This is a genomic window from Paractinoplanes globisporus DSM 43857 (assembly GCF_000379645.1).
Lineage (GTDB): Bacteria > Actinomycetota > Actinomycetes > Mycobacteriales > Micromonosporaceae > Actinoplanes > Actinoplanes globisporus.
Window position 1 is genome coordinate 567,960 of the sequence record NZ_KB903294.1, and the last position, 57,671, is coordinate 625,630.

The following is a 57,671-nucleotide window of genomic DNA, read 5'->3' on the forward strand; positions in this document are numbered from 1 at the left end:
CGGGTCGTGGATCTGGAAGAAGAACTCCAGAATTTCCCGGTACGACGTGACCGCCGGGTCGAAGACGATCTCGATGGCCTCGGCGTGCGTGCCGTGGTTGTAGTAGGTCGCGTTCGGCACGTCGCCGCCCGTGTAACCCACCCGCGTGCTGATCACGCCGGGCCGCCGGCGGATGAGCTGCTGCATACCCCAGAAGCAACCGCCGGCCAGGATGGCGGTCTCGGTTTCACTCATGCCCGCAACGGTACCGCCGTCGTCGCCGTTTCCCGCGCCGCTGCCACCACCGTCACTCACGGCTGCGCGCCCTCGTCGATCCACCGCCGGAGCAGGTCCTTGTCCGCCGCCGTCCAGGCGCCGTCACACGGCATGACCCCCCGATCGAGCGCGCCGTAGATTCGCTCCGCGTTCCGCCGCACATCATCGGCCGACCACAGGTCGAAGTGCCGGAGCATGGCGTTCCGATCCTTCTCCCGGAACAACGGACGGATATCAGCCTCAAAACTGGTCATTTCGATTCCTCCCGGCTGCGCGACGCTTCCGCCTCCATGACCGAGCGGCCCGGCCGCTCGTGACATCCCGGCCGGTCACTCCCGATGAACGTACTCGCGGACGGCCGCGAGGCACGTCTACCTCGATGGCGGGCACGTCTACCTCGATGGCTCGCCCGGTGCCGTATTGTCGGACGGTGCCCGATTCCGCAACGAGCCGCGGCCGCGCGGCCACCAAGCGCGCCGCAGCCGGCCCGCCGAGCAAGACCGCCGGCGGCCAGCCGCTCAAGACTCCCGGCGGCCCGCCGAGCAAGACCGCCGGCGGCCAGCCGAGCAAGAGCCCCGGCGGTCCGCCGCTCAAGACGAAGGCCGAGAAGCGGGCCGAAGCCAAGGTCGCCAAGGCACGCGCCCGGGCGATGGAGAAGCGCCGCCAGAGGTTGAGCATCCTCGGCGCCGCGGCGGTCGTGCTGGCTCTCGTCGGCGGGCTGATCCTGTGGATCGGTAACACGTCGTCGCAGCCGGGCCCCACCGCCGCGAGCGCGACCGCGGATGCCGGCTCCAGTCCCGGCCCGGCCGCGTCGAGTGCGGCGTTCCCTCCCGTGCCCCCGGGCGCCGACCCCGCCTTGAGCAAGAAGCCGGCCGCAACCGCCGGCAAGGGCACCGTCACCGAGCTCAAGACGACGACCCTCATCCAGGGCACGGGCGCGGCGGTCCAATCCGGTCAGACGATCAACGTGAACTACGTGGGCGTCACCTACGCCGACGGCAAGGAGTTCGACTCGTCCTGGAGCCGCTCGGAGGCGTTCAGCTTCCAGGTCGGCGCCGGCAACGTCATCAAGGGCTGGGACCAGGGCCTGATCGGCGTCAAGGTCGGCAGCCGAGTTCAACTCGACATCCCCGCCGACCTGGCCTACGGCACCAATCCCACCGGCGGCCAGCCGGCCGGCACACTCCGATTCATCGTCGACGTCCTGTCCGCCTCCTGACGGATCAGAACGGCAGGCGCACACCGTTGGAAACCGCCTGGCCGGTTCGGTCGGCAAAGAAATCGTTGTCACTTGGCCCGGCACCTTGCCGGGCCAGGCGTACGTCCGCCGCATTCGATTGTTCTTCGTTGAGCGCGTACACGCGGCCGGTTCTGGCAAAGTCGGTACTGGCGTCAACCGGAATCGTGACGTCGAAGGTAGATGCCTGATCATCCAGGCGGCGGCGCGGGTAGTAGTCGATGTTCCCGTCACCCCAGTTCACCTCGACCATGAACCAGTAGGTCATCCCGGGCGCGGGAAGTCCGGTCGGAGTCGTCGTGACCGTAACGGTGCGAGCATCGACAGGACTCGCCGCGAGCCGATAGGACAGAACCGCAGCCGGTCCATGGGTGGGTGCGGCGCTCGCCGAAACGCCCGAGGCCGGCGGGCTGATCGGGGCTGCCGGCAAATCGACAGCGGCTGAGTTGCGAGGTTCCGGGTTCGCCTTGGCCGCCCGATCCCTTTCGTCGCCGCGCCAGGACAGGAAGGCGATGATCACGCCGATGAGCGCAAGGATCAGGCCGACCAGCCCGACCAGGCCGGCGAGTTTGGCGTCGCCCAGAACGCCGAAGCGGCCTCGGCGAGCCGTAGGCCGGGCCTCCTTGCGGCGCGACGTCGATGGAGCGCTGATTGCCAACACCTTCTCCCAGACAATTCACATGACTCCGAAATGGCGTTGAACCCCCGTGATACCGCAGACGGGTCCGCCGACGGCCGTCACCATCAGGCCGAATGTCGGCAAGCCATTGGTCACGCCGATATCGTCTACCTCGCCGTCAATGGGCGAGACCGGCAGTACGCGATCAAAAATTCGCTGTCAAGAACGCGGCCGGGCACCAAACTTATAATCGCCACGCAACGGCCCAATTGTCGCGGCAATCCCCAAGAATAGATCTTGACTGACAGCGCGACGTCACTATCCGCTTCTGGATGGAGGCTCGACGTATCGCCCGCCGTCCATTTGGCCGGATTTCTCACTGACCGCAACGGCCCCAGGATCGGGCGGGCGCGGGCGTACCGATTAATCTCGGGTCCGTTGCCGGTCTGTCTGTTCGCACACGATGGAAACGAACTCGAGGAGAGCATGATGACCGCTACCTACACGTTCGACTTCTTCACCAGCCTTGACGGGTTCGGCACGGCCGTCAGCGGGTGGGGTGGGTACTGGGGCAAGCAAGGCCCCGAGCTGCTCGAGCACCGCCTCGCCGTCTACAGCGACGCGCAGCGGCTGGTGCTCGGGGCCAACACCTACCGGGCCTTCGCGCAGATGCTGGCCTCCGGCGAGGAGGAGACCGTGCACGACGCTTGGGTGACCAAGCTGCGGAACCTGCCGGCGACGGTGGTGTCGAACACGCTGGAAGGGAAACTCGACTGGCCGGACGCGACCCTCGTCAAGGGCGACGCCGTCGACGTCGTCGCGCGGCTCAAGGAGGACTCGGACGTGCCGTTGCGCTCGCACGGCAGCCTGTCGATGAACCGGGCGTTGATGGCGGCGGGGCTGGTCGACCGCGTCCAGGTGACGCTCTTTCCGGTGATCACCGGCAAGACCGGCTCGGACCCGATCTTCCGCGGCGCCGAGGACTTCGACCTCGAGCTGCTCGAGAGCCGGACGCTCGACGGCAACATCCAGGAGCTGGTCTACCGGCCCACGCTGCACGTCGAGGGCCAAGTCGACGGCTAAACGGTCGACCAGCGGGCGGTGATCGGGCCGAGGATGTCGGCGACCAGGGTGCACATCGTCGGGGACGGCTCGACGGCCAGGTCCTGGCGCAGGAGATCGCGGTAGACGTAGAAGGCATGCAGGGCCTCGTACGCGTTCCCCTCGGCCAGGTGGATCTCGACGATCAGGCGGTGCGGCGACTCGCGCAGCGGCTCGGCGCGCATCGCCTCGAGGGCCGCCTGCAACGCGTCGCCGTGCTCGGCCGCTCGCAGGTGGGCCCGGGCCAGCTCCTCCAGGGCGTGCAGGCGCAGCTGGCGCAGGCGCTCGCGATCGAGCAGCACCCAGTCCTCGTACCAGCCGGGAAGCAGGTCGTAGCCGCCGGCGGCGAGGACCTCGCGGGCGCAGCGGGGGTCGGCGCCGGCGCGCACCTCGGAGACCGAGCGGATCAGCTCGTCGACGTCGACCGTCACCACCGGGTCGAGCCGGACCGTGTCGCCGGCGGCCAGGATGGGGCAGCAGCGGGAGCGGCGCAGCCGCCAGATGGCCGTACGCAGGCAGGACAGCGCCCGCTCCTCCGAGGTCTCCGGCCATAGGGAGCCGGCCAGGTGGCCACGGGTCGCGCCGGGGTGCAGGCCGACGATGGCGACGATCCGCTGCAGGCCGCGGGGAACCGGGACGGGTTCGCCGTCGTGGAGCAGGCGGAAGCCGTCCAGCAGGTGGAGGCGGTCTGGGGTCACATCGGCACCCCCTCACGAACGCGGCGGAGGCCACCGAGGTAACGCGGTGAAAAGCCGCAGGTCAACACGCTTGGCCATGATCCGACTGGCCATCATCCCGAAGGGGGACTAGACCGGCCGAGGAATTCGTCGAGCCAGCCGCGCACCAGGCGGCTCACCTCGTCGGGGTTGGCGGTGGCCGCGTAGGGCACGCCGGCCGCCCCACCCTCGTCCAGGCGCAGCAGCCGGGCGCGGAACGAGTCCGGGTCGGGCCCGGCCCAGACCCTGATCAGCAGCACCGCGCCGCGCTCAGGGTCACCGTTGGTCCCCGCGTCTACGCCCATCGGCACCTCCAGCGGCGCACACGTTGCGCCGGCCGCCGTCACCGCGGCGTCACCGGGCCGGACCGCGCGGTCACGCCACGGTGACGCTGACCTGGGCACGGTGACCGGCGTCGAAACAGATTCCGGGATCCGGGGGCTCGAGTGGGTGACTTCACCGTCGTACGTGCCGCCACGCTGACGCTGGCCGCGCTGCTGCGCCGGTACATCACCGACAGCGCCGACCCGCAGCTGGCCACCATCGCGGTCGACCTCCGCTCCCCGCGGGAGATGCACGACGCCTCGGACGCGCAGGGCATCTCGCTCTGGCTCTACCAGGTACGCCGGGATCCCGATCTGATGAACCGGCCCGAGCCGCGGCCGGCCGACGATCAACGGGCCCGCCGGCCGATACCGCTGGAGCTCTGCTACCTGATCAGCCCGCTGGTCACCGACCCGGAGACCAGCCAGCTGCTGCACGGCCGGGTGATCGAGGTCTTCAACGACCATCCGGTCCTGGCCGGCGCCGACCTCCGCGACACCCTGACCGGCGCGGACGACGAGCTGCGCGTGCACATCGACACCGAGGCCATGATCGACCACACCCGGCTCTGGCACGTCCTTCACCTGCCCTACCGGCTTTCCATCCCGTACGTCGTGCAGCACGTGACCATCGACAGCGAGCTGCCACCCCGGCAGGCGCAGCCCGTGTTGCATCGCGAGATCGAGTACGCGCCGTGACCCGCCTCGATGTGTACGACGTGCTCGTGGCGGGACGCGCGGTCGACGGACGCGGGGACCCGCTCACCGGCGTACGCGTGGAATGTGACCGGCCCGGAACCCGGACCCGAATCGCCTCCGGTGGCCAATTCGTGGTTGCCGGCGTCGCCGGCCTGGTCTTCCCTCACCTGGCCACCGCGGCGGACAGCGTGACCGTACGACTCGAGGCGCCGGGCCGGGAGACGTTCGAGCTGGCCGTGCCACTCGCGGCCGGGAGCGTTCCGCCGGTGCTGCTCGGCGACGTCGAGATCCCCGGCCCGGCCGTCGGCGTGGCCGGTCAGGTCCGCCGGGAGGACCTGTCGCAGGACCCGATCCCGGGCGCACTGATCCGGTTCGTGACCGACGCATCCGTGCCGGGGCTCTTCCCGCTGGCGCTGCGGATCGGCGTGCCGGGCGCGCGAGCGGCCACCACGACCACGGTCCGGGCCACCACCGTCGCGTCGGCCGGCGCACCCGTCAGCTGCCCGGCGGGCGCACGCGCCGGCGACGAGGTGCTCGCGGCCACCGGCATCGCCGCCGGAACGATCCTGCGCGCCGGTCCTCGGGAGCAGTACCTCCAGGTCCGCGCGGTCGTCGGCGACCTGCTCCTGCTCACCCGCCCGCTCGCCGTGAGCCTCGCGCCGGGCGCCACCCTCGAACCCGTCACGATCACGCCGTCCGGCCCGACCCGCACGGTGGTGCGCCCGCTGGCCGCCGGAGACTGCCTGGTCGCGCTGGATGCCGATCTGACCGCGGACACCGTACGGGTGACCGACGGCGTGACCGGCGAGACGACCGACCACGCGACCGGTGCGCGCGCCGACGCCGCCGGCTTCTACCAGATCGGCGGCGTGCGCGGGGTGGACGCGGTGGCGGTGAAGGCCACCGCGGCCGGGCTCGCCGGCGCCCAGCCGCCGACCGTCTGGCGGCCGGATGAGAGCCGGCCGGTCAACCCGCTCGACCTGTCCGTACGGCCGTAAGGAGACGTAACCATGGTCCAGTACCTCTCGCCGGGGGTGTACATCCAGGAGGTCGCGGCCGGACCGACCCCGATCGCCGGGGTGGGCACGAGCACCGCCGGCTTCATCGGGATGGCACGCCGGGGCCCCACCACGGGCCGCCCCACGCTGGTCACCAACTGGGGTGACTTCCTCCGCGCTTTCGGCGGGCATTTCACGCTCGGCGGTGCCTTCGCCGGAGCAACCCATCTCCCGTACGCCGTGGAGGGGTTCTTCGCCAACGAGGGCCAGCGGGTCTACGTGGTGCGGGTAGTGCCCGACGACGCGACGGCGGCCCAGACCACCACCTCCGGCGGGATCACGACCCGGCTGGTGCTCGACACCGTGCTCGCCCCGCCCGCGGCCGCCAACGTGATCCGCCTGACCTCGACCCGGGGTTTGCAGGTGGGCAGCGTCCTGCGGCTTCAGCAGACCCGGGACGGGGTCACCACGACCAGCGCGGACCGCACCATCACCGCGCTCGACCGGCGCACCGGCGCGGCCACCCTGGACGACGTGGTCTCCGCGACCGACGTCTTCGGCGCCAGGTGGACCGTGGTACAGACCAACACCGAGACGGTCGCCACGGACGGCGCCATCGACACCCTCACCAACATCGGCGACCCGGTGCCCGCGAGCGTCGAGCTCCGCGCGACCAGCGCCGGCGCCTGGGGGCGGGATCTGGTCGTCGAGGCGCGACACGAGTCGGCCGCCACCTCGCGGCTCGTCGAGGTCACGGCGGGGCACCTGGTCACCGGCGCGGTCGACGACAACAAGGTGCGGCTGCTGTCGGCCGCCAACTTCTACGCGGGCGCCTGGGTCGAGCTGGACCGCGGCAACACCAAGCTGTACCGCGAGGTGGCCTCGGTCGACGGCCCGGTGCTCACCCTGCTCGGCCCGGCGCTAGCCGACGGCGACCTGACGCCGCAGCTGGCCGCGCCGGACGACTACACCACGGTCTCGACCTGCGAGTTCAGCCTCTCCGCGACCGCCGACACCGTGTCCGAGCGGTTCTCCGGGCTGACCCTGGCCGATGTGCCCGGCCGGTACTACGTGGACCGGCTGGAGGCGTCCACCCTGATCGAGCCGTTCGGCACCGCGCCGGCCGCCACCCACCCGCTGCTGTTCCCGGCCGGCCTCGACGGGCTGACCGTCCCGCTGGACACCAACGGGTCGGACGGCACCGCGCCGCCGGACGCGATCGCGATCCGCGGCGACGACCTCGGTCCCGGGCAGAAGACCGGGCTGCGCGCGTTCGAGGAGGTCGACGAGGTCGCCATTCTCGCGGCGCCCGGACTGACCGACGACGCGGTGCAGGACGCGCTGGTCGAGCAATGCGAGCGGCTGGCCGACCGGTTCGCGATCCTGGACCCCAAACCGGGCGCCGGCGGACTCGCGCTCGGGCTGCCCGAGGTCCTCGACCAGCGGGCCCGCTTCGACACGTCGTACGCCGCCCTGTACTACCCGCGGATCGTCGTGCTCGACCCGATCGGGGGCGGGCCGGTGACCGTGCCGCCCAGCGGTCACCTGGCCGGCATCTACGCCCGGGTGGACGACAGCCGGGGCGTGCACAAGGCCCCGGCCAACGAGGTGATCCGCGGCTGCCTCGACCTCGAGGTGACAGTCACCCGGGGCGAGCAGGACATCCTCAACCCGGCGATGGTCAACGTCATCCGCAACTTCCGGTCCGACCTGCGCGGCCTGCGCGTCTACGGCGCCCGGTGCCTGACCAGCGACGAGAACTTCCGGTACGTCAACGTGCGCCGGCTGTTCCTGTTCCTCGAGGAGTCGCTCGACGTCGGGCTGCAGTGGGTCGTCTTCGAACCGAACGACGAGCGGCTGTGGGCGCGGGTACGGCAGAGCGTCGAGATCTTCCTGACCGGCGTGTGGAAGGCCGGCGCGCTGATGGGCGTCAAGCCCGAGGAGGCGTTCTTCGTGCGCTGCGACCGCTCGACGATGGGCCCGGACGACCTCTACAACGGCCGCCTGATCCTCGACATCGGGGTGGCGCCGGTGCGGCCGGCCGAGTTCGTGGTGGTCCGCATCGGGCAGTGGCTCGGCGGTTCCTCGGCGCAGGAACTCTAGGGAGGGTTGGCGATGGCTACCGGCGACCGCATCGATCCGTATCGCGGCTACAACTTCACCGTCGAGATCGACAACATCACCGTGGCGGGCTTCCGCGAGGCCAGCGGCCTGCAGCTGTCCATCGACTCGGTCGAGTACCGCGAGGGCAACGAGCGGACCATGCACGTACGCAAGCTGCCCGGCCTGCGCAAGTACGCCAACATCGTGCTGAAGCGGGGCATCACCACCAACCCCGAGCTGTGGAACTGGTACCTCAACGTCGTCAACGGCGAGGCGGACCGCCGCAACGGCGCGATCATCCTGCGCGGCGAGTCCGAGGCCGAGGCGAACGGGGTGCTGCGCTGGAACTTCGAGGCCGCCTGGCCGTGCAAGTACGAGGCGCCGTCGTTCAACGCCACCACCAACGAGGTGGGGATCGTGAGCATGGAGCTCAGCGTCGAGCGCGTCGTCCAGGTTCCGGTGTAGCCGATGCCCGTCTACCGGACGCCCGGCGTGTACTACGAGACCGCCGACACCGCGGGAGTGCCGAGCGGGCTGAGCCCAGCCCGGGTCGACGTCTGCGGGTTCGTCGGGGTCTGCGAGCGCGGGCCGCTGGGCGCTCCGGTGCGGCTCACCACGTGGGCCCAGTTCACGACGGTGTTCGGGCAGTTCACGCCGGCCGGTCTGGTCGCGTACGCGGTGAAGGGCTTCTTCGACAACGGCGGCCGCACCTGCTACGTCACCCGGGTCGCCGCTCCCCCGGTCACGCTCGCGCCGGCCGGCGCCCAGCCGGCGGATCGGCAGAGCTCGGTGGTTTCCCCGCCGGACGCCCTGGTGGCCGGCGCGGTCGTGACCGTCACGCAGGGCACCGTCGCCCACGACCACCTCGTCGTCGAGGCCGACCCCAGCACCGGGACCGTCCGCTGGGACCGGGAGCTGTCGGCCGAGTTCGACCTCACCGCCCCGGTGAGCCTGGAGACCGGAGCCGCTGCGGCGACCGCCGTCCTTCCCGGCCTCACCGTCATGGCCGCCAGCCCGGGCGCGTGGGGCGGCATGCTCGCGGTCGGGGTGAGCCGAACCGCCGGCGCGGCCACCACGACCATCGGTCCTCAGCCGTCGTCCCGGCAGTTCTGCTACGTCGCCGGGACGGCCGGTCTGACGCCCGGAACGCTGGTGCGGCTCGCCCAGGGCGACCCGGCGCTGGTCACTCAGCGGCTGGTCACGTCGGTGGACCCGGTCGCCCGCCGGATCGGCTGGGATCTGCCGCTGGACGCTGGTTACGACCTGACCCTGCCGATCGTGCTGGAGGCGGAAGCGGTCACGCTGTCGGTCGAGTCGGCGGGCACCCTCGCGGAGGTGCACACCGGCCTGTCATTGCGCCTTGACCATCCGCGGTATGCCGTGGCCGTGCTGGCCGCCGAGAGCGCCCTGATCCGCGCCACGGTCACCGCCACCGGCCCCTACGACCTGCCGGCGCCCGGATCCCCGATTCCGCTGCGCGGCGGCCGGGACGGCACGGCTGGTCTGCGTCTGGCCGACGTGCTCGACGGGCTGCGGGCCTACGAGGTGGTCGGCGAGGTGGCGATACTGGCCGTGCCCGACCTGGTCGCCGAGTCGGTGACCCCGTCCGTCCACGCCCCCGTCGTGCCGCCGCCGGTCGATCCGTGCTGCCCGGCGCCGGCCGCCCCGCCCGCGCCGCCGGTCCCGCACGATCCGGCGTTGGCCGAGGGCCGCCGCGCGTTCTCCGCCCTCGATCTGCAGGTAGGGCAGGAAGCGTTGGTGGCGCAGGGAGAGCGGACGGACACGCTGGCGCTGCTCGACCCGCCGCGGGCGATCGGCGCGGACCTGCCGGCCCTGCTGAACTGGCGGGCCGCCTTCGACTCCTCGTACGCCGCGACCTACACGCCGTGGATCCGGATGGCGGACCCGCCGCGGGTCGTCCCGCCGAGCGGGCACGTGGCCGGCGTGATCGGCCGCGTCGAGGCGGCGCGCGGGCCCGGCGCGGCCCCCGCCAACGAGGTGCTGGCGGCCGCGGTCGAGCTCGACGGTGAGCTCGACGGCGTCGCCCAGGGCCTGCTCAACCCGGACGGGGTCAACTGCCTGAGGGCGCTGCCCGGGCGGGGCCTGCGGGTCTACGGCGCGCGCACGGCGGCCGGCCCCGGCGGCGTCTTCCTGCTGAACGTGCGGCGGCTGCTGCTCGCGATGACCCGCACGCTGCGGGCCGAGCTGCAGTGGGCGGTCTTCGAGCCGGCCGGCCCGGAGCTGGTCCGGCTGCTGGTCACCTCCGTCACCGGCTACCTCACCGGGCTGTGGAGTGCCGGAGCGCTGGCCGGCGGCGTACCGGAGGAGGCGTTTTTCGTTCTGATCCCGCCGGACGGCTACGACGGCGCGCTGACCGTCGAGATCGGGGTGGCGCCGGTGCTTCCGGCCGAGTTCGTGGTGCTGCGGATCGGGCGTACGGAAGCGGCATTGGAAGTGACGGAGGTGGCGCGTGACTGAGCCGGTGGGTGGCTGGAACTTCGCGGTCTCGCTGGTGGACGCGGCCGGCGCGGTCGGCACCGTCGTGTCGGTGGCCATGGGCGGCCGGCCGATCCAGGCCGGGTTCAGCGAGTGCGCCGGACTGGAGACCTCGATGGCGATCGAGGAGTACAAGGAGGGCGGGCGCAACGACACCGTGCTGCGCTTCCCCGGCCGCATTCAATGGGCGCCGCTGCGGCTGCGCCGGGGCGTGGCGGTCGGCAACGATCTGTGGGCCTGGTACCAGGGCTTCCTGGAGGGCCGGGGCAAGCGCAAGGACGGCGTGGTCACGCTGCTGAACGACGCCGGCGACCCGGTTCGCGCCTGGCGCTTCCTGCGCGGCCTGCCGAGCAAGTGGACCGGCCCCATGCTGAACGCCACCCAGAGCACCGTCGCGATCGAGGAGCTCGAGATCGCGCACGAGGGACTGCGGGCCGAGGGCGGCGGCGCGGTCTCCCAGATCGCCGGGGCCATCGGCACCATCGCGCGAACGCTGGGCGGGTGAGCGGCATGGACGTCCACATCGGCGAGCTGGCCTCGACCGTACGCGCGGTCGACGGCGAGTCGATCCTGACGCCGCGCCTGCTCGAGCGGATCGTGGACGCGACCGTGGCCCGGCTCGAGGAGCGCCGCCGCGCCGGCCGGGACGCCGACGCGGACCGGGCGACGCGCACCGGCCTGGCCACCCCGCCCTGGCTCGACGACGACCCGGGGAGCCGGGGATGAACCCGCAGAAGGCGATGTTCTATCGGCTGAACCCGGACGGGACCCCGGGCGCCGGGCTGGCCGTCCAGTTCAACCCGACCGAGTACACCCTGGCCAAGACCAACCAGATCGCCGAGGTGCCGATCCCGGGGCTGGACTCGCCGATCCTGCAGTTCGTCCGGGGCCAGGCCGAGACGTTCGCGGTCGAGCTGTTCTTCGACAGCACCGAGGCCGGCACCGCGGTCAACGCCACCCCGGTCACCGACAGCACCGACAAGTTCTACGACCTCATCAAGATCGAGTCGGGGAGCCACGCGCCGCCGGTGCTGCTGTTCAGCTGGGGCGGCACGCACTTCCCCGGCCGGCGGGCCGGCGGGACCGGGTCCAACTCCCGCAACGGCTTCAAGTGCGTGGTCGAGTCGGTGCGGCAGCGGTACACGCTGTTCGACCCGGCCGGGGTGCCGCTGCGGGCCGTGGTCACGCTGGCGCTGCGCGAGTACAAGACGCTCGCCGAGCAGGTCGACCAGCTGAACCTGCAGTCGGCCGACCACACCAAGGCGCACGTACTGGCCGAGGGTGAAACGCTGTCCCGGGTCGCCTATCTGGCCTACGACGACCCGGCACGGTGGCGGGTGATCGCCGAGGCCAACGACATCGACGACCCGCTGGACGTCGCGCCGGGCACGGTGCTCGCGCTGCCCAGGACGCTGCCGTGACCGCCCCGGCCGTCCCGATCCCGCTCTACCAGACGCGGCAGCCGTTCTACGTGCCCGCGTTCGAGGTGAAGGTGGCCGGCGCCCCGATGCCGCGCTCGGTGGTGCGCGACGTCATCGAGGTGACCTACGACGACAGCGTCGACAAGGTCGACGGCTTCACGCTCCAGGTCAACAACTGGGACGCGACGAAGCGGAACGCGCCGTACTTCGGGCCGAGCGCGACCCATCCGGAGGTCTTCGAGCCGGGCGCCGAGGTGCAGCTGCTGATGGGCTACCGGGGCGCCGCCGACGACCTGCGGACCATGGTGACGGGCCAGTTGACCTCGGTGGACGTGGAGCTCACCGAGACCGCGGCGCCGCGGATCACCGTACGCGGGCTGAATCAGCTCGACCGGTTCCGGCGCAAGCAGTACACGTGGGCGTGGCCGGAGTCGGGCACGGGCACGATCCGCGACTCGGACCTCGCGGTGGCCCTGGCCGGCCCGCCCGACGAGGGATCCGGGCGCCCCGGGCTCGGGCCGCACGTGCGGGTCCGTACCGATCGGGCCGCCGCCCTCAAGGAGACCGGTCACGACTACGTGTTCATGAACAACATGTACCCGGTGGTCTTCCTCATGGAGCGGGCCCGCCGACTCGGCTACACGCTGGTGTACGAGGGGCTCGACACCGTCACCGGCGACCACCAGCTCTACTTCGGCCCGTCCGACCGGCTGCGCGACCAGGTGTACCTGCTGGAGTGGGGCATGTCGCTGGTGAGCCTCAAGGCCGCCTTCTCGATGGGCCGGCAGGTCAAGAAGGTGACGGTGCTGGGCTGGGACCGCAAGGCCAAGAAGTCGATCAGCGAGTCGGCCACGCTGGACGCGGACTGCGCCGACCTCAACCCCGACCTGCACCGGTTCGCCGCCGTCGCCGACCGGGAGGAGGTGGTGGCCGGGGAGCCGATCTACACGACCGGCGAGGCGAAACAGCGGGCCGTCAACGTGCTGCGCGACCTCAACCGCCAGATGGTCACGGTCACCGGGGTCACCGTCGGGCTGCCCGACCTGCGGGCCGGCCGGGTGGTGTACCTGTCCAAGGTCGATCCGCGCATCGACGGCCGGTACTTCGTCACGACCACGACGCACGTCCTGAACGACATGGGCTACCGGACGACGTTCACGGCGCGCCGCGAGGACGACGGCCGGGGCGCGAGCGGCGGGCGCGGGGCCACCGGAGGCGCGCGATGAGCCGCATCTACGGGATCGTGCTGGGCGTCGTCACCGACGTCGACCACCCGGACGGCGAGGGCGCGATCCAGGTCGACTACCCCTGGCTCAACGGCAAGCGGATGAGCCGGTGGGCGCCCGTGGCGTCCCCGATGGCCGGCGCCGGCCGCGGCATCTGGTTCCCGCCCGAGGTCGACGACGAGGTGGTGCTCGCCTTCGACCGTGGCGATCCCGAGCGCCCGTACATCGTCGGCTACCTGTGGAACGGCCTGGACGGGCCGCCCTCGGGCGCGGTCCGGGAACGGATGATCCGGTCCTACAACGGGCACACGATCCGGTTCCTCGACTCCACGCCGACCGCGGGCGGCAACACCGGCGGCATCGCGATCGAGGACGCGGCCGGCAACCAGATCGTGCTCACCAACGGCAAGGTGACGATCCGCTCGGTCGGCGTCCTGGAGATCGACGCGCCGGTCATCGTGCTCGGCAACACCGCGAACGGCCAGCCCGTCTACCGCCGCATCGTCACGCCCAACAACAACCCCATCTGACAGGAGTCGCCATGCCGCCCCAGATCGACATCCCGGTATCGGTGGACCTGCAGCGCGCGCTGGACCTGCCCGAGTGCGACCTGATCCGGCTGCCGCAGCCCGATCCGCTCCAGATCCGGCTGCCCACCGGTGGCACCATCCACGCGCTGCAGGACATGTCGAAGGGGGTGCCGACCGACTGCGCGCTCAGCTTCAGCCTGATGCTGCAGCTCGCGCCGTTCCTGGCCGCGATCGACTGCCCGCTGAAGATCCTCAAGCTGCTCGAGCCGCTGGCCGAGATCATCGGCGGGCTCAGCAAGGTGCCGCCGTCGCCGCCCAGCCCCGAGATACTCGGGAAGTTCACCAAGGCCGTCTCCGACCTGGCGCCCTGCTTCCTGGTGCTCACCGGCGCGCCGCTGGTGCCGTTCATCTGCGACCTGCTCAACCTGGTCAGCAAGATCATGCACTGCCTGGTGGGTCAGCTGCAGACGGTCGTCTCGCTGGCGTCGGGGCTGAGCCTGCAGATCCAGGCCGCCGCGGACAACCCCGACCTGCTCGCCCAGCTCCAGTGCGCGCAGGACAACGCGAACGCCGCGGCCGGCTCACTGGCCAACGCGATCGAGCCGATCAGCGCGGTGCTGAGCCTCGCCTCGCCGCTGTTCGCGCTGGCCGGGATCGAGCCGATCACGCTGACCCCGCCCGGTGGTGAGGCCGCGGCCGACGCGCTGGAGCCGGTGATCCAGACCCTCAACGACGTGCTCACCACGATCGACGACGTCCGGAAGACGCTCTGCCCATGACCGGACCGGCGTTCCTCGGCACCGGATGGCGCTTCCCCCTCCGGGTGGACGCGCACGGCGGCCTCGCGTACGGCAGCGGCGAGCGGTCGGTCGCCGAGTCCGTGTGGCTGGTGCTCGCGACCGCGCGGGGCGAGCGGCAGATGCGCCCGCGCTTCGGCTGCGGCATCCACGACCTGGTCTTCACCGGCGACAGCCCGCCCGGCCGCGCGGCGCTGGCCCATCTGGTCCGCGAGGCGCTGACCGAGTGGGAACCGCGCATCGACGTGCTGGACGTGCGGGTCGAGCCGGGCAATCCCGCGCTGCCCAGCGACACGCTGCTGCTCATCCACGTCGACTACCGGCTGCGCTCCAACAACGCGCTGCACAACCTGGTCTATCCGTTCTACGCCGTCGAGGGTGAGGGGGTCTGACATGCCGCTGGAGCCGCCCAACCTGGACGACCGCACGTTCGCCGACCTGTTCGCCGAGGCCCGCTCGCTGATTCCGCGCTATGCCCCGGAATGGACGAACCACAACGACAGCGACCCCGGCATCACGCTGTTGCAGCTGTTCTCGTGGCTCACCGAGCAAACGGTCTATCGGTTGAACCGCGTACCGGACCGGAATTATCTGAAGTTCCTACAGTTGCTCGGCATCCAGACCCGGCCGGCCCGTCCGGCCCGGGTCGACGTCACGTTCACGCTCGCCCGCCCGGACGCCGACGCGTTCGTCATCGTGCCCAAGGGAACCCAGGTGGCCACGGCCGGCGGCGACGTCCCGCCGGTCGTCTTCGAGACCGGGCAGGCGCTGGTCGCCCTGGGTGCGCGTCTCGCGGCGGTGCAGGTTTTCGACGCGTACGCCTACAGCGACGCCACAACCGCAAACGGGATCGCCGGGCAGGATTTCGCGCCGTTCGGGGCGCACGCGCACGAGGGCGCCGCGCTGCTGCTCGGGTTCTCCTCGCCGCTCCCGTTCGTCGACCAGTCCATCGACCTGGCCTGCTACGCGCAGCCCCGCTCGTCCGGGCACCCGGGCCTGCACTGCGACACCGACCAGCTGGTGGAGCCGCCGCCGCCCGCCGAGCTCGCGTACGAGTTCTGGGACGGCGCGCATTGGGAGACGCTCGGGCTGGAGGCCGACGGCACCCGGGCGTTCAGCCGCGACGGCCACCTCGTCCTGGTCGGGCCGGGCACGGCGGCAAGCAAGGCCACCATCGGCGCGGTCGGCACGGCGCTCTACTGGCTGCGGGTACGGCTGGTGACCTCGCGGTACGAGGTGGCGCCCCGGCTGAGCGCGGTGCGCACCAACACGATCGCCGCCGTCGCCGCGCAGACCGCCGCCGACGAGGTGCTCGGCGGCAGCGACGGCACGCCCGCGCAGGGCCCGTTCCGGCTGGGCAACCGGCCGGTGCTGGAGCGGGACGAGCCGCTGGCGCTGACCCGCACCGACGGCACCCCGGTCACGGTGGCGAGCCTGCAGCTCGAGGTGGACGAGGGCGGCGGCTTCGAGCCGTGGCAGGAGGTGGCCGACTTCGTGGCGTCCGGGCCGGACGACCCGCACTACGTGCTCGACCACACGACCGGGCAGGTGACCTTCGGCGACGGGCGCACGGGCCGGATCCCTGTCGCGAATCCGGCCAACCCCTCCTCGAACATCGTGGCGCGCTCCTATTCGTACGGTGGCGGGAAAGGAACCAACGTCGGAGCCGGAACCGTCACGACCCTGCGCACCTTCGCCGAGGGCGTGAAATCGGCGACGAACTTCGCCCCGGCGCTCGGCGGCGCGGACGAGGAGACGGTCGACGACGCGAAACGCCGCGCGCCGGCCATGCTCGCGGCCCGGGACCGCGCGGTCACCGCCGACGACTTCGTCACGCTGGCGCTGGCCACCCCGCAGGTCGTGGTCCGCCGGGCGCAGGCGCTGCCGCTGTACCACCCGGAGTTCCCCGACGTGCCGGTGCCGGGCGTGGTCTCGGTGATCGTCGTGCCGGACGGCGACGGGCCCGCGCCGCTGCCCAGCGACGTCACCCTGCGGGCGGTCTGCCGGCACCTCAACGCGCACCGGCTGGTCACCAACGAGCTGTACGTGCTGCCGCCGACCTACCGCAGCGTGCTGGTCACCGCCGAGATCGTGGCCCGACCGGACGCCGACCTAGCCTCCCTGCGCCGGGCGCTGGCCGGCCGGATCGCCGAGTATTTCCACCCGCTCACCGGCGGCGCGGACGGGACCGGCTGGCCGTTCGGCGGGACGATCTACTACTCGACGCTGTGCCGGGTGCTGCTCGATGTGCCGGGCGTCGACCGGATCCGGGACAACCAGCTGACCGTGACGCTCGACCGGCGGGTGCAGCCGTTCTGCCGGGACGTCGAGATCGGCGTGGGCCGGCTGATCGCGAGCGAGCCGCCCGACCTGAGGGTGAGCTACTCATGAGCGCCTTCCTCCTCGACGGCCGGGCGGGCTGGCGCGACGAGCCGGCGCTGTGCGTGGGCGTGCACACGGGCGACGTGCTGCGCCTGGCCGCGGACGCCGATCTGCCGCGGCCGCTGGCGGACGCCTCGGGTTCCTTCGGGGGGCTCTCCGAGCCCACCGGCACGGCGGGACCGTATCGGGTGGACCGGGCGGGCAACCGGTTGCTCCGGTACGACGACTGCGAGCAGGACTTCCTTCCGGTGCCCTGCTTCGGCGGGCGCGGCTCCGGCGTACGCCAGCTCGACGACCCGCACGGGGTGGCGGTCACGGAAACCGGCGATGTGGTCGTGGCCGACACCGGAAACAAGCGGCTGATCGTCCTCACGCCCGGCGGCGAGGCGGTGCGCCGGGTCATCGCCAGGCCGGATTGGACACCCTTTGACGTCGCCTTCTCCCGGGGACGGTTGCTGGTCGCCGACCGGGACGGCGGCCTGGTGCACGTGTTGACCTGCGCGGGGCGGCACCTGGATGCCTGGACCAGTGCCGCACCGGTCGCGCTCGCCGTGGACCGCGACGGCCGGATCTACGTGGCCGACGAGGGCTCGCCGCTGGTGCACGTCTACGACCTCGACGGGACCCTGCTGGAGACACGCACGACCACCGAGGGCCTGGCCGACCGGTTCGACGCGGCCCCCGCCGAGCCGTCCGCCTATGCGGCTACGGGCACCTTCGTCACCGCGCCGCTCGACGGCCGGCGGCACGGGCAGGTCTGGCACCGCATCGAGCTCGACGCCGACATTCCCGCGGGCGCGGGCGTGACCGTCCACACGCTCACCGCCGAGGTACCGCTCACCGCGGCCGAGGTCGCCGCGCTCCCCGCCGATCGGTGGGCCGGCGGGCAGGAGCACGGCGTCGTGGGCCGGGATCCGTGGGACTGCCTGGTCCTCGGGCCGCCCGGCCGATACCTGTGGCTGCGGCTCACGCTGACCGGCGGGCCGGCGCGAACCCCGGCCGTCCACGGTGTGCGCGCCGAGTACCCGCGCCGCACCTCGCTGCGGTACCTGCCGGCCGCGTACCGGGAGGAGCCGGTCAGCGCGGACTTCACCGACCGGTTCCTCGCGATCCTCGACGCCGTCCGGGCGACCGTCAGCGCTCGCATCGACGCGCTCCCGGCCTACCTCGACCCGTACGCGAGCCCGCCGGAGTTCCTCGACTACCTGGCCGCCTGGCTCGGCCTCGCCGACGACCTGCGGCTGCCGCTCGCGCGCAAGCGGGAGCTGGTCGCCCGGGCGCATGAGCTGTACCGCCTGCGCGGCACCCCGGCCGGCATCCGGCTGCACCTGCGGATCTGTACCGGTATCGAGGCGTACGTCATGGAGGAGTACCGGCTGCGCCGCTGGCTCTACCTCGGCAGCGGGCGGCTCGGCGACGACAGCGCGGTCTGGGACGACGAGGTGGTCCGCCGCCTCCAGCTCGACGCGAACAGCCGGATCGGCTCGGCCCAGCTCATCGGCAGCACCGACCCGCTGCGCGACCCGTTCCACGTGCACGCGCACCGCTTCCGCGTCTATCTGCCCGCCGCCGAGGATGCGGGGCTGCGGCGGCTCGCCGAGCGGGTTCTGACGCTCGCCGCCCCGGCGCACACCCTGGGCCGGGTGGTGCTGGTCGCACCCCGGATGCGGATCGGCGTCCAGTCGTTCCTCGGCATCGACAGCGTGGTCGGCGCGTACCCGGCCGAGACCGTGACCGGCGCCGGCCGGCTCGGCAGCGACACCGTCCTCGGCACCGCCGGGGACCTTCCCGACCGGACCGGATCGCGCATCGGCCGGACCACGCGCGTGGGCACCGGCACGGTGCTGGAATGACAGGAGGACGTGGCATGTCCTGCGTGGAGTGCGACATACCGCAGCTGGCGAGGAACAACTACTTCACCGGCAAGTTCATGACCGGGCGGGACTTCACCGACGAGCAGCGGTACCTGCTGGGCAAGGTGCGGCGGCACAACCGGTACCTGCACGGCTCCGGCGTGGTCTGCGGCCTCACCGTCAGCCAGCATCAGAATCCGGCCTGCCGGGACCGGTTCGTGCGGGTCGCGCCGGGTGTCGCGGTCGACTGCTGCGGCCGGGAGATCCTCGTCAGCGAGGAGGAGATCGTCGACCTGCGAGCGCTGGCGATCCAGGCCTGGCAGCGGGACCACGGTCCCGGCGCACCCTTCGACAATCAGCCGCATGCCGTACGCCTGTGCGTGCGGTACCACGAGTGCGCGATCGAGGAGGTGCCCGCGCTCTTCGACGAATGCGGCTGCGCGGATGACGGTTGCCAGCCGAACCGGATCCTCGACTCGTACCGCTTCGAGGCGCACCTCGACCCGCCCCCGGAGCCGGTCGCCGACACGGCGCTCTCGCTGGAACGGGCCACGACCATCGCGGCGACCGGTGCCATGTCGTACGCGGTCGGCACCGATCGCGTCTACGTCGCCACCGCCGGGCCGGACATGCTGCACGCCTTCTCCCCCGAGGGCGTGCTGCTGGACTCGCGCGCGCTGCCGGCCGTCTGCCTCGACGTGGCGGTGAACGCGGCCGGCACCCGGGTCTACGTCGCGCTCGCCGCGCTGGACGCCGTACTCGTGCTCGACGCGGCGACGCTCGGCACGGCGGTCAACACGATCACGCTGGCGGCCGGGCCGGGCGGCAGGGCGCGGCTCGCGCCCTCCCCCGGCGACGGTCGCCTGGCCTTGCTGGACTGCGACGCGGGACGGGTCAGCACCTGGTCGGCCGACGTCGACAACGGCACCGACCCGGCAACGGTCCTGCTCGGCGAGGCGCCGGTGTCGGTCGGCAATGCCGAGGCGGTGTGGCTACCGGACGGCGCGGCCCTGCTCGTGACCGACGCGTCGGCGGCGGCAATGCTGGTCGTGACGGCGGCCGACCCGACGACCGCCGTCCAGCGGGCGATGGACCTGGCGCCGGACGCGATCGGGGTGGCGCCCAGCTCCGGCGGGGCCCGGCTGATCGCGTCCGACATCGCGGGCGGCCTGCTGCGGCTGTACACCGTGGACGGCGCCGGGGACACGATCACGCCCCTCGGCGCGGCGACCACGCCGACGCCCGACATCCCGGTGGCCTTCGCCGGGGCGGCCGGGGGCCGGTGGTGGTTCATGCTGACCGCGTCGGGCACGGTTCAGATCGTCGACGGGTACGCCCTCGAGACCGGGACCGGCACGGTGTACGGGCCGCCGGAGCCGGTGGGGGGCTCGCCGTACCGGCTGGTGCTGACGAGCAATCCGCGGCGGCTGTTCGCCGGGTTCGCCCCGGCCGCGCCGGCCCAGGCCGGGGTCGCGGTGTTCACGGTGACCGGCGGGGACTGTGCTTCGCTGCTGGACGCCGACTGCCCGGATTGTGATGACGACTGCCTGCCGCTGGTGACGGTGGCCGGGTGGGTGCCGGACGACCCGGTGGCCGGGCTCTTCACGGACGACGTGCTCGACAACGACTCGGGGCGGCCGCGGCTGCCCAGCGTGGCGGCGCTGACCGAGGCCGTGCGCTGTCTGCTCGAACACGGTGGCGCGGCTGGGGAACCGGGAGAGCAGGGGCCGCCTGGACCGCCCGGTCCGGCTGGTCCCGCCGGACCTGAAGGCTCCACCGGCCCGGCCGGCCCTGCTGGTTCCACTGGCCCAGCCGGTCCTACCGGCCCCAAGGGTGATCCCGGCCCACCGGCGCCCACATTGGACCTTCCGAAGATCGTCGCGATCAACTGGCCGCATCGGGGCACGCTGACCGCCGCGGCGGCGGACAAGCTCGTCCGCGGCACCGGCCTGGTGGTGACCTTCGACCGGCCGATGCTCGCCGAGACGCTCGACCGATTCACCGTCGAGCTCTTCTTCCGCACCACCGCCAACGCGGGCGGCTACCCCGGCTTCGTGTGGACCGGCATCACGCTCACGGTCGAGCCGGTCACGGCCAAGGGCGAGTGCGGCGGCGTCGCCGAGGCGGTGGACAAGCCACCCGGCGACGGCAGCTGCACCGGCGTGCGGTTCCTCCCGATCGAGAAGGCCCAGGTGCCGGTCGGCGACTTCCTCGTGCTCCTGCACGGCGACGGCATCGTCGCCTTCAAGGAGACCAAGCTGCCGGACGGCAGCCTGTGGCGACTCGCGCTGGACGGCAACCAGTTCTTCCCCGGGCTGCCGGACCGGTGCCCGACCGGCGACCGGATCGAGGGCGGCCAGTTCCGGAGCTGGTTCACGGTCGGCCGGCTGGGCGTGCGCGGAGCCCGCAAGACCGCGAGGAAGACCACCGCGAGCAAGGGAGCGTCACGATGAGCCAGGTCGCTGAGGGCACCGCCAAGAGGGCCACCGGCTGCGGCTGCGGCGGCGGGGGGAAGAGCTGCGGATGCGGCGGCGGGTCCGGGGGGCTCGCCACCTTCGACCGGCCCCGGTACTTCGCCGGCCAGCTGCTCACCGAGGACGAGCTGACCTCGGAGCAGGCGTACGTGCTGGCCAAGAACCGGCTGCACAACCGGTACCTGCACGGCTGGGGCGTGGTCTGCGGCCTGGAGCTGGCCTGCGGGGACTGCCCGGGCTACGTGACCGTCCGGCCGGGTTACGCCCTCGACCCGTTCGGCAACGACGTCGTGGTGCCGGCCGAGCAGCAGTTCGACTTGCTCGCCGCGGTGCGGGCCTGCCAGAACACCCGGAAGCGGGCGGACTGCGACCCGTACGCGCCGCCGCAGCCGGACCCGTGCGACGGCGTCACCGAGCACTGGTGCGTGTCGCTGCGCTACGAGGAGGTGCAGAAGCGCCCCACTACTGCTCTGCGTACCCAGCGCGGCAACGGAAACGGATGTTCTTGCGGCTGCGGAAGCACCAAAACCGAGACGGTGCCGCTCGGCGCCTGCGAGCCGACCCGGGTGCTGGAGACGTTCCGGCTCGGCGTGGTCAAGCAGTGCGAGGACGAGTGCCCCCTTCCGGTGGATGCTCTCCGCCGTACGTTCGTCGGCCAGGTCGTCACCTGCGTGCAACACGTCGCCCAGCGTCTCGGCCGGCTCAGCCGGTCGGACCGTCAGATCCTTTTGGCGGCCGGGTTCGCGTCGGAGCCGGTGGACGCCTCCGCCCAGCAGCGGTACGAGGCGCTGTGCCGCTACCGCCAGGCGGTCCGCGACCTGCTCGAGGACGAGGCCCTGAGCACCCAGTGCACCCGGCTCAAGGACTTCGATCGGATCGAGATCCCCCGGCCGCAGGGCGACGAGTCCGGCCCCGCCTACGGCCAGCGGGCCGGCGCCGCGTTCCTGGCCTTGACCGCGCTGCTCGTCGACCAGATCCGGGACTGCATCTGCTTCGCGCTGATGCCACCGTGCCCGGCCGACCCCTGCGACGACCGGGTGATCCTGGGCTGCGTCGAGATCCGGGACGGCGCGATCGTCGAGGTCTGCGGCTGGAGTGGCCGCCGGTACGCCGGATCCTTCCCGGCGCTGGCGTACTGGCTCTCCTTCGGGCCCGCGCTGGCCTGGGCGATCTGCCGGCTCTGCTGCGCCGGCCGCGCCCGCTTCTCCCGCCGCGACGGGCGGCTCGGGCTGGCCCGGCTGCTCGACAGCGTCGACCCGTCCGGTTCGCTGCGCCGCGCGGCGTACACGGACGACTTCGCGGCGCCGCGCCGGACGATGCGCCGGGTCGGCGACCTCGTCGACCGGCTGCGCCACCCGGACACGTGGGCCGCCGAGTTCGAACGGCTGCGCGGGAGGTCCGGCGATGACGACTGAGGACATCGAGCGGGTCAACTACTACGAGCGGCAGTACCTTCAGGCCGCCGACTTCCGCGCCGAGCAGGACTACCACCGGGACATGCGGCGGCGGCACAACCTGGCCCACCACACCTGGGGCATCGTGACCGGCCTCGAGCTGGTCGAGCAGGACAACGCCGGGTCGGTGTCGGTCTTCGTGCAGCCGGGCATGGCGGTCGACGGGTACGGCCGGGAGATAGTCCTGCTGGCGCCCTACCTGCTGGACGCCGCCCTGTTCGAACGGTTCAACACGCTGGCCCACCGGCAGGTCTGGCTGTCCTACGACCAGACCGACGCGCTCCCGCCCGGATACGGCTTCGAGTCCTGCGAGGACACGTCCGCGATGCGCCGGATCGTCGAGGGCTTCCGGATCGTCGTCGACCCAGGGCCGGTCACCCACGACCCGGTGATCATCGACGGGCAGCCGGCCCCCGGCGCCTTCACCGTCCCGGCCGACGAATCGGTGCCGTACCAGGAGTTCCCGGACGAGACCGTCACCGATCCGCTCTGGCTGATCCGGCTCGGCACGGTCCAGTGGGACGGCCCGAACCAGGCGTTCGTGCACGCCGCCGCCGGCCGGCTCAACGAGGCCCGGTCGTACGTGGGCGCGGTCGCCGCGTCGGTGCTGGCCCCGGCGGACGCCCTCACGATCACCCCGCGCACCCCACCGGCCGACCCGGACGCCGAGGACTTCGCCGAGGTGGTGGGCCGGCTCGCGGTCGACGGGCGGCTGACCGCACGGGCCGACGTGCACGTGGACGGCGGCCTGGTCCGGCTCAACTACACCGGCGGCGACACCGATTCCGTCGACCTGTGGCTCGGCCGGCGTCGCGGCCCCTCCGACGTCGGCCACCTCATCCGGGTCCACCTCGGCGACGCCGCCGACGCCGACAACCAACTGACCATCGGGCCGAGCGAGCAATCCGTGCTGGCCGTGCGCGCGGACGACGTCGTCCAGGTGCCGACGGGGACGTTGTCGTTCGGCACGCAGACCCGGCAGATGCTCGGGCTGTGGACCGCCGGCGGCACCGCGGCGAACGAGGCCGAGTACGGGATCGGCGTGCAGTCCGGCACGCTCTACCAGCGGGCCGCCACCCAGTTCGCCTGGTTCCGCGGCGGCAAGCACGACGATGCCGCCAACACGCCCGGCGACGGCGGCAGCCTCCAGATGCGACTGGACAGCCAGGCCCGGCTGCTGTTCGACTCGGCCGCCGCCCGGCAGGTGCTCAATCTGCAGGGATCGGCGTGGGGCGTGGGCACCCAACCGTCCACTCTGTACCTGCGCAGTCCCGGCGGTTTCGCGTTCTTCCGGGGCGGCCTGGAGAGCCCGGCCGACGCCGACCCCGGGGGTGGCGGCGCGCTGGCGATGCGGCTCACCTCCGGCGGCGACCTCGACGTCTTCGGCGAGTTGCGGGCCACCGGTGACGTCATCGCCGGGCACAACGGCGACGCCGAGGTGCGCACCCGGCACGTACGGGGGAAATCTGGGGTTTCTGATGCCGACGACGACCTGTTCCTCAACTGGGGCAGCGGCCGCGATGTCTATGTTGGACAGCCGGGCGGCAATTCCTCGGACCTGCTCGTCGCGGGCGACCTCAAGATCTCCGGGGCGGACGACAGCGCGTTCCGGGTGCGCTCCTACACCCAGCAGCTAGCCAACGACGGCGCCGGCGGCGACGGCCACACGCCCCGCCCGTGGACGATCTCGCTGGGCGCCGACTTCGGACGGATCTTCACGGCGTTCGCCGTGCTCAACGGCTTCAGCCTGTGGAACAACGACGGCAACCCGGCCTTCGACGTGTTCGACCACCTGCAGTCGACCGCGATCGTCCCGCAGCACTGTTACGTGCGGGTGACCAGCTGGACCACGACCCAGGTCTTCGGCGAGTGCTTCTGCCAGCAGTCGGACGCCGCGCAGGAGGCCAACAACACCGTGTTCTTCACGCTCGTGGTGGTGGGTCGGCGCAGCTGACCGCCAGGAAGGAGGTCCTCGATGGACAGTGCGATGACCGAGCGGCTGAGCCGGCTGCGCACCGAACGCGCCGCCGGGCTGCGGCGCCTGGAGGAGCTGGCCGCCGAATACGACCGAACCCGGGAGACGTTGCTGCGCATCTGCGGCGCCATCCAGGTGCTGGAAGAGCTGACTGCCGCGAAACCGGCCGAGCCGGTGGCGGTCACGGCCTGATGCGTACGACGAGCGGGCCGGCCACCAGCATCGAGCGGCTGACCTGCACCTATCTCGTGCCGGCCGACCACCGGGACCCGGCGCCGCTGGCCGCCCGTCTCGACGCGGTGGCCGGGGCGCGGCTGGCGGGCACCCTGGCGGACGCGCTCGACGCCGCCCTCGACCCGGCCGACCCCTCGGTCTGGGTCATCGACCGGCTCGAGCTGTCGGTGTCGCTGCCGGGCGACGTGGACGACCTCGACCTGCTCGCCCGGCTCTGGGCGCGGGGCATCGCCGACCGGATCGCCGCGGTCGTGGCCGGCGCGCTCGACCTGCCGGGTGTGCGGCGGTTCCCCCACCGCGCCGGCTATCTCGCGGCGTTCGCGGCCGCGCTGGCCGCCGGGGACGCCCACACCCGCTGGGAGTACGCGACATTCGCCGGGCTGGCAGCCGCTCCGCCCGGTCAGGCCCTGGTCGGCGCGGCCGGGGCGCTGGGCGTGCCGGTGCTGGACGTGATCGAGGTGCTGGCCCGCACCCGCCGCCTGGACAGCGTGCTGGACCGGCTCGGCGCGGCGGCCGCCCCTCTGTGGCGGGCGCTGATGCCCGCCGCGGCGCCGGCGGTGGCGGTCGACGCGCCGACGCTGGCCGCGGTCTGGGCCCGCCGCGCGGTGCTCGCCGGCCGGCCCGATCCCAGTGGGCCGGTGGCCCGGCTGCGGCTGCTCGGCGTGGTGCGGGCCGGGACCGGTCGCGCCCTTGACCCGCAGCGGCTGGTAGCCGCCGTGGACCAGGTGGTCAGTCTGTTGGACCGTTTCCCCTCGGCGGATGTACCCGACTCCGCGGTTCCGCCTGGACTCGGCCCTCTCGTCGCGCGGCCGCAATGGACTGATCCCTGGTCCGACATACCGGCCGCGGGCGACTCCGCCACGCCGGCCGCACCGGAACCCGCGTCGCCGACAAGCCTGGTCTGCCCGTACGCCGGCGTGCTCTTGATTGTTCCGGATCTGCTCGCGGCCGGGCTCTCTCCGGCGCCCGAGGCCGCCGAATGGCGACTGCGGGTGCTGGCGCGATGCCTGGGGGCGCGGCTCGCGGCGGAGGCGCTCGACGATGCCGCGCTGCGCCTGATCGCCGGTGTCCCGCCGCCCGGCCCGCGACCCGGCATTCCCGTGGTGCCGGGCCTGCCGACGCCGTCGCCGTCCGATGCGGCCTTCCTCGGCGCGGATCCGGCGGGTGCGGTGATCGCGCTGCTCGCGCACGCGGGCGTGCGACTCTTCGCCCAGCACCTGGCCGGCTTCGGCAACGCCTCCCTCGAACACCTGCACACCAACGTGTACGGCGTTCCCGGCACCGTCACCGTGCGGCCCGAGCTGATCGACGTGGCGCTGGAGCCCGCGCCGCTGCAGGTGCTGCTCGACCTGGCCGGGCTGGACGAGCTGGTCTGCCCGCTGCCCTGGCTCGGCGCCGACCTGGTGGTACGACAGGCAGACCGATGACCGCCGCGCCGACCGCTCGCGGAACGCTGGACGAACCGGTGACCGACGCACCGGCCGGAGCCGCGCTCGCGGCCTTCCGTGATCCGGCCGATCACCTCCGCGCCGAACTGGACCGGCTCGAGCTGGAGCTGCGCCGCTTGGTGCTGCGCCGCCGTCTGGCCGGGCGGATCGCCGGCGACACCGATTACCGCGGGCTGTACGTGCCCGACGAGCTGGTGGACGCGCTGCTCGACCCACCCGCCATCGACCGCGCCGGCCAGGAACGACTCGCCGCGGCCGACCGCCACGTGCGCCAGGCCCGCCGCGACAACCAGGCCCGGCTGCTGGCCACTGCCCCGGGCGCGCTGCGGCTGCCTGGGCTCGGCCTCTGCCCGCTCGACCAGGACCTGCTGCTCCTGGCCGTCTCGGTGGAGCTGGAGCCGCGCTACCCGGCCCTGATCTCCTGGCTGCAGGACGACGCGGCCCTACGCCGCCCGACGGCGGCGCTGGCCGCGGCACTCTGGCCGGACCCGGAGGCGGCGCGGGACCCGGCAGGCCCGCGCGACCAGGCGAGCGGGCCGGGCACGGTGGGTGTGCGGTCGCGGTTGCACGCTGCCGCGCCGCTGCGGGCGACCGGGCTGCTCGAGGTTGCGCCGCCGGGTGGATCCGTGCCGGCCACGCTGCTCGACCAGGCGCTGGTCGTCCCGTGCCGGGTGGTCGACCATCTGCTCGGCGACGACCGCCCGGACGGGATGCTCGCGGACTTCCTCGGCCGGCACCGCGCGGGTCGCGCCGAGGTGTCGCTGCCCAACTTGGCGACACCGCCCGGCACCGCGGCGGCACTGGCGGACGCGGCTGGACGGCTGCGCTCCGGAAGGACGCGCGTGGCTGTGCTCACCGGGCCGCCCGATTCGGGTCGGCGCACCGCGGCAATCGCGCTGGCTGCGGCGATCGGCGGCCCCTACCTGGTGCTCGACTCCGACCGCATTCCCTCCGGTCTACTCGACGCCCCTCACGCGCGCGACGCCCTGCACCGGGAAGTGCGGCTGGCCGCCGCGACGCTGGTCGTCGTCGCCGCTGACCGGCTCGCCGAGTCGCTGGGCGCAGCCAAGCTCGCGCGCGTGGTCGAGGCGGCGCCGCGGGCCATCCTCACCGGAGGTTCCGTCTGGCACCACGGCGTCGACGGCACCAGCGGCTGGCTCGACGTGGCCGTGGAGGAGCCCGGCTGCGCCGAGCGGACCGCGCTGTGGCGAGCGGCGCTTGCCCGTGCCCAAGCGTCCGCGAGCGACGCCGACGTGACCGCGATCGCCGACGCCTTCCGGCTCGGCCCGGGACGCATCCTTGCGGCCGGCCGTGCCGCCGTTCGAGCCCGCTCCGGTCCGGCCGAGCTGGACCGGACCGGTCTTGCGGAGGCGGCACGGGCTCAGTCCGCGACCGCGCTCAGCCGACTGGCTCGGCGGGTCACCTCGCCGTACGGGTGGGCGGACCTGGTCGTCCCGGGGCGGGTGCGGCGACAGCTCGACGAGGTGGTCGCGGCGGCGCGGCTCCGGCCGTTGGTCCGCGACGAGTGGGGCTTCCGGGACCAGCGCGGGCTGCACGTGCTCTTCTACGGGCCGAGCGGCACAGGAAAGACCATGTCGGCCGGGCTGCTCGCCGCCGAGCTGGGCCAGGAGCTGTACGCGGTCGACCTGTCCGCGGTGGTGAGCAAGTACATCGGTGAGACCGAGAAGAACCTGGAAGAGGTGTTCACGACCGGCCGGGCGGCTAACGCGATCCTGTTCTTCGACGAGGCGGACGCGCTCTTCGGCCGCCGGTCGCAGGTCAAAGACGCGCACGACCGCTACGCCAACGTCGAAGTGGCCTATCTGTTGAGCCGGATCGAACAATATGACGGTCTGACCATCCTTGCCACTAACCTGCGCGGCAATCTCGACGAGGCGTTCGCCCGCCGGCTGCGGCACACGGTCGAATTCCCGCCTCCGGACGCCGCGATGCGCCGCCGGATCTGGGATGTCGCCCTCCCGCCAGGCGTGCCCCTGGCGTCGGATGTGGACCTCGACGTGCTGGCCCGGCACGTCGAGCTGACCGGTGCGGGCATTCGCAACGCCGCGCTGACCGCGGCCTACCTGGCGGCCGCCGGGAAGGGCCGGGTCGGCATGCCGGAGCTGGTCCAGGGCGTGGCCCGCGAGCTGCGCAAGCTCGGCCGGGCACCGTCGCGGGCCGCCTTCGGCGAGTACTTCGAGCTGCTCGCCGAGCCCGCCGAGGAGACGCCGTGACCGCGCCCGTGCGGGACCGATCGCGGCGCGCGGAATCGGCCCAGCGCACCGCCGCCGAGCCCACGACCGACGGCGCGGCGGGCCCCACGCGAAGCCCTCCCCCGCCGGGAACGCCGGAACTTCGCCGGCCGACCGCGCGCCGCGCGAGAGCGGCGGCCACCCAGACGGCGCAGGCGGCGCGAGGCAACGCCGCGGTGGAGGCCCTGCTGGAGCCAGGCAGGCTACGCGGCGGAGAAGCCTCCTTCGGCCCCGAGACAAACCTGCCCGCCACCTCGCCGGCCACGGTCGCCGAGATGCAGCAAACCGCAGGGTCATCCGAGATCGGCCCGATCGGCCTGGCGCCGATCACGGTTGCTCCGGCCGACAGTTCCGCCGCCGGCCCCGCTGCGGTGGGCTCTGCGCCCACGGGTTCCGCGGCCGCGGGGCCCGCAGCCGCGGGCCCCGCGCCCACCGGCCTTGCCCTGGGTGGCGCCGCAACGGCCGGCCCCGCACCCGTTGGTCTCGCGCGCGCCGGCCCTGCCCCGGCGGGCGCAGCAACCGCCGGCTCCACCCCCGTCGGTGCCGGCCCAGGCGGCGCCGTAACCGCCGGTCCCACGCCCGTCGGCGCCGGCCCAGGCGGCGCTGCACCCGCCGGACCCACGCCGGCCGAGGCCGCGGTGCCGGGCGCCGCCGTCGGAGAGGCGGCGCCGGCCACCATCGAGCAGTGGCACGCCACGACCCGCCGGGCCGCGGACGCCCTCCCCCACCCGGCGGTCAGCGGCACCCCCGGCGCCCGGGAGATCGCCAGCACGGGACAGAGCGCCGCCGACCACCAGGCCCGCATCGCCGGGGCCGCACCGCATGCCGCCGCGCGGCAGGTGCCGCCGCACCCGCGCACGCCGCCGACCCCGGCGCCGCCGCCCGACCCCGTACCGGAAGCAACCCGGGTGGTGCGGGAGGCCGCCGCGGCCCGCCTGCCGCCGATTGCGTTGCCCGCGCTGCAGGCCACGCCGAGCGGCCGGATGCCGGTCCTCGGGCCGAGCGGGATCGCCGACCTCACCGCGGCCCGGCAGCAGCTGCGGACCGTTGTCGCCCCGCCGGTGCGCCCGGCCCGGCAGCCGTCGCGCACCGAGCGACCGGCCGTTGCCGCCGAGCCGCCGGTCACCGCCGCGCCGGCGCCGGCGCGGATCGAGGACATCCGGCTGGAGGCGCTGGGCGAGCTGCCCGCGCCGCTGCTCGCCGAGGCGACCCAGGTGATCGACGGCCTGCGCGCCGGCCTGCCCGGGATGGCCGCCGACGCGCTCCGGCTGGCGCGGCTCGCGGCGTACCGGGAGGGGGCGCTGGCCAAATCCGAGGAGTACCACAATTACAACGACGACACGCTCGTGCCGGAGCTGACCGCCGGCTACACCGGGCAGGTCGACGAGCTCGCGGCGTCCGTCGGCTACACGGACCGCTATCTGCATTCGGCCGCCGCGGAACGGCACACCCGGTTGACCGCCACACGCCGGGCGGCCGCGACCAGCCAGCAGGGCGCCGCGACCGACGCCGCCGCGACCGCGCGGCAGGCCGCCGAGCGTACCGCCGTGGTTATCGGTGAGGCGCGGCGCGACGCCGAACGAGAGACCCGCAAGCGGCTCCGCACGGCGATGACCTCCACCGATCCGGCCCTGATCCTCGACGTACGGGACGAGCTGCTCGGCCGGGCCCGGGCCGGTGCGGCCGACGCGGCCGTGGCGCACGAGCGCGCCCGGGATCAGCGGCTGGCGCAGGTCGACGACTACGAGCGGCGCTACACCGAAGCGTACGAGGCCGCCGACTCCGCGGACGTGCGCGTGCTGCCCACCGGCGGCCTCGACGTCAACCGGACCCCGGACGGGCGGCCCTGGCTTTCCGTGCAGAGTGCGCGGATCGCCGCCGCGATGACGGCCCTGCGCACCGACACCCGCGAGTCGGCCGACCTGCTGATCGCCGCCGCCTGGGCGGCCGGGGGCCAGGCCGCCGCGCTGGTACGCGACTGGGCGGCCGAGCGCACCGGCGACTTGCGCGACGACGACCGCCGCCGGCTCGACGCGGCGGTCGATGCCGTCGACCTGAGCCGGGAGCGCGTCGCCGCGGAGGCCCGGGCGACCGCCGAGCAGAGCCGCGACCAGCTTCTGCTCGACGTACTCGTGATGCGGGCCGCGGTGGCCCGGCAGTCGGCCGCGACCGCCGCCGAGGCGGCCGAGCAGGACGCGGGACTGGCCAAGATCGCCTCTGCGGCCGGGACCACCGCCGAGTCCCAGCTCGCCTTCCTGGTGCGGCAGTCCCGCGACCGCATCGTCGCGGCCGGACAGGACGGGCTGGTCCAGCGGTTGCGGTCCGACATCGAGGCGGTCACGCCCACCCCGGACAACTACCACCCGCTCGACCTGATCCTGTTCGCCGGCACCGGGCGCAACGCGGTCGACATCGCGGAGCAGGTGCACGACGCGGTGGACCGCATCGGCACCGAGGAGCAGCAGATCTACGACGCCCTGGCGAACCTCACCCGGCCGCAGGCCGCCGTGGTGCGCGCCGCCTACCTCAAGGGGCACGGCGAGACCATCGAGGAGGCCATCAAGGACGACATGTCATCGGGATCGGAGCGGGACCGGGCGCTCGCGCTGGCCCACGGTGACGCGGCGAGCGCCGCCGCGGCCCGGCTGCACGAGGCGATGGACGGGCCCGGCACGGCCGAGCGCGAGGTCTATGCCACGCTGCGCGCCCTGCCGCCCGACCAGCGCGCCGAGGTCGCCCGGCGGTACCGGGAGATGTACGACGAGACCCTCGACGCCGCGCTGAAGGACGACTTCGAGGACCAGGAGCTGGAACGGGCCCAGGCGCTCGCGGCCGGCGACACCGACCGGGCCGACGCGCTCGCCCTCGACGAGGCGGTGCTCGGCCACGACGTGGCGGCCATGGAGGAGGTGCACAAGCAGATCCGCGACGAGGTGGGCGCGGCGCACCCGGAGTACAGCTCCCGGCAGGTCGAGGCCGAGGTGCGGCGGCGTACGGCCGGGGTCGAGGTTTCCTATGACGTCCGGTTCGCGGGCGCCGCGCGGACGCTGGTCAGCGCCTACCAGGACAACCTCACCGGGCCGGTGCGGGACCTGGCCGAGGCGTTGCGCACCAACGACCTGGTCGGCGCGGACGCCGCCCGGTTCGCCGTGTACGGGCAGCGGGCCGAGGCCGGCGGCACCGAGGCCGACACCCAGCTGAACGAGGTGATGCGGGGCCGCTACGAGCGCATCCTCGACAGCGTCCGGCGCGACGAGGAGCCGGCGCTGCGCCGGGCGTTCGGCGACCAGATGCGGATCGCCGCCGAGCAGGGCAGCCCGATGACCCCGCAGCAGCAGGCGATCGCCGAGCGCAACATCCAGGTCGAACTGGAGAAGAAGGCCCGCGAGCGCAGCCGCGACCAGATGAGCGTGCTGGAGCGCCGATTCGACGACCACTACAGCCAGACCTGGGGCGCCACCCAGAGCGTGGACTCCGGCGAGGGCCCCCGGATCATCGAGACCCCGGGCGAGTACGGCGGCCTGCGCACGCTGATCGAGCAGCGCGGCCGGGAGGAATCGCGCACCCGGTACGAGACCGGCGGCTATCTCACCGCGGCGCAGGAGGTGCGGTTCGCGGTCACCGGCCCCGGCACCGACGAGGACCGGATCCGGCGGGTGCTGCGCGGCCGCACCCGCGAGGAGATCAACGAGATCCTCGGTGAGTACCAGAAGACGTACCACGAGGACATGAAGGGCCGGCTGGAATACGAGACCGACCCGGGCACCCGCGACCGGTTCGACTTCGGCGAGATGCTGGTCGGCCTGCCGCGGAACGAGCACGAGCAGTGGCAGGCGATCGAGCGCCGGCACCAATTCGAGTCCACCACGTACGGGCTGGGTGGCGCGTTCGAGGTGTCGCCGGAGCAGCGCCGAATCCTGGACGACGAGTACGAGCGGTCCAAAGTGGCGTACCAGCGGATCACCGATCCGGAGCACAAGCCGGACGCCGAGGAGCTGGAGCGATACCGGTACGAGTTCGCGGGCGTCGCGACCCGGTACGACGCGGCGGCCGAGGCGTACCGGCGCGGCGTCGACCACGTCACCGACGTGATCACCCAGATCGTCGGCGCCGTCGTCACGGTCGTCGCGGCCCTCGTGATCACCGCGGCCGTCGTCGCCTCCGGCGGCACCGCGGCGCCGGCGGCGATCGCCTTGGTCGCGTCGCTGCTGGGCACCCTCGCCACGATGACCACCCGGGCCATCCTGCTCGGCAACCAGTACGGCCTCGAAGACATCGCCCATGACGCCGCGATGGGCGTGGTGGACGCCGCCCTCGCCGCCGCCACCGCCGGCCTCGGCGAGAAGCTGCTGGTGGTGGCGAAGGGCGCGCCGCCGGGGCTGCTCGCCCGGATGGCGCAGACCGGCGGCACCGCCGCCAAGCTGACCGCGAAGGCCGCCGCCGAGGTCGTCGAGCAGGCGGCCCAGGCCGGTCCGCAGGCGCTGGCCGCGACCCTGCTCGACGACAACACGTACCGCGGCGACGTGCTCAAGAACATCGTCGAGGGCACCGTCCGCCAGGGCGCCATCAACCTGGCCACCGGCGTAGCCGCGGGCGCCGTGATGCGGGTCGGCATGCACGTGGGCGGCGCCGCGCTCGGCGAGATGCGGGCGGCCTGGCGCAGCGTGCGCGGCAAGCCGCCGCTGGACGCGGTCACGGTCCTCGCCACCGCCCCCGAACTCGCCGCCGAGCGGGCCGCGCGCCCCGGGCGCCCGGCCGACATCCTGGAGCTGCGCGGCAACCCGGCGCAGCGGGCGGCCGCCTTCCGCGAATTCCGCGGTCAATACCCGAACGCGTCCTACCGTGAGTTCCTCACCGCGCTCGACCGGGGCCTGACCGAGGTCCAGATCTCCGCCGACGCCGACCAGTTGCTGCGCAAGCAGATGCGCGGGGAACTTCTGACCGTGATCCCGCCCGAGCTGCGCGGCCGATTCGCGCGCACCCCGATCGAGGTGATCAGCGACGCCGACTTCGCCGCGCACACCCGAAGCGGCAGCGGGTACGCCGTGGTCGAGTTCCACAATGGAGAGCCGCGCGTGATCGTCCGCGAGACCGCGCCGCCGGGCACGCTGCTGCGCGAGGGCGCTCACTTGTGGCAGTCCGTGGACCCCGCCACCGCCGACCTGATCACCAAGGTCGACCAGTCGGTGCTCGGGCGCTGGGACTCCCTCACGGTTGCCGAGAAGATGGAGCTCTACCGGGCAAAACTCGACCTGGAAATCGACGCTCACCAACGTACTATCGCCATTTTTGAGGGACGCCTGGCCGCACCGGAGCTCCCACCGCAAGGCAAGCTGGTTTTGTCGCGGGAGCTGAACACCGACCTCGCCACGTTGCGCGCCTTGCGCGAGATCCACGAGGGCGTGCGCGCGCTGAGCCCGGACGACATCGCCCGCATCGGCCGCGGCGAGCTGCACTCGCCGGTCGACCTGAACCAACCGGCGAGGCTGTTCAGCAAGTCGCCACCACCCGGCACCGGAATCCCGAAGGACGAGATCGTGGAGATCTTCGACTCGCCACAGCTGTGGCGGGCGAGCGGCCCGGCGGAACGCGTCTACCAGATCGGCGACACCGAGCCCCTCACCGACCGCAAGGCCCAATCCCCGTACTACCGCGACATCATCGTCATCGAGAAGAACGGGTGGCGCTGGCACACGGAGGAGAACTGGACGCCCGAGGACTACTGGGTGCAGAGCGGGTCGGAACGCGAGCGGGCCGGCCGCAACCTGGAGGTCGCGGCCCGGGCGGAGGCGGCGGGGCGAGCGGCGAGCCCGCCGCCCGGGATGAAGGCCTATCACTATTTCGAACCGACCAGGATTGCCCGCGAGGGCTTCGATTTGGTGGGCATCGCGGTTCAGCACGACGACACCGTCCGGGTCGAGCTCATCGAGGTCAAACGCTCGAAGAAGCTGAAGACGGAAGAATTCACCGCGGTCCGGGAGAACTTCCAAAAGAACCTCGACACCATTCGCGAGGATCTGGACGCGATGAACGAACGGCTCAGGACCAACCCGGACGCGCCATCGGAGGGAATGTCGCAGCAGACCATCCGGGCGGCGCTCGACGCCATCGACGACAAGCGGATCGACCTGCGGGTCGTCATCGGCCCGAACTCCAAGGTCGGACCGACCGGGAACAAGCGTTCGCTTCTGGACGGCCTGGTCGAATCGGTTCGCAACTCCCTCGGCGAGGGCGCGGACGTCAGGCCGGTCATCCTCGACCGGATCCACGAGTCGAGGCTCGCCACCATCGAGCGGGACGAGGCACTGGCGATCCTCGGCACACCGGAGCAGCGGCTCGCAGTAATGGCCGAGCGCAACCTCGCGATCGGACCCGACGGGCTGCGGGAGGCCCGTGCCGTCCTGCGGGAGGAGGGCAGGAGTTTGCCCGGGCCAGCACGCCGCAGCGAACGTGACGGCGTTGTCTACTGCGACAGCGAGGGGAACCCGGTCCACGTGCGCGTCATCGATCCCAAGGCATTCAGCGCCGCCGCGGCCGCCAGGGAGATCCTCGGCGACCTCGCGGTCCGTGTGCCGCATGAGACCGACCCGGGCAGTCTCGTCACGCGTAAGGTCGTGGTGGACGTCAGCGAGCTGACCCCGGCGCAGCTGAGGGCGCTGAAGCAGGCAGTCAGCCGGCAGGCCGCCCGGGCCGAAACGCCGAGCGTGACCGCCGCCATCATCTGGGGAGTGAAGTGATGGGCACCGACTGGCAGTCCGAGGCGGACCGCCTCCGCTCCGACCTGCCGGTCCAGCTCTCCATGATCGCCGAGGACGTCGCGGCCCAGCTGTCCCGGGGAAAGGACGAGCGCCTGCCCGAGGCGCTGATCGGCGCCGACGGCGTGCTGGCCCGGGTGGCAGTGCTCGGCGACGGGCCGAGCCTCGACCAGGCGGCGGCCGTGATCGAGCCGCACCTGTCCCGGGCGATCGCGGCGACCGAGACCGGCGCGGGCCCCGCCGGGCTCCCCCTCGTGACGACAGGCATCGTGAATCTGATCGCCGTGCTGCGCTGTGCCGGGCGGCGGGACGACCCGGCCGACCAGGAGCGGATCCTCCTGCTGCTGGACCGCGTCGCGTCCGACCAGAGGGGCCTGCTGCGGGTGGAGACGGCGCGCCGCGCATGCCTCACCGCGCTCGCCTTCGGCCGCCCCGACCAGGCCCGCGCCCTCTGGTCGACCACCGAGAAGGCCGGCCGGTTGACCCGCAAGCCGGTCGCCGCGCCCATCGGCGAGCTGGCCACGGCCGACGACATCACCGCGGCCTGGCGTGACCTGCTCGGGGCCTTCCCCGCGCTGCTCGACGACCGGCTGATGACGTGGGGCGAGCTGGTCGTCGCGGGGCGGGCCGTGCACCACGTGCACGGCGGGATTCCCGAGGGCCGGGTGGTCGCGGCGATCCGGGCGGAGCTGCCGTGAGCGCCCTCGTGCTCGATCCCGATCTGCGGTACGCCGACCTGACCGCGACCCTCCGCCGGTTCGGTTTTGCCCTCGTCCGCGAGCCGTCCGCGCCGCCGCTCGTTCCGGGCGAGCCGGAGTTCGGCACCTGGCGGCGTGCGGACGACATCGCCGTCTACACGTGCAACCCGGTCGTCCGGCTGCGGCTGCTCGACCTGTCCGGGGTGGCCGAGCCGGACGCGATCCGGGCCGAGCTGCCGCTGCTGCACGCGAGCGCGCTGCCGCGTCTGTTGCGCTCCTCCGACCCGGAGCAGCTTCTGCTGGGCGTGCTGGCCGCGGGCGCGATGCACGCGTACGACCAGCTGCCCGCGCTCCGGGCCCTGGGCCGGCATCGCGACTCGGCCGTCGCCCGGGCCGCCGTCCTCACCGCGCGGGGTCTGGCCGCCCGCTGATCACCGGAACGATCTCGGGAAACGTGTCGACGGCGGCGATCACGTAGCGCGGGTCGAACTCGTCGAGGCGGCGCAGGCCGCTCTGCAGGCAGGCGATGAAGCCGATGCCGGCCCCGCCCGCGGCGACCGCGTCGCCCGGGGAGTCGCCCACGTAGACGCACTGCTCGGGCCGGAAGCCGGTCTCGGCGAGCAGCACGTCGAACACCCGCGGGTCCGGCTTGGTGAAAAGCGTATTTCCCTGGTGGTACGCGCCGGCGACGCGCCCGGCCAGGGCATGGCCGGGCTCCAGCAGGTGGCGCACCTCCGCCTCGGCCCGGGAGGTCAGCAGCAGGACGGTACGCCCGTCCGCGACCAGCCGGTCCAAGGCGGCCAGGTTCTCCGGTGGAATCACGTCGAGCCGGCCCTCGGCCAGGAAGCGCTGGTTCACGATCGGGAACAGCTCCGCGAATCGCTCCAGGTCGAGGCCCGGCGACCGGTGCGGCATGGCGACCAGCAGCGGCTCGCCCCACGTGGCCAGGTGCACCTCGCGCGGCATGGGCGGACGCCCGAGGGCGGCCAGCACCTCGTTCTCCAGGTCGAACGAGGCCGCCTCGGTCAGGCACAGCGTGTCGTCGACGTCGACGACCACCGCTTGGATCAACGGTTAGTCCTCGACCCGGAAGCCGATCTTGACGCGGACCTGGTAGTAGGCCACGTCGCCGTCGACGACCTGGCCGCGAACCTCCTGCGCTTCAAACCATTCGATATTCCGAACGGTCTGTGCGGCCTTCCGGATCGCAGTGCGGATCGCGTCGTCGACGCTGGTCGGGCTGCTGCCGACGACCTCGGTGAGCCGGTACACGTGGTTGGACATCACGGCCTCCTCGGGTTTCCCCCTACTCAACCAGAAACCCAGTCCCGCGGGGTCAGGAACCGTTCGCGCATCTCCGGCTCCGGGGGCTGAGCTGGGCTTGCCATGGCCGGGCTGTGCCTGGTCGCGCACGCTGCGGCCGGTCGCGGTCACGGCTGCTGAGAGTGAAGCCGCGGGCATATCTATGCGGCCCGGCGGTCCAGGCCGTGCGAGACGGAGTCGGCTGCCAGGAAGGGGAGGACCGTGGCGGCGAACTCGGCCGGGGCGAGGCTGTGGACGCGGTGTCCGACCGGGATGGTGGCCAGCCGCGCGCCGGGGATCGCCGTCGCCACCTCGGTCAGTCGCGCGGGCGGGATGCAGCTGGTCGGGCCGCCGGAAAGGACCAGGGTCGGATGACTCACCTCGCCGAGGCGCTCCCACCACTGGGCGTCCGGCCGGGTGAGCTGGCGCAGGATCGAGCCGACGGCGCGCAGGTCGTAGTCGCGGCTGCCGCCGAAGATGCTGGTGATCGCGTTGAGCACCTGAAGCGGGTTGACCTTCACCGAGCCCGAGCCGCCCGAGCCGCCCAAGCGGCCCGAGCGCCGCGGCGGCGCAGCGAGATCCTCCAGGACCAGCTGGGAGATCCGCTCCGGCGCCTTCAGGGACGCGGCGAGCGCCGCGTGCGCGCCGACCGAGTGACCGATGAGGACGGCGTCGCGCAACGACCGGAGCTCCAGCAGCGACAGGACGTCGTCGCGGAGGCTGGCCAGCGAATAATCCCGGCTGCGGCTGCTGGTGGCGTGCCCGCGCAGGTCGACGGCGATCGCCCGATAGCCGAGACCCGCCAGCCGGGCGGCGAACCGGTCCCAGGTGCGGGCGCTGCTCCCGCTGCCGTGCAGCAGCACCACCGGCGTGCCGGACGGGTCGCCGGTCTCGCGGCAACCGAGGCGCACGCCGTTGACCTCAACCGACCCGCAGTCAAACACCATCCAAGCTGTTTACCAGATGTTTGACCATCGATTGGTCGGAATGAACCCGAACGTAAGCGGCGCCACCCCCGCGAGGCTTGACAAAGTTTGTTAATCGAAGCTCTTGACTGTCCACGCCCGAGCGTCGTTCACTGACTTTCCGACAACGTTGTCATAGACGTTCATCGCTCCCCTGGAGTCGGCATGGCACGAAAACTCCCCCTGGTCCTGGGCGCCGTCCTCGCCGTCCTGATCAGCACCGTCTCCGTCCCCTCGCCCGCGGCCGCCGCCGCGGGCGACTTCGTCACCGGGTTCGAGTCCGGCGATCCCCAGGCCACCTGGACCAACACCGTCGAGAGCAGCTCCGGCGTCGGCGGCTACTGCTGCGGCCTGACCGCGATGGAGAGCGGCACCCGCACCGAGCTCGCCCACACCGGCAGCACGGCGCTGATGTACTCGGGCGCCGACACCAGCACCACCTCGAGCTACTCCTACAACCGGATCCTCGACGTGAACATCCCGATCGTCGCCGGCACCACGCTCTCCTACTGGGTGTACCCGCAGAGCGGCGGCAACCTCGACGTCGCCGTCGACCTGGCGTTCACCGACGGCACCTTCCTGCGTGACTCCGGGGCCGTCGACCAGCACGGCGTACGCCTGCACCCGACCTTCCAGGGCGCCGGCAGCGTCCTGAGCTTCAACACCTGGAACTACGTCACCTCGGCGATCGGCGCGCAGACCGCCGGCAAGACGATCGACCGGATCCTCATCGGGTACGACAAGCCCGAGGGCACCGGCACCTTCCGCGGGTACTTCGACGACATCAGCATCACCGCGAGCTCGGCCGCCGCCTCGCTCGCCGATTACGTCGACACCCGCCGCGGCTCCAACTCCGACCCCAGCTACTCGCGCGGCAACACGTTCCCCGGCGCGACCGTGCCCAACGGGTTCAACTTCTGGACGCCGGTCACCAACGGCAACAGCGACGGCTGGCTCTATCAGTACAGCGCCTCGACCGTGCAGGGCTTCGCGATCAGCCACGAGCCGAGCCCCTGGGTCGCCGACTACGGGCAGCTGCAGATCATGCCGACCACCGGCGCGATCAAGGCCACGCCCGACGCGCGCAAATCCACATTCAGTCATGCCAACGAAATCGCCAGACCGTATTACTACAAGACCAGGCTCGACACGTACGGGATCACGGCCGAGATGGCGCCGACCGATCACGCCGGTGTCCTGCGCTTCACGTTCCCGTCCGCCTCCGACTCGGTGATCCTCTTCGACACGATCGACAGCGCCGGCGGCTCGTTCACGGTCGACACCGCCGGGCGCACCATCTCCGGCTACGCCGACCAGAACGGGCAGAAGCTCTACTTCTCCGCCACCGTCGACCACGCCATCGCCGCCACCGGCCAGGTCTCCGGCGGCGGCGCTACCAGCTGGATCCGCTTCGCCACCACCGCGAACGAGCAGGTCACCCTGCGGGTCGGCACATCCTGGACGAGCGTGGCCCAGGCCGCGGCGAACCTCAGCGCCGAGGTGGGTTCCAAGACCCTTGACGCCGTACGCGATGAGACCGCCGCGCAATGGAACGCCGTCCTGGGCAAGGTGGCGATCGAGGGCGCGACGAACGACCAGCTGATCACGTTCTACTCGAACCTCTACCGCGCCTACATGTACCCGAACAACCGGACCGAGATGGTCGGCGGCGTCCGCCGATACTTCAGTCCGTATGACAATCAACTGCACGACGGTCAGATGTATGTGAACAACGGCTTCTGGGACACCTCCCGGGCGGTCTGGCCGCTGTACACGCTGCTGTCCCCGACGAAGACCGGCGAGATGCTCGACGGCTTCGTCAACGTCTACAAGACCGCCGGCTGGACGCCGAGCTGGTCCGGGCCGTGGAACAAGGCCGTCATGCCCGGCACCAACCAGGACCTCGCGTTCGCCGACGCGTACATGAAGGGCGTGCGCAACTTCGACTACCAGGCCGCGTACGCCTCGGCGGTGAAGAACGCGACCGTCTACTCCTCGTCCGCCAACGGCCGCGCCGGGCTGCAGGTCTCGCCGTTCAAGGGCTACCTGCCCTCGGACGTGCGCGACGCCTCGCTCTCGTGGACCATCGAGGACGCCACCAGCGACTTCGGCATCTACCAGATGGCCACGGCGCTCGGAAAGACCGACGACGCGGCGTACTTCCGCAACCGCACCCTCGATTACGCCAACCTCTACTCGCCGTCGGTCGGCTTCTTCCGCGGCAAGCAGAGCAACGGCAGCTGGCGGACGAGCGACGCCGACTTCAAGCCCCAGTCGTGGGGCTGCGAGTACACCGAGGGCAACGCCTACCACTACGCGCTACCGGCGCCGCAGGACCCGCAGGGCATGGCCAACTTGTACGGCGGCCGCGCCCAGCTCTCTGCGAAGATCGACTCGGTGCTGGCGGCGCCGCGTGACTACCTCACCGGCTGCTACGGCGGCGTCATCCACGAGATGCGCGAGGCGTACGACGGGAACATGGGCCAGTACGCGCACGCCAACGAGCCCATCCACCACATGCTCTACATGTACAACTACGCCGGCACCCCGGCGAAGACGCAGAACCAGGTCCGCAATGTCCTCACCAAGCTGTACGGCTCGGGGACCGGCACGGGCAACGGCTACCTCGGCGACGAGGACAACGGGGAGATGTCGGCCTGGTACATCTTCAGCGCGCTCGGCTTCTACCCGGCCCGGATGGCGAGCACCGACTACACGATCGGCGCGCCGCTGTTCCCGAAGGCCACGATCACCCTGGAGAACGGGCACACCCTGACCGTCAGCGCGCCCGGCGTGAGCGACACCAACCGGTACATCCAGAGCGCCACGCTCAACGGCGTCGCGTACACGAAGAACTACCTCACCCACGCCGACCTGCTGGCCGGCGGGACGCTCACGTTCGCCATGGGCCCCAACCCGTCCAGCTGGGGCACCGCGGACGCCGACATCCCGCCGTCGCTGACCACCGGCACGGCCGCCCCGGCCCGCCTGACCGACAAGGCCACCGGCGGCACGCTCACGGTCAGCGGCGAGAACGGCCCGAACGAGGGCCGCGCCGCGCTCACCGACGACACGTCGCTGACGAAGTGGCTGACGTTCGCGAACACCGCCACCATCACCGACCAGCTCTCCTCGGCGGCGGCGGTCAAGCAGTACACGCTCACGTCCGCCGACGACTTCGCCACCCGCGACCCGAAGAACTGGACCCTGCAGGGCTCCAACGACGGGACGACCTGGACGACGATCGACACCCGCAGCAACGTCGACTTCGCCGACCGCCGCCAGACCCGCCCGTTCACCGTCACCGGAAGCGCGTCGTACTCGCGCTACCGCCTGAACATCACCGCCAACCACGGCGGTGCCGAGACACAGCTGGCCGAACTGCAGCTGCTGGGCTGAGAGCGAACGCCCATCACCCGTATGCGGGCGATGGGCGTTCCCTGCCGAACCTCGGCCTCCTCGGGGACGAGCAGGTGGACGGTGCCGCCCACGGGCGCGACGACGTCCATCGACACCTTGTCCACCTGCACCTCCGCCAGCACCTGATCGGCCCGCACCGGATCGCCCTCACCGACGAACCAGGTGGTGAGGACCCCCAGCGCGGCCGGGTCCTTCTTGGACATCTCGGGGAACAGCACGTCCTCGGTCACGCGGCGGCCACCGCGCGGATCGCCGCCTCGATGCGGTCGGGCCGGGGCAGCACCGCGTACTCGAGGCTGTGCGCGTACGGGATCGGGACGTCGGGCACGGCGACCCGGGCGACCGGGGCCCGCAGCAGGCCGGGATCCACGTCCGTCACCGACGCCACCACCTCACCGGACAGACCGTACGACAGATAGTCCTCGTCGACGACCACGAGCCGCCCGGTCTTGCGGACCGAGGCCACGATCGCCTCGCGGTCCAGCGGCACGAGGCTGCGCAGGTCGAGCACCTCGACGTCGATGCCGTCCTCGGCGAGCTTCTCGGCGACGTCGAGCGCGTGGTGCACCGACAGGGAGACGGTCGCGACGGTCACCGACGTCCCCTCCCGCGCGACCCGGGCGCTGCCGATCGGCACCGTGTACTCGCCGTCGGGCACCTCGCCGATGGCGCGCCGGTTCTTGACCATCCAGGCCAGGCCCATGACTCCCTTGTGGAACATGTAGACGACCGGCCCGTCGTCGCGGATCGCGGAAATCATCAAGCCCTTGGCGTCGTACGGATTGCTGGGCACCACAACCTTCATACCCGGCAAATGGGCAAACGTTCCCCACAGGCACTGGCTGTGCTGGGCGCCGTCGCTGTACCCGCCGCCGACCGCCGTCGTCAGCACCATCGGCACCTTCACGTGGCCCCCGGACTCGTACGAAATCTTGGCCATGTGGTTGTAGATCTGATCCATGCAGACGCCGAAGAAGTCGACGAACATCAGCTCGACGATGGGCCGCATGCCCTCTACGGCGGCGCCGATCGCCAGCCCGATGAAGGCGGTCTCGGAGATCGGCGTGTCGATGACCCGGGTGGCGCCGAAGCGATCCAGCAGGCCGGTCGAGGAACCGAAGATCCCGCCGTACGCCCCGACGTCCTCGCCGAGATAGATGACCGACTCGTCCCGCGCCATCTCGGCGGCGATGCCGTCGACCATGGCCCGGGAGGTGGTGAGCCGTTCGGCCGTCGCGGTCATGAGACACCTCCGGAGGCGAAGACGTAGCGCAGGGCGCCGGCGGGATCGGGCACGGGACTCTCCTTCGCGAACGTCACGGCGTCCTCGACCCGCTCGGTGGCGCTCTCGCGAATGGCGGCCGCCGCGGCGTCGTCGAGCAGCCCGGCGTCGCGCAGACTCTTCTCGTACGTCGGAATGGGATCGCGACCCGGCACGTCCTCGATGTCCTTGCGATAGGCCTGCGCGTCGCCCTCGAAATGCCCCCACAGCCGCAGCGTGTGCACCTCGATGAGGCTCGGCCCGTCCCCGGCGCGAGCGCGCGCGACCGCCCGGCCGGCCGCGGCGTGCACGGCCTCGACAGCGTTGTCCTCGATCCGCTCGCCGGGCATGTCGTACGCCGCCGCCCGCGCCGCGTTGGACGGCACCGAGGTCGACGCCGCCCGCGGCACCGAGATCCCCCAGTCGTTGTCCTCGACGACGAAGACGACCGGCAGCTTCCACAGGGCCGCGAGGTTCAGCGACTCGTGGAAGGCGCCCTGGTTGGCCGCGCCCTCCCCGGTGACGGCGACCGCGACCCGGCCCGCGCCCTGCCGCTGGAAGGCGAAGGCCTGCCCGAGCGCCGGCGGATAGCCCTCGGCGATGATCCCGGAGCAGGAGAAATGGGTGTCGGGGTCGAACAAATGCATGTGCCCGCCGCGCCCGCGCCCCAGCCCGGTCTCCCGGCCGAAGATCTCCGCGGTCATCCGCCGCAGGTCGACGCCGTGCGCGATGGCGAAATGATGCGGCCGGTGGGTGGCCGTGACGGCGTCGTCGGTGGTCAGGTGCGCACAGACCCCGGCCGCCACCGGCTCCTGCCCGGCGGCCAGGTGCATCTCCCCCGGCACGAGTCCCTTGCCGATGTCGAAGCCCGGCCCCTTGTCGGCGTGGTACTCGCGGAGCATCGCCTCCTCGAAGAGGCGGACGAGCACCATTGTTCGGTACAGATCCAGACGCGCCTCCGCGTCGATGGTGTCGGTCATCCTCTCACGGTCGACTCCCTTTGTGAGGCAAGGCAACGACCGCTTCAGATACCGCAACGCCTACGGCGGCCCTACCAGGCTCAGGACCGTCTCGAGCGGGTCGAAACCGGCCGGGATGCCCGGCTTGCGCCACGAGCCGGCCGGCGCGTCCGGCGGCAGCCACTCCGGGCGGAACATGCCGATCGCCAGATCGAGATCCTCGAGACTCTTGCGCAGCTCGTCGGTGACCGGGGTGCGCAGGTGCTCGGCCCAGAGCCGCACCCGCAGGTCCCGCACCTCCTCGCCGGTGGTGACAAGCGCCGCCGTCAGCTCGGTGTCGACCCCGACCATCGAGCGGCTGAAGAAGTTCGCCGAGCCGACCGCCGCGAACCGGTCGTCGACGATGACGATCTTGGTGTGCACGGTCAGATGCTCGACCCGCCACAGGCCGACGTTGCGGCGCAACTGCTGCGGGAGCGGGTCGATGATCTTCTTCTGGAGGTCGGGGTTGACCGTGCCGTTGATCAGCGGCGAGGACTCGGCCGGGTCCCGCGACCCGGAGCCGACCAGGATCACCTTCACTCCGCGGGCCGCCGCCGCCCGTACGTGCGGATACAGCTCGAACCGGTGGTCGCCGCCCGGGTACTCGCGGAAGTACTGGTCCTCGATGTAGACGTAGCGCCGCGCGGCCCCGATCGCCTGCACCAGCGTGAGGTAGATCTCGTGGACGCCCTCCGGGGCCAGCTCGTCGTAGTGCCGTCGTTCCCACGGCAGCAGCGAGTCGACGTACCACGGGCCCACCGAGCGCAGGATCTGGCAGGCCGACCCGCTCATCTCCCGGGCTCTCTGCGGCGGGGCCGGGTCGATCGAGGGCGGCATGCCGGGCGGGTTGATCAGGGGCAGCCCACGCATCGTCGGCCAGACGTACCGGCGGCGGGGCAGGTTCACGGCGCCGATCCAGCGCATCCGGAACACCCGCCAGACATCGGCGGCGGCCGGCCCCTCGATGATCGCGCCGGCGTCGTGCCAGCCCCAGCGCCCACCCCGCACGGCAAGCCGCCGATGCGGCGTCTCGTCGACCCGGTTGGCGGCGTAGTCGATGCCGCCCAGACACGCGGTGAGCTCGGTTCCCCGGCGTACCAACGTAATCTTTTGATGGTTGGACCCTATGCCCGAGCCGGACCAGTCGAGCACTACCCGGTTGGCGAGCGGCTGGTCCCTTTTGACCCGCCAGCGGCGCAACCGGTGCGCCGAACTGACGTTCTGATGGAAAGGCCCAATCGTCGGCCGCGCGATGCTGCTGCTCACGATCGCGCCGGCCAGGATCACCCGGACGTCGACTCCCTGGCTCGCCAGTCCGGCGAGCAGGTCGCCGAGCGGTTCGTAGCCGCGCTCCCCCGGCTGCCGGCCGGTGAGGTCCATTTCCGGTTCCATTTGCAGACCACAGATGTACGCGGCATCGCCCGGCCCGAGCGACGTGAGCAACTCACGCATCCGCCGCATCCAGCCCCGCCCGTCGACGACGAACTCGACCGACGAGTTCTCACAGTGCGCCGTCACCGCCGGCGAGAAAAAGTCAGCCACAAGATCGTCGAGCGCCGTCACGAGCACGACCCTACAAACTCGCGGGCCTCTCCGAATAGAGTGCCCTCCATGACCACGATCGACTTCGCATTGGTGGACGTCTTCTCCGACCGGCCGCTGGCCGGAAACCCGCTGGCCGTGGTGCCGGACGCCGATCAGGTCGACGAGGCGGTCATGCCGCGCATCGCCGCGGAGTTCAACCAGTCCGAGACCACGTTCCTGGTCGCCCCCACCGTGGCCGGCGCCGACCATCGGTTGCGTTCGTTCACCCCGGCCGGCGTCGAGGTCTTCGGCGCCGGTCACAACGCGCTCGGGGCATGGTGGTGGCTGGCCGACAACGGCCGGCTGGACCGTTCCGGCGTGTGGCACCAACAGCTGGGCGACGTGGTTCTGCCGGTCGAGGTGAGCCCCGACCGGATCGCCATGCGCCAGGAGCCGGCCCGTTACGGCAACACGGTGGAGCCGGCCCCGCTCGCCGCCGCCCTGGGCGTCGACGTCGCGGCACTAGGCGCCGGCGCCGGGCTGCCGGTGGCCCAGGTGGTCGAGACCGGCGCGGCGCACCTCCTGGTCGGCCTGCGCGACCGGGCGACGGTGGATTCGGTGTCTCCCGACACGGCCGCGCTGCGTACCCTCCTGCTGGCGGCCGGCGGCGAGGGCTGCTACCTGTACTCGCTCGACCCGGCCGAGCCCGGCGCGACCGCACACGCGCGATTCTTCAACCCGGTCGCCGGCATCACGGAGGATCCGGCCACCGGCACGGCGGCCGGCCCGCTCGCCTGCCTGCTGCACAGCCACGACGCCGCCGGCGAGACCGTCGTGGTCATCCAGGGCCACCGCCTCGGCCGCCCCTCCCGCCTCGAGCTCCGCCTCGACGGCACGACGCCGGTACTCTCCGGCCGCGCGGTCGTGAGCGCCACCGGCACCCTGCGCCTGCCCTGACTCCGCCGCCCGCCCTCGCCGAGGCTCTCCTCAGCCATCCCGCGCTGCACGCGCTCCCTCCCCCACCGGACGGGTGAGTACGTTCCGGACGGCGAGTTGGGCAGGGTTGACGAATGGCAACGCGGCACGGTCGGTACGTCGAAATCGGGTCAAGAGGAAGGACAGCCGGGATGGGCTCAGGCGTGCTCGGCGGGTCTTGCCGGGGACAGGAGCATGACCAGCCGGCCCACGTTGACGGCGTGGTCGGCGTAGCGCTCGTAGTAGCGGCCCAGCAGAGCGCCGTCGACGGCGGCCTCGACGCCGAGGGGCCAGTCCGGGCGGAGCATGACGCTGAACAGGCGGCGGTGCAGCTCGTCCATGGCATCGTCGTCGCCGTCGAGCTGGCCGGCCAGCTCGGCGTCCTGGTCGGCGAGGGCGGACACGATCTTGCCGGCCAGCTCGTCGGCGATCGTGCTCATCGCGCGGAACAGGTGGGCCAGCTCGGGGGCGACCGCGGGCACCGGGTGCCGGCGCAGCGCCGACCGGGCCACGTGCACGGCCAGGTCACCCATGCGCTCGAGGTCGGAGGCCACCTGCAGGGCGGTCATGACCTTCCGCAGGTCGACCGGGTCCGGCGAGCGGTCGGCGAACACCTCGTAGATCCGGTCCTCGACGACGCGGTAGAGCACGTCGATCTCGGCGTCCCGGACCGTGACCTGCTGGGCCAGGGTGGGATCGGCGGCGAGCAGAGCAGTGCTAGCCTGCCGCATCGCCTCACGCACCGCCTTGGCCATCGTCACCAACGAACTGGTGACGCGGGCGAGTTCGTCCTGTAGCTCCCCGCGCATCCCCGCTCCTCACCCTCGGTCGCCAAACGGCAATGCTATGTGCTCAACCGCCCGGCCGGTGGCATCCGGTAGGAACGCGGCGTAACTTCCGATTAGCTCGTGTGGATGGAAGGACACGTTTGACCGCGCTCTTCGGTACCGCGCCGGGGTCACTCTCCGATCTTGAGGTGATCGCGCAGCTCGGGCGCGGAGCGGACACGGTCGTCTATCGGGTGCGGCGGCGCGGCGGCGACTACACGCTCAAGGTCCTGACCTCGACAGATACCCAAGCATTGGCCACCGTACGCCGGGAGGCGGCGCTGCTCGGGTCGGTCGGCCACCCGCTGCTCCCGCGGATCTTCGAAGTGGGCCAGACCTCGACGGGGCCGTACCTGATCCTCGAGTACATCGACGGCTTCTCGCTGTCGCAGACGCTGCGCCACGGGCGGCTGGACGAACCGACGACCGTACGGCTCGCGATCGACCTCGTCGAGCCGCTCGCCGCCGCGCACCGGGCCGGGCTCGTGCATCGCGACGTGAAACCGGACAACGTGATCGTCGAGCCGGTCGGCACCGGCCGCCTGATCGATTTCGGGCTCGCGGCGCGCGGCGGGGCGCACGAGGACCGGGTCGCCGGAACCCTGCTCTACAGCGCCCCCGAGCAGACCGGCATGCTCAAGCGGCCCATCGACGGCCGTTCCGACCTGTACGCGCTCGGCGTGCTCCTGCACGAGTGCGTGACCGGCCAGCTCCCGTACTTCTCGAAGGACGCGGGCGAGCTGATCCGCCTGCACGCCACCGCCCCGATCCCCGACCCGCGCACGCACGCGCCGCAGCTCAGCCCCACGATGGCCGCGATCATCGCGACGCTGATGGCCAAGGACCCCGACGACCGGTACCAGACTGGTGAGAGCCTGCTGGCCGACCTGCGCCGGCTCGCCGCCCAGCCGGGCGCGGCGTTCCCGGTGGCCGCCGGGCGGGCCCGCGGCGACCAGCTGATCGGTCCCCAGCGCCTGGTCGGCCGCGACGACGAGGTGGTCACGCTGGCCCACCGCTGGCTGAAGGCCCGGGACGGCGGCGGGGGCGCCGTGATCGTCGAGGGCACGGCCGGCGCCGGCAAGACCCGGCTGGTCCGCGAGCTGACCAACGCCGTCGCCTCCGACGGCGACCTCATCCTGTACGGCAAGTGCGTGCCCGACGACCCGGTACCACTCGCTCCCTTGCGCGGCGCGGTCGAGCGCTACCTCCGTACGGTGGACAAATTGCCACCCGGAGAGCGCGACCTGGCCGTCGAGCAGGTCCGTCGCGCGGCGGGCCGGGGTGGACCGCTGCTGCGGACGCTCTCGCCGCTGCTGGCCGACCTGGTGCAGGCCCCGGCGATGGGCGAGCTGAACCGGCACGAACAGTTCGTCAACGCGGTCGCCGCCTTCCTCATCGGGCTGGCCGACGAGGTCCAGGGCGCCGTCCTGCACATCGACGACGTGCAGTGGCTCGACGAGCCGACCCGGCGCGTGCTGCACCGGGTGAGCAACCGGCTGCCCGACACTCCCCTGCTGGTCATCGCGACAAGCCGGGACGACCCGGGCAGCACGGCCGCGCTGGAACGCTTCGTCATCGACATGGACACCACCCTCGACACCCGCATCCCGCTCGGCCCGCTCGACCGGGAAGCGGTGGAGGAGCTCGTCGGCGAGCATCTGGGCGCGATCGGCCTGCCCGGCGGGTACGTCGAGGAGCTGGCGGCGCGGGCCGGCGGCAACCCGTTCACGATCGGCGAGTACGTCCGGGCGGTCCTCGACGCGGGCCTGGTCACGCCCTCCTGGAACGGCTGGCAGCTGGACATGGCCGGGCTGGACCGCCTCGAGCTCTCCGGCGACGCGGTCGACCTGGTGCTGCAGCGCATCGACGGCCTCGGCGCGGAAAGCCGCACGCTGCTGGCCGCCGGCGCCGCGGCCGGCCGGTGGTTCCCGGCCGAGCTGGCCGCCGCGGTCTGCGACATCGACCCGCGCCGGGCCCGTGCCCTGCTCGCCGAGGCCGAGTCGCGGCGGCTGGTGACCGCCGCCGGCACCGACGGGTACCGCTTCCTGCACGACCGGATCCGGGAGGCGCTGCTGGTCGGCCTCGACGCGGCCGCGCTGCGCGACCTGCATCAGCGCATCGCCGAGGTGCTCGACGCGGCCGCGCCCGGCGACCCCCGCTACATCTACGCGGTCGCCCGGCACTACGCGCTCGGCGAGACCGGCCGCCGGCCGCAGCGGGTGTACTTCAGCGGCTTCGCCGCCGGACGGCTGGCGCTGACCGAGCACGCACCGGCCGAGGCCCGCGAGTTCCTCAAGGTCGCCGCCCGCGCGGCCGGGGCCGCCCGCGTCACGCCGCCGCCCGACTTCTTCCTCGCGCTCGGCACGAGCTGCGCCCGGTCCGGCCGGTTCGCCGAGGCGTACGAGCATCTCGATCAGGCGCTGCGCGGCGAGCCCGACCGGATCGGCCGGGCCGGGATCCTCGTCCAGGAGGCGATGGTCCGCAACAGCGCGTGGAACCCCGACCAGGCCTACGACGCGGTGCGCCGCGGGCTCGCCGAGCTGGGCAAACCGCTGCCGAGAACCCGGCTCGGCCTCGCCGTCACCACGATCTGGTCGGTGCTGGTCGGGTTGTTCATCGGCACCACCGGCATCGGCTTCGGCAAGGCGGGCGGGCGCACTCGGGAGAGCTACCGCCTCGAGGCCGTCCTCTGCGACATCGGCACGCTGGCGCTGTCGATGCGGATGCGCCGTGTCATGCGTGCGGTCCTGAGCCTGCGCGCCCTGCACCCGATCAACCGCATCGGGCCCGGCCGGGAGTACGCCCAGCACATGGCCGGTCTCGGGGTGATCGCCGACGTGGCCGGCCGGCGGAAACTCGCGGCCCGCCTCTACGACCGGGCCGCCGCGGCCGCCGCCGAGATCGACGACCCGGAACTGGTCGGCTACGTCGAGTGGAAACGCGGCGCCGGCCGCTACCTGAGCGGGCACGACGACGAGAGCAAGGTCTGGAGCCGGATCCTGGTCGAGCACGAGCGGTGGCTCGAGCTGGGCGACTACCTGACCGGCGTGTCCACCGTCTGCATGCAGTACTTCAAGCGCGGCTGCACCGACGAGGCCGAGTCCTGGCACCGGCGCGGCCAGGCCCGCCTCGGCCCGGGCGCGGAGGCGGAGGGCGCCGCGATCGGTGCCGTCGGTGCCGTCATCGCCGCGCAGCGCGGACGCCCCGAGGAGGCGGAGGCGCGGATCGAGTCGCTGCGCCGCTTCCTGCGGTCCAACCCCGACAATCCCATGCAACTGATCAATTTGTACGGGGCCCAGATGGTCGCCCTGGTCGAGCAGGGCCAGCTGGGAGAGCCGTTCGAGCGGCTCACCGCCGAGTTCGCGACGCTCGGGCTCCGGCCCAAGGCGATGGTCCCCGAGCAGCGCATCTACTACGTCTACGAGGCTCTGGGCCGGCTCGCCCGGTACCGCGCCGGTCACGACCGGCAGGCCGCCGAGGCCGCCGTCGCCCGGCTGGAGAAGATGGCCGACACCAAGGTGCTGCGCGCCTTCCACCTGGTGGGGCGGGCCGACCTCGAGGTGCTCGCCGGCCGGCCCGGCGACGCGCTGCGCACCCTGGCCGGGGTCGAGCTGGAGCTGGTGCCGCTGGACGCGCCGCTGATCGCCTACGAGGCGGCCCGGGTCCGCGCCCGCGCACTGAGCGCCCTCGACCAGCCCGCCTCGGCCGCCCAGCAGGCGAAACTCGCCCAGATGATCGCCATCGAGCAGGAGTGGCCGCAGCGGTCCCGCTGGGTCGTCGACGAGTTCCGGGTCCTGGCCCACGTCTCGACCGAGCCCGGCACGCCGCCCAGCTCCGAGGACCGGAACGATCCCGCCACGCCCGGCACCGACCAGGGCCGCTACCGCCGGCGGCTGGAGGCGTTGCAGCAGGTCAGCCTGGCCTCGGCGACGGTGCTGGACCCGACCGCCCTGTCCCGGGTCGCGCTCGACGAGACCCTGCGCATCCTGGGCGCCGAGCGGGCGTACCTCTTCCTGCTCGACCGGGAGCGCGACGAGCTGGTCCCGCACGTGGGCCGCGACGCGCAGGGCAACGACATCCGCGAGCTGACCGGCTACAGCACCACGCTGGTCGACCGGGTGCGGCACTCCGGCGAGCCGGTCGTGGTGACCGGCAGCGAGGAGGGCGTGGCGCTCGGCTCGCACAGCGTGCAGGTCCACGGCCTGCGCAGCATCATGGTCGCGCCGCTGCGGTTCAACGGTCAGCCCATCGGCGTGGTCTATCTCGACAGCCGGATCGCCAAGGGCGTGTTCACCGGCGAGGACGTCGACATCCTCAAGGCCATCACCAACCACGTCGCGGTCTCGCTGGAGACGGCCCGCGCCGCCCAGCTCGAGGTCGCGGTGCAGGCCGCCCGGCGGCAGCGGGACGTGGCCGAGACCCTGCGCGCGGCCATGGCCGACCAGAGCTCCTCGCTCGACCCGGACGAGGTGATGCGCCGACTGCTCGACAGCCTGACCCGCACGCTCGGCGGCGACACGGCCGTGCTGATGACCCGCACCGCTCACGACGGGCTGGAGGTCGCCGCCGTGCGCGGCGCCGCCGCGGCGGCGGTGGGCACCCGGTTGCCGTCAATGCCGCCCGACCTGCTCGATCTCACCGGCCCCCGGGCGCGCACGATCTTCCCGGGCGAGCGTCCCCCGTTCGGCGGCGTGCTCGGCACTCCCCGCTGCTGGTGGGCGATCCAGGCCGTGCGGCCCGGCGAGCCGTCCGGCGTCCTGCTGGTGGGCGCGACCGACGAGGGCGTCATGACCGAGGCGCAGATCCAGATGGCGGCGGCCATCGCCGGGCAGGGCATGACGGCGTACGAGAACGCGCGCCTGTTCAGCCAGGTGCGCACGATGGCCACGATCGACGGGCTCACCGGCCTGTTCAACCGCAACCACTTCTTCGCGGAGGCCGACCGCCTGGTCGGGACCGCCGCCCGGCCGATCGCCGCCATCATGATGGACATCGACCACTTCAAGCGCATCAACGACACGTACGGGCATCCGGTCGGCGACGAGGTGATCCGCACGGTAGCCCGGCGCCTGACCAGCTCCCTCGGCCCCGGCGACGTCCTGGGCCGCTACGGCGGCGAGGAGTTCGCGGTGGTCACGGCCCAGTCCTCGGCGTCCGCGGTCGACCTGGCCGGTCGCCTGCACCTGTCCGTGTCCAGTCATCCCGTGGCCACCGACGCCGGGCTCCTGCCGGTGACCATCAGCGTGGGGCTGGCCGGGCCGGACGGCAGCGGGGATGATCTGCGGCAGCTGCTGGCGCGGGCTGATGCGGCGCTCTACCAGGCCAAGCAGAGCGGCCGCGACCGCGTCTGCGTCGCAGACTAGGGCCTGGGCCACGCCGCAGCCCCGCGTGATCGGCAGGACAGGCCCTGGCCCGGAAACGTGCCTGGTCGCGCGGCGTGCGGCCGGGTGGGCGGTCGCGCATGGCGAGCCGGCCCGTCACCCACCGGCCGCGACGGGCCGCACGCCGCGCGACCACCCAGCGGCGGCCGCGCTCGCGACCTGCGCCCCGGCGGCGCCCCGAAACACCCGCCGTGCGGGGGGTTAAGGCGGCTCTAAGCAGGGCGAAAGCTGGCCCACGAAGAGGCGTAACGGTTTTCTCCGGGACGGTGCAGATCTTGGGAAAACGGTCCGTCGGGGTGCCGGTTGCGGGGTGGGGGTGGCTAACTTTGCGGCCGCGAGGACGCCGCCTAGTCGAGGAGCGACATGCCGGACATGTACGACCCCGCCCCGCCCGGTGTGGGTGGACGGCATGCCGCGCCGGTGTCCAAGGTGGCGATCGTCGGAGCGGCGGCGGCCGTGCTCGTTCTGGTGGGTGCGGTCGCCGTGTTCGCGGCCGGGCGAGGCAGCGGGGCCGGCAACGGTGGCGACGATCAGCGGGCGGCGCCGGCGGCCGAGGCTACGGGGACCAAGGCGGCGCAGTCGGCTGCCGGCGCGGCCAAACCCAGCGCGAAGCCGGCGAAGTCCGCCACGTCGGCGGCGGCCACCAAGAAACCCGCGACGACCGCGGCCACCACCAAACCGGGTGGGTTCAAGACCACCTTCTACGACTCGTTCGACGGGAAAGCCGGCACCGGGCTCGACACGTCGCGCTACCGGTACGACACCGGGCCGGGCAGCAAGTTCGGCACGGGCGAGATCGAGACGATGACCGACAGCACCCGCAACGTCTTCCACGACGGGCAGGGGCACCTGGTCCTGCGGGCCCTGCACAGCGGCGATGACCCGGGGAGCGGCTGGACCTCGGGGCGCTTCGAGACCGAGTCGTCGGCGTTCGGGGCGGCCAAGGGCGGCGTGGTGCGGATGGAGGCTTCCATCCAGCAGCCGAACGTCACCAAGTCGAACGGCGCGGGCTACTGGCCGGCGTTCTGGATGCTGGGCAACGGGCTTCGCAACGGCGGCAGCTGGCCCTCGATCGGTGAGGTCGACATCCTCGAGGACATCAACGGGCGGTCCTCCGTGTTCGGCACGCTGCACTGCGGCAGCAACCCGGGCGGGCCGTGCGGCGAGTCCACCGGGATCGGCAGCGGTGAGCGCGCCTGCGCTGGGTGCCAGACCGGTTTCCACACGTACGCCGTGGAGATCGACCGCTCGGTGGCGCCGGAGCAGATCCGGTGGTACCTCGACGGGCGCAACTACTTCACGCTGAAGCAGACCCGGGTGGACGCCACGACCTGGAGCAAGGCGGTCGACCACCCGTTCTTCATCATCTTTGACCTGGCCATGGGCGGCGGCTTCCCGGCGGCCTTCGGCGGCGGTCCCAACGGCGACACGGTCTCCGGCGGGCAGATGAAGATCGACTATCTGGCCGTCTACAACAAGTGAGTCACTTGACGGCGCCGCCGGTGATGCCGGAGATGATGCGACGCTGGGCCACGGCGAAGACCGCGATCAGCGGAAGGCTCATCAGCAGCACGTACGCGAAGATCAGGTGCCAGTTGTTGAGGTAGAGGCCGGCGCTGGCCACCCGGAACAGGTTGAGCGGCAGCGTGTCGACGCGCCCGCCGACGACGAAGAAGGCGTAGAAGACGTCGTTCCAGACGTAGAGGCAGACCAGGATCGTCGCGGTCGCGAGCACGGGACGAAGAAGCGGCAGCACGATCCGGCGGAAGACCGCGAACGGCGCCGCGCCGTCTATCTGCGCGGCCTCCTCGAGGGCGGGCGGGATCGTCCGCACGAAGCCGGTGACGAAGAAGATCACCGTCGACAGGTAGATGCCCATGTAGACGCCGATCATGCCGATCACCGTGCCGGCCAGGCCGAGTTGGCGCAGCAGCAGCACGACCGTGATCACGGCGGGCGGCAGGATGATCCCGCTGATGCCGAGCGCGTACAGCACGGCGTTGACGCGGGTCGCCCGCCGGGCCAGCACCCACGCGGCCATAGAGCCGAGCAGCAGCACGCCGGCCACGGTCGGCGCCACGATTATCAGGCTGCCGAAGAAGGCGGCCGGAACGTCCGCTTCGGTCCAGACCTGCCGCAGGTTCGCCCACAGCTGCCAATGGCCCGGCAGGGAGAGATTGGGCTGGACGGCCTCGCCCTGCGACTTGCCCGCAGTGACCACGACCAGCCACAGCGGGACGCCGATCAGCACGACGACGAGGATGATCGTGACGACCGGTTGCAGCCGGCGCCAAAGAGGCAGGTCGCTCACATGACTTCCTCTCGCTTGCGCAGCACGTAGATGACCGGGAACGCCATGAGCGCCACCAGTAGGAACAGCACGAGGCTCATGGTGGTGGCCTGGGCGAACAGGCCCTGGCCGAAGGTGCGGTAGATGAAGATGTTGAGGATCTCGGTGGTGCGGGCCGGGCCACCGCCGGTGGTCGCCTGCACGATGTCGAAGCCGTTCATCGAGCCGAGCAGCGCGGTCGCGACGTTGAAGGTGACCGCCGGCGCGAGCAGTGGCACCCGGATCCGCCAGAACGTCCGCGCCCGTGACGCGCCGTCGATGCGGGCGGCCTCGACCAGGTCCTCCGGGACGGTCTTGAGCCCGGCCAGGTATATGAGCATCGAAAGGCCCATCCATTTCCAGGCGTGGATGAGCGCGACGACCACGATCGTCCAGCGGGTGTCTGCGAGCCAGGCGTAGTCGATGCCGAACAGTTGGTTGACGGCGCCCGACGGTTTGAGCAGCGCCTGGAAGATGTAGCCGACCGCCAGCGCCGACATCAGGACCGGGACGAGGAAGAACGTCCGGGCGATCCGGTTGACGACCGTGTCGCGCTCGAGCAGGACCGCCAGGCCAAACCCTAAGACATTTTGAAAGACAGCCACGAGTACGGCGTAGACCACGGTCACCCGGATGGCGCGAAACAGCGTTCCGTCCGTGGCCAGCTGCGTGAAGTTGTCGAGGCCGACCGGGTTGATGGCGGACTTGAAGCTCGACCAGTCCGTGAAGGCATAGACGAAGTTGAACACGGTCGGCACGAAGAAGAAGAGCAGCAGTACCGCGTACGCGGGAATGAGAAACCACATCGGATGGGTGCCGCGCGCGGTGCGCCGCCGGCCGGCGAGCTTGGGGGTGGCGGGCGCGCCGGCCGACGTACGCGAATCGATTGTCAAGGTCATGGGGTCAGAAACCGGCGGCGCCGGCGGCCTTCGCGAGCTGGGCGAATTGGTCCTGGGTGGCCTTCGCGACCTGGGTCGGATCCATGGTTCCGGAGATCATGTCGGCCAGGTTGAGGTAGAGGTCGGGGTTGGCGACGGCGAGCGCCTGCATCGAGCCGACCGAGCCACCGACCGCAGCATGCACGTCGAGCAGCGCCTGCGGCACACCGGCCGGGTTGGCCACCCCGGTCTCGAGCGAGACGGTGTTGCGGTCGGCGATGAAGTCCTGGTAGCCCGGCCCCATCCAGTACGCGAGCAACTGCCGCGCCGCCGCCTCACGCTTCGCGTCGCCGGTCTTGAAGGCAACCAGCGCGTTGGACTGGTCGGGGATGAACGTGCCCACGTTGCCGGACGGCGAGATCGGGAAGAAGCCGATCTTCTTGTTCAGCGTGGCGGTGTCGGCCTTGGCCTGCAGCTGGCCGAAGAACGAGTTGACCTGCATGACCATGGCGGTCTTGCCGTCCAGCAGCGCCGCGCCCTGGTCCTCGAACTTCGCGGTCTTGATGTCGGCGTTGAACAGGCCCTCCTTGATCAGCGCCTGGTACTTGGTGATCGCGCCGAGCACGGTCGGGTCGGTGAACTTCTCCTGGCCGGCGTTGATCCGCTCCCACAGGCCGGCCTTCGCGGCGTCGGCGAGCTGCACCTGCACCCACCACTGGGTGGCCCACCGGTCGGCGCCCATCTCGTAGAACGGGGTGACGCCCTTGCCCTTGAGCTGCCGGGCGAGGGTGATCATGTCGTCGAAGCTCGTGGGCGTCGCCGTGACGCCGTTGGCCGCGAAGACGTCCTTGTTGTAATAGACGCCCTCGACGGCGGGGCTCGTGATCAGCGTGGCGTACCGGGTATCGCCCAGCAGGCCGGTGATGTCCTTGAGCTTGGGGTCCATCTTGTCGAGCCAGGGCGCGCCGGTCAGCGGCTGCAGGTTCGTCTTCGCGTTGATCGCGGTCAGCATCGAGGCCGTGGGCTGCCAGAAGGCGAGGTCCGGCTTGTCGCCGGTGGCCACCTTCGTCTGCACCCCCTGCTCGTACGGGTCGGGGATGGTGACGACCTGGACGGTGGCGCCGGTGGCCTTCTGGAAGCCCTCGATCACCTTCTGCGGCATGGTGTTGCTGTTCTGCGCGGCCCAGATGGTCAGCTTGACCCCGTCCAGCTTGGCGGTGGGGTCGGTCCAGGTGACGGCGGAGTTGTCGGTGCTCGCGTCGGAGCCGGGGTCACTGCACCCGGCGGCGGCAGTCAGGAGCGCCGCGGTGACCGCGACGCTGATCCAGCGCTTCATTATTTCGGTCCTTTCGGGAGGTGGGTGATTCGAAAGACTCGTGCGGCGTACGGGTCGGGGCCGTCGCTGGTCACGGTGAGGGCGTCCGCGTCCCAGGCGTACGTCCAAGGGGTCAGATGCCGGGGAAAGAGCACCTCGACGCTCTTTGTGTGCTCAAGCGGGAGAGTGACGGTCGCCGAAGCGCCGGGGCGTCGCCAGAGACCGAGGTAGGTCACCTCGTCGGTGCGCAGGACCAGGGCGAGCCATCGGTCGTCCCAGCCGGGCAGCCCGAGCGGCCACGCGGGAACGGCGGTGGCCAGGTCGGCGCGGATCGCCCGATGGACCTGCACGGCGTCCTGGACCGCCTGCCGCTGCGCCGGGCGCATCCGGTCGAGGTGACCGGAAAGGTAGAGCCGGCCGAGCAGGCCGGTGCACAGCGTGTGGGCG

The 57,671-nt window shown here is 72.1% G+C and carries 46 protein-coding genes (2 of these 46 cut by a window edge); 29 read left to right on the top strand and 17 right to left on the bottom strand.

Translation table 11 applies throughout. From position 1 onward, the window contains the following. On the bottom strand, positions 1–234 hold the 5' portion of the coding sequence (gene msrA, locus A3CQ_RS0102535; protein WP_026205216.1) for a peptide-methionine (S)-S-oxide reductase MsrA. Its footprint begins 282 nt before the window's first position; only the first 234 of its 516 coding nucleotides appear in the window; the start codon lies at positions 232–234; its stop codon lies beyond the left edge, outside the window. 56 nt (positions 235–290) lie between these two features. Continuing rightward, the gene (locus A3CQ_RS60420; RefSeq protein WP_040431255.1) at positions 291–509 is read right to left on the bottom strand and encodes a hypothetical protein; all 219 of its coding nucleotides are present in this window, start codon (positions 507–509) and stop codon (positions 291–293) included. A 176-nt stretch (positions 510–685) separates the two neighbouring features. On the opposite strand from A3CQ_RS60420, the gene A3CQ_RS0102545 reads away from it, so the two are divergent. Beyond that, positions 686–1,474: an FKBP-type peptidyl-prolyl cis-trans isomerase gene (locus A3CQ_RS0102545; RefSeq protein WP_020509341.1), complete on the top strand. Its 789-nt coding sequence runs from the start codon at positions 686–688 to the stop codon at positions 1,472–1,474. A 4-nt stretch (positions 1,475–1,478) separates the two neighbouring features. Here the strand turns inward: A3CQ_RS0102545 and A3CQ_RS60425 are convergent, their stop codons facing one another. Beyond that, positions 1,479–2,150, bottom strand: a complete 672-nt coding sequence (locus A3CQ_RS60425; RefSeq protein WP_157295205.1) for a hypothetical protein — start codon at positions 2,148–2,150, stop codon at positions 1,479–1,481. A gap of 450 nt (positions 2,151–2,600) precedes the next feature. On the opposite strand from A3CQ_RS60425, the gene A3CQ_RS0102555 reads away from it, so the two are divergent. Then, positions 2,601–3,194: a dihydrofolate reductase family protein gene (locus A3CQ_RS0102555; RefSeq protein WP_026205217.1), complete on the top strand. Its 594-nt coding sequence runs from the start codon at positions 2,601–2,603 to the stop codon at positions 3,192–3,194. On the opposite strand, the gene A3CQ_RS0102560 is transcribed toward A3CQ_RS0102555, so the two are convergent. Both A3CQ_RS0102560 and A3CQ_RS0102565 read right to left on the bottom strand, forming a co-directional pair. Next, positions 3,191–3,910 carry an AfsR/SARP family transcriptional regulator gene (locus tag A3CQ_RS0102560; RefSeq protein ID WP_020509344.1) on the bottom strand — a complete coding sequence of 240 codons (720 nt, stop codon included), beginning with the start codon at positions 3,908–3,910 and terminating at the stop codon, positions 3,191–3,193. The two genes, A3CQ_RS0102555 and A3CQ_RS0102560, sit on opposite strands and share 4 nt — an antisense overlap. Positions 3,911–4,002: 92 nt before the next feature. Continuing rightward, positions 4,003–4,233, bottom strand: coding sequence for a hypothetical protein (locus A3CQ_RS0102565; RefSeq protein WP_026205218.1), 231 nt, complete (start codon positions 4,231–4,233; stop codon positions 4,003–4,005). A gap of 141 nt (positions 4,234–4,374) precedes the next feature. Between A3CQ_RS0102565 and A3CQ_RS0102570 the strand changes: the two genes are divergently transcribed. From A3CQ_RS0102570 to A3CQ_RS0102685, 23 genes are all read left to right on the top strand, one after another. After that, complete coding sequence (locus tag A3CQ_RS0102570; RefSeq protein WP_020509346.1) at positions 4,375–4,950, top strand: Pvc16 family protein; 576 nt, start codon at positions 4,375–4,377, stop codon at positions 4,948–4,950. After that, positions 4,947–5,948, top strand: coding sequence for a hypothetical protein (locus tag A3CQ_RS0102575; RefSeq protein ID WP_020509347.1), 1,002 nt, complete (start codon positions 4,947–4,949; stop codon positions 5,946–5,948). Before A3CQ_RS0102570 ends, A3CQ_RS0102575 begins: the two co-directional genes overlap by 4 nt. Positions 5,949–5,960: 12 nt before the next feature. Next, the gene (locus A3CQ_RS51170; RefSeq protein WP_020509348.1) at positions 5,961–8,051 is read left to right on the top strand and encodes a phage tail sheath subtilisin-like domain-containing protein; all 2,091 of its coding nucleotides are present in this window, start codon (positions 5,961–5,963) and stop codon (positions 8,049–8,051) included. A gap of 12 nt (positions 8,052–8,063) precedes the next feature. After that, positions 8,064–8,516 carry a phage tail protein gene (locus A3CQ_RS0102585; protein WP_020509349.1) on the top strand — a complete coding sequence of 151 codons (453 nt, stop codon included), beginning with the start codon at positions 8,064–8,066 and terminating at the stop codon, positions 8,514–8,516. Positions 8,517–8,519: 3 nt separating this feature from the next. Beyond that, positions 8,520–10,529 (top strand): phage tail sheath subtilisin-like domain-containing protein, encoded by a 2,010-nt coding sequence (locus A3CQ_RS56980; protein ID WP_020509350.1) that lies wholly within the window; start codon positions 8,520–8,522, stop codon positions 10,527–10,529. Beyond that, positions 10,522–11,052, top strand: coding sequence for a phage tail protein (locus A3CQ_RS51180; protein ID WP_157295207.1), 531 nt, complete (start codon positions 10,522–10,524; stop codon positions 11,050–11,052). The genes A3CQ_RS56980 and A3CQ_RS51180 overlap by 8 nt, the downstream gene beginning before the upstream one ends. A gap of 5 nt (positions 11,053–11,057) precedes the next feature. After that, positions 11,058–11,273, top strand: a complete 216-nt coding sequence (locus tag A3CQ_RS0102600; protein ID WP_020509352.1) for a hypothetical protein — start codon at positions 11,058–11,060, stop codon at positions 11,271–11,273. Then, positions 11,270–11,968: a CIS tube protein gene (locus A3CQ_RS0102605; protein ID WP_020509353.1), complete on the top strand. Its 699-nt coding sequence runs from the start codon at positions 11,270–11,272 to the stop codon at positions 11,966–11,968. The genes A3CQ_RS0102600 and A3CQ_RS0102605 overlap by 4 nt, the downstream gene beginning before the upstream one ends. Next, entirely contained in the window at positions 11,965–13,194 is a 1,230-nt protein-coding gene (locus A3CQ_RS0102610; RefSeq protein WP_020509354.1) for a phage late control D family protein, read from the top strand. Before A3CQ_RS0102605 ends, A3CQ_RS0102610 begins: the two co-directional genes overlap by 4 nt. Then, positions 13,191–13,724: a phage baseplate assembly protein V gene (locus A3CQ_RS51185; protein WP_020509355.1), complete on the top strand. Its 534-nt coding sequence runs from the start codon at positions 13,191–13,193 to the stop codon at positions 13,722–13,724. Before A3CQ_RS0102610 ends, A3CQ_RS51185 begins: the two co-directional genes overlap by 4 nt. Before the next feature lie 11 nt (positions 13,725–13,735). Continuing rightward, entirely contained in the window at positions 13,736–14,503 is a 768-nt protein-coding gene (locus tag A3CQ_RS0102625; protein ID WP_020509356.1) for a hypothetical protein, read from the top strand. After that, positions 14,500–14,913: a GPW/gp25 family protein gene (locus tag A3CQ_RS0102630; protein ID WP_020509357.1), complete on the top strand. Its 414-nt coding sequence runs from the start codon at positions 14,500–14,502 to the stop codon at positions 14,911–14,913. The genes A3CQ_RS0102625 and A3CQ_RS0102630 overlap by 4 nt, the downstream gene beginning before the upstream one ends. A gap of 1 nt (position 14,914) precedes the next feature. Continuing rightward, positions 14,915–16,912, top strand: a complete 1,998-nt coding sequence (locus A3CQ_RS0102635) for a putative baseplate assembly protein (protein ID WP_020509358.1) — start codon at positions 14,915–14,917, stop codon at positions 16,910–16,912. After that, entirely contained in the window at positions 16,909–18,756 is a 1,848-nt protein-coding gene (locus tag A3CQ_RS0102640; protein ID WP_020509359.1) for a phage tail protein, read from the top strand. Before A3CQ_RS0102635 ends, A3CQ_RS0102640 begins: the two co-directional genes overlap by 4 nt. Continuing rightward, a complete protein-coding gene (locus A3CQ_RS61975) occupies positions 18,753–21,209 on the top strand; it encodes a YncE family protein (protein WP_211216439.1) in 2,457 nt (818 codons plus the stop codon). Before A3CQ_RS0102640 ends, A3CQ_RS61975 begins: the two co-directional genes overlap by 4 nt. Then, on the top strand, positions 21,206–22,645 hold the full coding sequence (locus A3CQ_RS0102650; protein WP_026205221.1) for a hypothetical protein: 1,440 nt from the start codon (positions 21,206–21,208) through the stop codon (positions 22,643–22,645). Before A3CQ_RS61975 ends, A3CQ_RS0102650 begins: the two co-directional genes overlap by 4 nt. After that, entirely contained in the window at positions 22,635–24,638 is a 2,004-nt protein-coding gene (locus A3CQ_RS0102655) for a hypothetical protein (protein ID WP_020509360.1), read from the top strand. The genes A3CQ_RS0102650 and A3CQ_RS0102655 overlap by 11 nt, the downstream gene beginning before the upstream one ends. A 21-nt stretch (positions 24,639–24,659) precedes the next feature. Then, a complete protein-coding gene (locus A3CQ_RS0102660) occupies positions 24,660–24,851 on the top strand; it encodes a hypothetical protein (RefSeq protein WP_026205222.1) in 192 nt (63 codons plus the stop codon). Continuing rightward, positions 24,851–26,320 carry a hypothetical protein gene (locus tag A3CQ_RS60435; RefSeq protein ID WP_020509362.1) on the top strand — a complete coding sequence of 490 codons (1,470 nt, stop codon included), beginning with the start codon at positions 24,851–24,853 and terminating at the stop codon, positions 26,318–26,320. Before A3CQ_RS0102660 ends, A3CQ_RS60435 begins: the two co-directional genes overlap by 1 nt. Beyond that, positions 26,317–28,575, top strand: coding sequence for an ATP-binding protein (locus A3CQ_RS0102670; RefSeq protein WP_020509363.1), 2,259 nt, complete (start codon positions 26,317–26,319; stop codon positions 28,573–28,575). The genes A3CQ_RS60435 and A3CQ_RS0102670 overlap by 4 nt, the downstream gene beginning before the upstream one ends. Positions 28,576–29,231: 656 nt before the next feature. Next, positions 29,232–35,330 (top strand): hypothetical protein, encoded by a 6,099-nt coding sequence (locus A3CQ_RS0102675; RefSeq protein ID WP_020509364.1) that lies wholly within the window; start codon positions 29,232–29,234, stop codon positions 35,328–35,330. Next, on the top strand, positions 35,330–36,046 hold the full coding sequence (locus tag A3CQ_RS0102680) for a hypothetical protein (RefSeq protein ID WP_020509365.1): 717 nt from the start codon (positions 35,330–35,332) through the stop codon (positions 36,044–36,046). The genes A3CQ_RS0102675 and A3CQ_RS0102680 overlap by 1 nt, the downstream gene beginning before the upstream one ends. After that, on the top strand, positions 36,043–36,477 hold the full coding sequence (locus A3CQ_RS0102685) for a hypothetical protein (RefSeq protein WP_020509366.1): 435 nt from the start codon (positions 36,043–36,045) through the stop codon (positions 36,475–36,477). Before A3CQ_RS0102680 ends, A3CQ_RS0102685 begins: the two co-directional genes overlap by 4 nt. On the opposite strand, the gene A3CQ_RS0102690 is transcribed toward A3CQ_RS0102685, so the two are convergent. The 3 genes from A3CQ_RS0102690 to A3CQ_RS0102700 form a co-directional block, all read right to left on the bottom strand. Next, positions 36,449–37,117, bottom strand: coding sequence for an HAD family hydrolase (locus tag A3CQ_RS0102690; protein ID WP_157295209.1), 669 nt, complete (start codon positions 37,115–37,117; stop codon positions 36,449–36,451). The genes A3CQ_RS0102685 and A3CQ_RS0102690 overlap by 29 nt on opposite strands. 3 nt (positions 37,118–37,120) lie before the next feature. After that, positions 37,121–37,330, bottom strand: coding sequence for a dodecin (locus tag A3CQ_RS0102695; RefSeq protein WP_020509368.1), 210 nt, complete (start codon positions 37,328–37,330; stop codon positions 37,121–37,123). Between the two features lie 179 nt (positions 37,331–37,509). Beyond that, on the bottom strand, positions 37,510–38,295 hold the full coding sequence (locus A3CQ_RS0102700; protein ID WP_020509369.1) for an alpha/beta fold hydrolase: 786 nt from the start codon (positions 38,293–38,295) through the stop codon (positions 37,510–37,512). A gap of 183 nt (positions 38,296–38,478) precedes the next feature. On the opposite strand from A3CQ_RS0102700, the gene A3CQ_RS0102705 reads away from it, so the two are divergent. After that, positions 38,479–41,712, top strand: a complete 3,234-nt coding sequence (locus A3CQ_RS0102705; RefSeq protein ID WP_020509370.1) for a GH92 family glycosyl hydrolase — start codon at positions 38,479–38,481, stop codon at positions 41,710–41,712. Here the strand turns inward: A3CQ_RS0102705 and A3CQ_RS58650 are convergent. The 4 genes from A3CQ_RS58650 to A3CQ_RS0102720 are packed head-to-tail and all read right to left on the bottom strand — an operon-like array spanning position 41,640 to position 45,558. Next, a complete protein-coding gene (locus A3CQ_RS58650; protein WP_245576975.1) occupies positions 41,640–41,963 on the bottom strand; it encodes a biotin/lipoyl-containing protein in 324 nt (107 codons plus the stop codon). The genes A3CQ_RS0102705 and A3CQ_RS58650 overlap by 73 nt on opposite strands. After that, the gene (locus tag A3CQ_RS0102710) at positions 41,960–42,976 is read right to left on the bottom strand and encodes an alpha-ketoacid dehydrogenase subunit beta (RefSeq protein WP_020509371.1); all 1,017 of its coding nucleotides are present in this window, start codon (positions 42,974–42,976) and stop codon (positions 41,960–41,962) included. The genes A3CQ_RS58650 and A3CQ_RS0102710 overlap by 4 nt, the downstream gene beginning before the upstream one ends. Beyond that, positions 42,973–43,974, bottom strand: coding sequence for a thiamine pyrophosphate-dependent dehydrogenase E1 component subunit alpha (locus tag A3CQ_RS0102715; protein WP_020509372.1), 1,002 nt, complete (start codon positions 43,972–43,974; stop codon positions 42,973–42,975). The genes A3CQ_RS0102710 and A3CQ_RS0102715 overlap by 4 nt, the downstream gene beginning before the upstream one ends. Positions 43,975–44,034: 60 nt before the next feature. Further along, positions 44,035–45,558, bottom strand: a complete 1,524-nt coding sequence (locus A3CQ_RS0102720; protein WP_051115122.1) for a phospholipase D-like domain-containing protein — start codon at positions 45,556–45,558, stop codon at positions 44,035–44,037. A gap of 48 nt (positions 45,559–45,606) precedes the next feature. Here A3CQ_RS0102720 and A3CQ_RS0102725 point away from each other — a divergent pair, with 48 nt between their 5' ends. Next, complete coding sequence (locus tag A3CQ_RS0102725; RefSeq protein ID WP_020509373.1) at positions 45,607–46,476, top strand: PhzF family phenazine biosynthesis protein; 870 nt, start codon at positions 45,607–45,609, stop codon at positions 46,474–46,476. 176 nt (positions 46,477–46,652) lie between these two features. On the opposite strand, the gene phoU is transcribed toward A3CQ_RS0102725, so the two are convergent. After that, positions 46,653–47,303 (bottom strand): phosphate signaling complex protein PhoU, encoded by a 651-nt coding sequence (gene phoU / locus A3CQ_RS0102730; RefSeq protein WP_020509374.1) that lies wholly within the window; start codon positions 47,301–47,303, stop codon positions 46,653–46,655. Positions 47,304–47,470: 167 nt separating this feature from the next. Here phoU and A3CQ_RS0102735 point away from each other — a divergent pair, with 167 nt between their 5' ends. Both A3CQ_RS0102735 and A3CQ_RS51190 read left to right on the top strand, forming a co-directional pair. Next, positions 47,471–52,684 (top strand): diguanylate cyclase, encoded by a 5,214-nt coding sequence (locus tag A3CQ_RS0102735; protein ID WP_169516246.1) that lies wholly within the window; start codon positions 47,471–47,473, stop codon positions 52,682–52,684. A 381-nt stretch (positions 52,685–53,065) separates the two neighbouring features. Continuing rightward, positions 53,066–54,184: a glycoside hydrolase family 16 protein gene (locus A3CQ_RS51190; RefSeq protein ID WP_020509376.1), complete on the top strand. Its 1,119-nt coding sequence runs from the start codon at positions 53,066–53,068 to the stop codon at positions 54,182–54,184. Position 54,185: 1 nt separating this feature from the next. Here A3CQ_RS51190 and A3CQ_RS0102745 read toward each other — a convergent pair whose 3' ends face one another. The 4 genes in view from A3CQ_RS0102745 to A3CQ_RS0102760 are tightly spaced (at most 4 nt apart) and all read right to left on the bottom strand, a layout consistent with a single transcriptional unit that may run on beyond the window. Next, positions 54,186–55,013: a carbohydrate ABC transporter permease gene (locus A3CQ_RS0102745; protein ID WP_020509377.1), complete on the bottom strand. Its 828-nt coding sequence runs from the start codon at positions 55,011–55,013 to the stop codon at positions 54,186–54,188. Continuing rightward, positions 55,010–55,930 carry a carbohydrate ABC transporter permease gene (locus tag A3CQ_RS0102750; protein WP_020509378.1) on the bottom strand — a complete coding sequence of 307 codons (921 nt, stop codon included), beginning with the start codon at positions 55,928–55,930 and terminating at the stop codon, positions 55,010–55,012. The genes A3CQ_RS0102745 and A3CQ_RS0102750 overlap by 4 nt, the downstream gene beginning before the upstream one ends. 4 nt (positions 55,931–55,934) lie before the next feature. After that, the gene (locus A3CQ_RS0102755; protein WP_020509379.1) at positions 55,935–57,245 is read right to left on the bottom strand and encodes an ABC transporter substrate-binding protein; all 1,311 of its coding nucleotides are present in this window, start codon (positions 57,243–57,245) and stop codon (positions 55,935–55,937) included. After that, positions 57,245–57,671: the end of a glycoside hydrolase family 36 protein gene (locus A3CQ_RS0102760; RefSeq protein WP_040431259.1), read on the bottom strand. It continues 1,655 nt past the right edge of the window; the window shows 427 of its 2,082 coding nt (coding positions 1,656–2,082); its start codon lies beyond the right edge, outside the window; the stop codon is at positions 57,245–57,247. Before A3CQ_RS0102760 ends, A3CQ_RS0102755 begins: the two co-directional genes overlap by 1 nt.

Bases quoted from the DNA above. Each gene is read 5' to 3' on its own strand.
- A3CQ_RS51190 (WP_020509376.1), top strand. From the start codon at position 53,066: ATGCCGGACATGTACGACCCCGCCCCGCCCGGTGTGGGTGGACGGCAT.
- A3CQ_RS0102585 (WP_020509349.1), top strand. From the start codon at position 8,064: ATGGCTACCGGCGACCGCATCGATCCGTATCGCGGCTACAACTTCACC.
- A3CQ_RS0102600 (WP_020509352.1), top strand. From the start codon at position 11,058: ATGGACGTCCACATCGGCGAGCTGGCCTCGACCGTACGCGCGGTCGAC.
- A3CQ_RS0102750 (WP_020509378.1), bottom strand. From the start codon at position 55,930: ATGACCTTGACAATCGATTCGCGTACGTCGGCCGGCGCGCCCGCCACC.
- A3CQ_RS0102680 (WP_020509365.1), top strand. From the start codon at position 35,330: ATGGGCACCGACTGGCAGTCCGAGGCGGACCGCCTCCGCTCCGACCTG.
- A3CQ_RS0102655 (WP_020509360.1), top strand. From the start codon at position 22,635: ATGACGACTGAGGACATCGAGCGGGTCAACTACTACGAGCGGCAGTAC.
- A3CQ_RS0102725 (WP_020509373.1), top strand. From the start codon at position 45,607: ATGACCACGATCGACTTCGCATTGGTGGACGTCTTCTCCGACCGGCCG.
- A3CQ_RS0102635 (WP_020509358.1), top strand. From the start codon at position 14,915: ATGCCGCTGGAGCCGCCCAACCTGGACGACCGCACGTTCGCCGACCTG.
- A3CQ_RS0102700 (WP_020509369.1), bottom strand. From the start codon at position 38,295: ATGGTGTTTGACTGCGGGTCGGTTGAGGTCAACGGCGTGCGCCTCGGT.
- A3CQ_RS60435 (WP_020509362.1), top strand. From the start codon at position 24,851: ATGCGTACGACGAGCGGGCCGGCCACCAGCATCGAGCGGCTGACCTGC.
- A3CQ_RS61975 (WP_211216439.1), top strand. From the start codon at position 18,753: ATGACAGGAGGACGTGGCATGTCCTGCGTGGAGTGCGACATACCGCAG.
- A3CQ_RS0102565 (WP_026205218.1), bottom strand. From the start codon at position 4,233: ATGGGCGTAGACGCGGGGACCAACGGTGACCCTGAGCGCGGCGCGGTG.
- A3CQ_RS51185 (WP_020509355.1), top strand. From the start codon at position 13,191: ATGAGCCGCATCTACGGGATCGTGCTGGGCGTCGTCACCGACGTCGAC.
- A3CQ_RS0102640 (WP_020509359.1), top strand. From the start codon at position 16,909: ATGAGCGCCTTCCTCCTCGACGGCCGGGCGGGCTGGCGCGACGAGCCG.
- A3CQ_RS51170 (WP_020509348.1), top strand. From the start codon at position 5,961: ATGGTCCAGTACCTCTCGCCGGGGGTGTACATCCAGGAGGTCGCGGCC.
- A3CQ_RS0102670 (WP_020509363.1), top strand. From the start codon at position 26,317: ATGACCGCCGCGCCGACCGCTCGCGGAACGCTGGACGAACCGGTGACC.
- A3CQ_RS0102625 (WP_020509356.1), top strand. From the start codon at position 13,736: ATGCCGCCCCAGATCGACATCCCGGTATCGGTGGACCTGCAGCGCGCG.
- A3CQ_RS0102630 (WP_020509357.1), top strand. From the start codon at position 14,500: ATGACCGGACCGGCGTTCCTCGGCACCGGATGGCGCTTCCCCCTCCGG.
- A3CQ_RS0102605 (WP_020509353.1), top strand. From the start codon at position 11,270: ATGAACCCGCAGAAGGCGATGTTCTATCGGCTGAACCCGGACGGGACC.
- A3CQ_RS0102715 (WP_020509372.1), bottom strand. From the start codon at position 43,974: ATGACCGACACCATCGACGCGGAGGCGCGTCTGGATCTGTACCGAACA.
- A3CQ_RS0102660 (WP_026205222.1), top strand. From the start codon at position 24,660: ATGGACAGTGCGATGACCGAGCGGCTGAGCCGGCTGCGCACCGAACGC.
- A3CQ_RS0102650 (WP_026205221.1), top strand. From the start codon at position 21,206: ATGAGCCAGGTCGCTGAGGGCACCGCCAAGAGGGCCACCGGCTGCGGC.
- A3CQ_RS0102695 (WP_020509368.1), bottom strand. From the start codon at position 37,330: ATGTCCAACCACGTGTACCGGCTCACCGAGGTCGTCGGCAGCAGCCCG.
- A3CQ_RS56980 (WP_020509350.1), top strand. From the start codon at position 8,520: ATGCCCGTCTACCGGACGCCCGGCGTGTACTACGAGACCGCCGACACC.
- A3CQ_RS60420 (WP_040431255.1), bottom strand. From the start codon at position 509: ATGACCAGTTTTGAGGCTGATATCCGTCCGTTGTTCCGGGAGAAGGAT.
- A3CQ_RS0102555 (WP_026205217.1), top strand. From the start codon at position 2,601: ATGACCGCTACCTACACGTTCGACTTCTTCACCAGCCTTGACGGGTTC.
- A3CQ_RS0102705 (WP_020509370.1), top strand. From the start codon at position 38,479: ATGGCACGAAAACTCCCCCTGGTCCTGGGCGCCGTCCTCGCCGTCCTG.
- A3CQ_RS0102755 (WP_020509379.1), bottom strand. From the start codon at position 57,245: ATGAAGCGCTGGATCAGCGTCGCGGTCACCGCGGCGCTCCTGACTGCC.
- phoU (WP_020509374.1), bottom strand. From the start codon at position 47,303: ATGCGCGGGGAGCTACAGGACGAACTCGCCCGCGTCACCAGTTCGTTG.
- A3CQ_RS0102710 (WP_020509371.1), bottom strand. From the start codon at position 42,976: ATGACCGCGACGGCCGAACGGCTCACCACCTCCCGGGCCATGGTCGAC.